The sequence below is a fragment of the Collinsella sp. AF11-11 genome (assembly GCF_003465485.1).
In the GTDB taxonomy this organism is placed as follows: Bacteria; Actinomycetota; Coriobacteriia; order Coriobacteriales; family Coriobacteriaceae; genus Collinsella.
On record NZ_QSAS01000009.1, the window covers coordinates 1 to 56,120 of the forward strand.

A 56,120-nucleotide genomic window follows, 5' to 3' on the forward strand; every position below is an offset into this window, starting at 1 on the left:
TTTCCCTCGGGAAACTTCGCGAAGCCCAGTTCCCGAGGGAAAGGCTCAGCCGCCACCACAAAGACCGCAGGGACGGGAGCAGCTATACTACTCTCAGTAGTTAAGGGTCGCGGATTCGCTGCGTCACCGCTCTCAACAGGAGGTCTATGTTTATGGCAGATCAGAAGCCGGTTGTCGGGATCATCATGGGTTCCAAGTCCGATCTGGGCGTTATGGAAGGCTGCACCGCCGAGCTCGAGGCACTGGGTGTGCCCTATGAGCTCGTCATTGCGAGCGCGCACCGCACGCCGGCGAAGGTCCACGACTGGGCTTCGACTGCCGCCGATCGCGGTATCAAAGTGATTATCGCCGCCGCCGGCAAGGCCGCTCACTTGGGTGGTGTCGTGGCTGCCTTTACGCCGCTGCCGGTTATCGGCGTGCCTATGAAGACGAGTGACCTGGGCGGTATGGATTCGCTGCTGTCGATGGTGCAGATGCCTTCGGGCGTGCCCGTGGCCTGCGTTGCCATCAACGGTGCCAAGAACGCCGCCATCTATGCCACACAGATTCTGGGTGCTTGCGACCCCGAGTACCGCAAGGTTATCGAGAAGATGAAGCAGGAGATGGCTGACGCCTAAGCGTTCCGCCGTTTCACCGCAGTATAAGGAGAGCCATGTCCGATTATCAGGGAAAACGATTCAAGGCTTCTCAGATTCCCGATCCGTCGAAGCCGGGTGCTGCCCGTGCGGCACAGCAGGGTCGGACATCCTCTCCTCAGCAGCCGCGCGCGCCGCGCCCCGTGACACCGGCGACGCATCGTCGACAGGACGCGCCGGCCGCATATCGTCCTTCGTCTTATAGCTCCGCTAAGAAGCCGCCCCGGTCTTCATCGCATGCCGCGCCGTCGGATCGCACCGAGCCGCCGCGCAAAAAGCGCCACTCCATTATTCCCATTCTGCTCATCATCATCGGTATCGGTCTGATTGTCGCCGCCGCCGCTATTTTTATTAATGCCCAGATTGGCTATAAGCAGGCGAGCGATTCGTATCAGAAAATCGAGAAGCAATATGTAAGCGATAAGGACGCCAGCGGCGTGCCGATTATCGACTTTGATGCGCTTGCTCAGACGAACCCCGAGATTGTGGGTTGGATTTACGTGCCGGGAACCAACATCAACTATCCCGTGGTGCAGACCAACAACAACTCCAAATACCTCAACACGCTGTTCGATGGCACGTCTAACGCCTCGGGTGCCATCTTCTTGGATAGCGATGACACCGCGCCGGGAATGGTCGACCAGCAGACCACGATCTACGGCCACCATATGAACGATGGGTCGATGTTCAACGTGATTTCGGATACGACTGACCAGGCAACGTTCGATAGCATTGAATATGTGTACTACATCACGCGCGATGCGACGTATAAGTTGCGTCCGCTGGCGACCAAGGTGGTCGAGGACACGTATGCCAAGGCGCGCACGACCAATTTTGAGGGCGACGACGGACTCAAGAACTACCTGTCCGAGATGCTCGACGGCGCTTCTGCCGTGGCGAGTGATGCCACCGATCGTGCCGCTTCGGCAACTAAGGTTGTAACGCTTGTGACCTGTCGTTCGCTGTCGCTGAGCAACACACGCGCCGTCATGGTGCTCACGCCGGTCGAGGAATAAGTTGTTCGAGAGTAGCTAAAAAGGCCCCGTCCCAAATTGGCTACTCGACGACGGTAAGGGAGAAATGATGCTCGAGAGTGGCAAATTGATGCCTTCGATTGATGCTTGGCTGCGCGAGGCCAAGGCCGATGCTTCGGCGGCAGGCTGTGGGATGTATCTGACGCATAACGGTGTGGTGCGCGCGACGCCCAAGACTGAGGTGCGCGGAGTCGAGGCCGATGGCGTGGCGCCTGGGCATAAGGTGGGCGGCATGGTGTTTGGCTTCGATGCTCAGAAGGTGCAGGCTGCTATCGAGGCGACGCGTGCGATGCCGGGTATCGGCTATGTGCGCGTGTGGCTGGCAAGCGGCGAGCTTGCCGTAGGTGACGACATCATGCTCGTGCTTATCGGCGGGGACATTCGCCCACACGTGGTCGATGCACTGCAGGCGCTCGTTGGCACCATCAAGAACGAATGCGTGAGTGAGGTCGAGCGCGAGGCGTAGAGGCTTGCGTCGATAGAAGTATCGTTTATAAAAATGCCCACCGGTACGTGTGATACCGGCGGGCATTTTGCGTTTTGGGCGCGGTGAGCGCTACACGCGCGTCGCATCCTTGGGGCTCATGGTCATGCTCTGGAAGCGGTTTTCCATGTACTCGTTATCGAAGTGCTCTCCGTAGAACTGTGCGACGGGAATGTCCGGCTCCGTGCCGTTAACGCGCTGGTACCAGTAGTCGAGCGACTGCAGCGTCATGACGCCGTCGACCAGCATGATAACGGTAAAGATGACGGTGGCCGAGTAGCGGCTCTTCCAGGGGATCTTGTTGATAAGCTTAAGCAGCCTCGGCAGCAGCAGCTTGATCCAGATGAGGCCGCCCAGGCCCCACAGGCAGGCGAAGCCCGTGCAGGTGCGTCCGCCCGTGAGGACCACGAGCGGATCGGGCAAACCGAACAGCGTTATGTGCGAGTAGCTCCACGAGACCACGCCAAACGCGGTCTGCATAAACCAGCCCACGAACACCTCAAAGCTGGCGCCGAGCAGGGCGCTCACCAGGAAAATGATGATGGGGTTCTTTTTGTAGAAGCGGTTAAGCACCATGGTCATGAGCACGGCGCCAAATCCGTAGATGGGACTGAAGGGACCAAACAGCATGCCGGCGCGGTTCTGGTAGACGCCCGGGTCGTCGACCGTCATGTGCCAGATGTCCTCGGCGATCAGGCCGAGCACGCAGCAGACAAAGAATACCCAGAACAGGTTGAAGTAGTTGAGCTTGATGTAGCCTTCGCCGGTTTCATCGCGCCCGAGCATGCCCTCGGCGGCGGCATCGCGGTCGAGCATCTCCTGCAGGCGGCGCTGCAGTTCGCGCTCCTGACGAAGCGTGGGGTCGACGGTTGCCGAAAGTGCGACGAGGATGCCGAGCTGGATCGCGGGACGCAGCAGGAAGGGCCCGATGCCCTGGAGCATCACGTCGACCAAAAGCTCGACGACGGTGAATGCAATAAGGATGTAGGACAGGCGGGCGGCGTTGCGGCGCTGGTTTTTGATAAGGTCCAGGCCAAAGATGATTAGGATGACGGCACTTGCCGCAGAGAGCATGATGCCGGCGACGATAAGGCCGACTGCGACGAGCGTGTTGTCGCCGAGCTTTTCGGTGGCGTTGCCGTTAACAAGTGCCGTGATGACCTGCCACATAAAGGCAGCGACCGACGGGAGTGTGCCCACGCCGGATAGGATGCACAGGACGGCGTACACCTTAATGATGAGCGGGATCTTCTTGACCTCCGTGGCGCTGGGGACGCTGGGGTCGAGTTCGTTTCGATCCATACAGAACCTTTCTCGCTTTGTTGTCGGTTATAAGGATACGCCGCCGACCTGCCAAAAGACAGGACGAACGTCCCAATTGCAACTTTGTAATCCCCAACGGCGGACGCGGCGGCCATCTGGGGGCGCGGGCGCTTGCGCTGGACAGACCGATAAAATGTTTGGCCGCAAAACGGATTATTAGCTCGGTGGGCTTTTAAAAAGCGCTGCTCATGCGCTGGGGAGCGCGTCGCACCGTGCGTATAATAAGGCGGGTAACGCCAAAATACGAGGCTCTGAGGGGATGCCATGTCTCAAGAAACCATCCGCGCGGCCGAGCGTGCCGCGGGACAGGTGAACGCCATGTCGACGTATGATCCGGACTCCGACCAGCTGCATGAGGAATGCGGCGTTTTTGGTGTCTGGGCGCCCGATCGCGACGTGGCTCGACTGACGTACTTTGGCCTGCGTGCACTGCAGCACCGTGGCCAAGAATCGGCGGGAATCGCCGTGGGTGACGGCGGTACGGTTATGGTCCGCAAGGATCTGGGCCTGCTCGACCGCGTGTTCTCCAACGCCGACCTGTCGACGCTCTCCGGTCAGCTGGCCGTGGGTCATGTGCGCTACGGCACCGCCGGCGCCAAGAGCTGGGAAGCCTCTCAGCCGCACCTCTCTACCATCAATAGCGTCATTATCGCGCTCGCGCACAACGGTACCCTCGTCAACACCGACGAGCTGCGTCGCCAGCTGATCGAGCTGGGCGTGCCGTTCCTCTCCAATTCGGATTCCGAGGTCGCGACCAAGCTCATCGGCTACTTTACCCAGCGTACGGGTCACCTGCGCGAGGGCATTCGCAAGACCATGGAGCTCGTGCGTGGCGGTTATGCCATGACGCTCATCAACGAGCAGGCGCTCTACGCCTTCCGCGATCCGCATGGCATTCGCCCACTGGTGTTGGGCAAGCTGGTGGACGAGGGCCTGGACCAGGCCGATGCCGCATCCGTTTCGCAGCTGCCGTCGCAGGACGGCGCCGCGACGGTTGACTCCGCCGTCCGTGTCACGCGCGCCGGCGGCTGGGTCGTTGCTTCCGAGACCTGCGCACTCGACATCGTGGGTGCCGAGTATGTCCGTGACGTCCGTCCCGGCGAGATCTTGCGCATCAGCGCCGAGGGTCTGGTATCCGAGCAGGGCGTGCCTGCGGCCGAAGAGCCCGCCAACTGCATCTTTGAGCAGGTCTACTTTGCCCGCCCCGACTCCATCATGAACGGCAAGAGCGTCTATGCCTGCCGTTACGACATGGGTCGTCAGCTGGCACATGAGGAGCCTGTCGAGGCCGACCTGGTCATCGGCGTGCCCGACTCCGGCCTGCCGCCCGCGGAGGGGTATTCGCACGAGAGCGGTATTCCCTTTGGCGAGGGCCTTATCAAGAACCGCTACGTGGGCCGTACGTTTATCGAGCCTACGCAGGAGTTGCGTGCCATGGGCGTGCGTATGAAACTCAACCCGCTGCGCGACAACATCGAGGGCAAGCGCCTGGTCGTCATCGACGACTCCATCGTGCGCGGCACCACCATGGTGCAGCTCGTCAAGATGCTGCGCAACGCCGGCGCCAAGGAGATTCACATCCGCATCAACTCGCCCGAGGTCATTTGGCCGTGCTTCTACGGTATCGATACCGACGTGCAGTCGCAGCTTATCAGCGCCAACAAGACGGTCGACGAGATTTGCGAGTATATCGGCGCCGATTCGTTGGCCTTCCTTTCGGTCGAGGGCCTGCTTAAGGTCATGCCCAAGGGCGGCTACTGCGACGCGTGCTTTACCGGCCGCTATCCCGTGGCGATTCCCGAGAGCTTTGGCCGCGACAAGTTTATGGAGGGCTTTAAGCCCCGCAACCTGGACAAGCCGCTGTACTTTGACGACGACGCCGTGGTCGAGAAATACGACGACCGCAGCTGGGAAGAGGAGCACGGCGAGGCCTAAAACCTGCCATATGGGGACAGGTATATTTTGGTAGGTTTTACCTGCTGTTTTGTTGATATGACGGCGGGTGCTGTTATGGCACACGCCGAAATGAACGCAATTATGAGCACCGTTTGGCGCCCGCGCGGCGCGACGGTAGTGGGAGAGGAAGGCTCAGATGAGCGACAGCAAGCATGTGACGTACGAGGACGCCGGCGTCGATACCGCCGAGGGCGGCCGCGCCGTCGACGCGATTAAGCAAATGGTCAAGGACACCAATCGCCCCGAGGTTATCGGCGGCATCGGTGGCTTTGGTGGCCTGTTCTCGGCCGCCGCGCTTAAGGATATGGAAGACCCGATCCTGATCAGCGGTACCGACGGCGTGGGCACCAAGCTCGTGCTCGCCCAGATCATGGACCGTCACGAGACGGTGGGCCAGGACCTGGTCGCTATGTGCGTCAACGATATTCTGGCTTCGGGCGCCGAGCCGCTGTTCTTCCTGGACTACGTTGCCATCGGTCACATCGAGGCCGAGCACATGGCAAAGATCATCAAGGGCGTGGCCGACGGCTGCAAGCTCGCGGGCTGCGCGCTCGTGGGCGGCGAGATGGCCGAGCACCCGGGCGTTATGGCTCCGGCCGACTACGACCTCGCCGGCTTTACCGTGGGCGTCGTCGATCGTCCCAAGATGCTCGACCCCGCGAACGTTCGCCCGGGCGATGTGATCCTGGGCCTGCCTTCCACCGGCGTGCACTCCAACGGCTACTCGCTCGTGCGCAAGGTCATCGGCGTCGACGGCATCAAGCCGGGCACGCCCGAGGCCGCCGCTAAGGCCGAGGAGCTGAGCCGTCCGCTCGAGGAGCTCGGCGGCGCTTCGCTGGCTGACGCCCTGCTGGCTCCCACGCGCATTTATGTGAAGCCGATTCTTGAGCTGCTGCGCGGCGGCGCCAACGTGCATGCTATCGCCCACATCACCGGCGGCGGTATTACCGAGAACCTCAACCGCGCGCTCGCCGACGACGTTGACGCCGTGGTCACCCGCAACGGCGCCGAGATGGGTTGGGACGTTCCGCCCGTTATTACTTACGTGTCGCGTCAGGCCGAGCTCGCGCCCAACGAGGCATGCAAGACCTTCAACATGGGCGTCGGCCTGTGCCTGATCGTCGCCCCCGAGGACGAGGCCGCCGTGACCGAGGCACTGGTCGCGCTGGGCGAGAAGCCGTTCCGCGTGGGCGAGTGCGTCGAGGGTTCCGGTAAGGTCGTGTACTCCGATGAGCGCTAACGAGCAGATGGCTGCTGCCGAGGGCCTGGGCTTTGTGCCCTACACCCGTCCGACCGGCACCGATACGGCCGAGCCGCTTAAGATTGGCGTGCTTATCAGCGGCTCGGGTACCAACCTGCAGGCGCTGATCGACCTAATCGCCGCCGGCAAGCTCAACGCCTCGATTGAGCTCGTGGTGTCGAGCCGTCCTTCGGCCAAGGGCCTACAGCGCGCCGAGCGTGCGGGCATCCAGACGCTCACGCTGTCCAAGGATGTCTATGCCGACCCCATCGCGGCTGACGAGATCATCGCGCATGAGCTGCTCGAACGTGGCTGCGAGTACGTGGTGATGGCCGGCTATATGCGCATGGTGCACACGCCGCTGCTGGCGGCGTTCCCCAATCGCGTGGTCAACCTGCATCCGGCGCTGCTGCCGAGCTTTACCGGTGCCCATGCGATTGACGATGCGTTTGCGCGTGGCGTCAAGGTGACCGGCGTGACCGTGCACTTTGCCAACGAGATTTACGACAACGGCCCCATCATCGCCCAGCGTGCGCTGGCTGTCGAGGAAGGCTGGGACGTCGACACGCTCGAGGAGCATATCCACGCGATTGAGCACGTGCTGTATCCCGAGGTCGTGCAAATGCTCGCCGACGGTCGCATCCACGTGCTGGAGAACGGCAAGGTGGCAGTTGATGCGGCACGCTAGTCGCGTGTAAGAGAGTTCGCTGAGCGCTCTTTGGGACGCAAGCGATCGAAAAAAGTTGATAGGGCTCCGTCCGTACGCGGGCGGGGCTCTTTTTGTGTGGCCTCTCAAGTTTGCTATACTGCTAGCAAGCAGAGAGGAGTCGCCATGGCAACAGCAACAGTGCAGCTCAACACGCGAATCGACCCTATGCTCAAGGCTGGCGGCGATGCGGTCCTGACTCGCAATGGGCTGGGGCCGAGTGACGCTATTCGTGCGCTTTGGACCTACCTTGTCGAGCATCAGACGTTGCCAGGATTTATGGTGGAGGATAGGTGCGAGGCACCCCGTGCGGAGAGTCTGGCCGAGCAGGGATGCGGGCTGGCTTTTTTCTCATTGGGGTTGAGCGCGGCGGATTTTGCGCCAGCTGAATCATCGGCAGACAACTGGGGTGCCGTACGCGACGACATGTACGATGCGATGATCGCTGGCATAGAGGCGAATTGCCGATGATTGCGGCAAAACGACTCTTGGTAGACACAAACGTTTGGCTCGATTATTACCTGCAAGAGGGAGCGTTCGACGAGGCGAAAAGATTGATTGAGTTGGCCGAGGCGGGAAAGATTGACCTTCTGTACGCGCCAACGACGGCAAAGGACCTGTTCTACATTGTGCCGCGGCGTCTAGCTCAGCGGAATGTGAATGGGGTTAACGCTCCGTTCGGTCCGGCTGCATGGGCCTGTATCGAGCATATGATGCAGGTGGCAACGGCTTCTCCGCTTTCGTTGGCGGAATGCGAGATGGCGCGTATGCTTGGCAAGCGTATGCCGGACCTTGAGGACAATCTCATCATTGCATCGGGCGATACGGCGGATGTCGACTACGTAATCACGAGCGACCGACGCATGTTGGAGGCGATGCCCGAGGTATGCTTGACGCCCGCGCGCGCACTCGAGCTCATCGGGATCCTCGGCTAACCTTGCATACTCCGTTTCGCTATCATATTGAGCATTGTGGCCCTCATGCAACTTTGGAGGACGATATGGCGGATAACGAAGCGCTGTTTACGCCTGAGCTGGTGTTTTTTGATTGGGAGTGTGCGACGCCTGATGAGGTGTTTGCGCGACTCGAAGGCGAACTTGCTCCACGCGGCTACATTGGCACCGGTTGGCTCGACGCCGTCCGCACGCGCGAGGATGCGTATCCCACAGGGCTTGCCATGCCGGCGGCCAACATTGCCATCCCGCATACCGATCCGGGGTTTGTGGCTAAGCCCTATATCGCGGTGGTGAAGCCCGCCGCGCCCGTGACATTTAACGCTATGGCTGGCATGGGCGCTCCGGTGCCGGCGCAGATCGTCATCAACCTGGGCATTGCCGAGCCGGGCGGCCAGGTCGAGGCCCTGCAAGCGCTTATGAATATCTTTATGGATGCCGACGCCGCAGCCGATGTACTCGGCCAGACCACGCCGCAGGGCATGGTCGACGCCATCCGCCGCCACTTTTAAGGCCGGCACTTGGGGGCTGTCCCTAACTGTCGGCAGAAAAGGAACGTCCCTAACTGCCAACTGCCAGACCTGTCCCCTTTGCACCAAAATGGTGCAGATTAACCCGTCTCCCATGCACCAGGTGTGTCTCGGGGGCTGCGTTGTGACACAATGGCGTTTGTTCGATTCGTGATGCGAAAGGCCAAACATGGCAAACAAGAAAAAGAACTCCGAGGCCGCACCGACGCCCGAGCAGCAGGCCCGCGCCGCGTCGAGCTCTCGTAAGAAGCAGCGCAAGACGTACGTGTCTAAGACCGTCAAGATCGTTCTGGTGGTCATCGGCGTGCTGGCGATGCTGCTTTCCGTCTCGGCCATGGCATGCTCCGGTCTCATGTCGCAGGCAGAGGATACCTCGGGCTACAAGCTTACCGGCGGTGTGGCTGCCACTATCAACGGCACCAACCTCACCGAGGACACCGTGACCAAGCAGATCATGAGCATGCGCACGTCCTATGGCTACACCAAGGACAAGGACTGGGCACAGTACCTGGTCGACAACGACCTCACGCCCAAGAAGTACCGCAAGCAGCTCATCGATTCCTACACGCAGCAGATTCTGCTTCAGCAGGCGCAGAAGGAAAACGGCGTGACGGTGTCGGATGAGGAGGTCGAGAAGGCTTGGAAGGACGCGTGCAAGAGCGCGGGCGGCGCCAAGACCTTTAAGAAGACCCTTAAGACCTACGGCTACACCGAGGACACCTATAAGAGCTCGCTCAAGGAGAGCCTGGCGCAGCAAAAGCTCAAGGAAGCCGTGGCGCCCACCAGCAAGCCCAAGGACAGCGAGATCGTCGATTACATCAACGAGAACCTGTCGAAGTACAACGATGCCCGCCGCTCGTCGAACATCCTGATCAAGGTCGATTCCGACGCATCCGACGAGGACAAGGCTGCCGCCAAGGCCAAGGCGCAGGAGTGCCTGGACAAGATTAACTCCGGCGAGCTGAGCTTCGAAGACGCCGTGAAGCAGTATTCCGACGATACCGGTTCCAAGGAGAAGAAGGGCGACGTGGGCTGGGACAAGCTCACCACCTTCGTCGACAGCTATCAGGCGGCGCTCGAAGGCCTTAACAAGGGCGACGTGAGCGACGTCGTCGAGTCGACGTATGGTTACCACATCATCAAGTGCACCGACTACTTCCATGTCGATAGCCAGGTCGATGACATTAAACAGGTGCCCAAGGACATCAAGAAGTATGTCTCCAACGTGGTGAAGACGCAGGCAGAGAGCACTGCGTACAGCGAGTGGCTGGAGCAGTACAAGAAGGACGCCGACATCACCGTTAACCCCATGCCCAAGGACGTGCCGTACAACGTCAGCCTGAAGGGCGTCACCAAGAGTTCGACCGACAATTCGTCGACGACTGAGTAATCATGGGGCGGCGCTCGTGTGAGTGCCGCCCGCACTATTGAGGAGGATTTGCAGATGACCAACGAAGAGCTGCAGAAGGAAATGATTGCGGCCATGAAGGCCAAGGACAAGGTTCGCCTGTCTATCATTCGCCAGGTTAAGGCCGAAGTGAAGAACATCGAGGTCAACGAGCGTCGCGATGTGACCGAGGAAGACGTCAACAGCATGATCAAGCGTCTGATTAAGCAGACGAGCGAGACGCTGGAGATGTCCATCAAGGCCGGCACCGACCAGGAGCGTACCGACAACCTGACCGAGCAGGTCAAGATTCTGGAGAGCCTGCTGCCCGCGCAGGTTTCGGGCGAGGAGCTCGAGGCTCTGATTGAGCAAGTTATCGCCGAGCTGGGTGCCACGTCCAAGAAGCAGATGGGCCAGGTCATGGGCGCTCTGGGTAAGGCCACCGGTGGCAACTTCGACAAGCCTGCGGCGGCAAAGATCGTCGGCGCCAAACTCGCGTAATTTGTTACGCGGTTTTACCAAACCGCGTAACGGCTCGACGCTGCAAACCCGTACACACGGCAATCTGACGTTCAATTTCAAGGGCGCGACCATAAGGTCTGCGCCCTTTCATTTCACGTCACCTTGCTCGCGTGTACGGGTTTTCGCTGACTTATGCTCAACAAGGGCGGTTGTATTATTTTCGGCACTCATTGGGGACAGACTTAAATGAGTACCCACGGGGGGGTACTCATTTAAGTCTGTCCCCAATGAGTGCCAACGAGTGGGTGGAAGATTGCGGGTTCTTTACGGGAATGTAGTGTGGGCTGCGGAAACGTGGTTCTTTCCGTACAATAGTTCAACTCGTGTAAACGCAGGGAAGGGACATTCATGGCAGACATGATCGAGATCAAGCATCTCAACAAGTACTTTGGCGACCTGCATGTGCTCAAAGATATCAACCTCACCGTCAAGCGCGGCGAGAAGCTCGTAATGATCGGGCCTTCCGGCTCGGGTAAGTCGACGCTCATCCGTTGCGTCGATTATCTGGAGGAGCCCACGTCGGGCGAGGTCATCATCGACGGTACGCCGCTTACCAAAAAGAACCACCTGGAGATGGCTCGCAAGTATAGTTCCATGGTGTTTCAGCAGTTCAACCTGTATCCCAACATGACGGTGCTCGGCAACCTGACGCTCGCGCCCATCAAGCTGCAAAAGAAGAGCAAGGAGGAGGCGACCGAGATCGCCATCGCCGCACTCAAGCGCGTCGGCATGGCGCATAAGGCCGGCGAGTATCCGCAGAATCTCTCGGGTGGTCAGCAGCAGCGCATCGCCATCGCCCGCGCCCTGTGCACCAAGCAGCCCATCATCCTGTTTGACGAGCCGACTTCGGCGCTCGACCCCGAGATGGTCCAGGAGGTTCTGGACGTTATGATTGAGCTCGCGCAGGAGGACATCACCATGATCTGCGTGACGCACGAGATGGGCTTTGCGCGCCAGGTGGCCGACCGCGTCATCTTTATGGAGGACGGCCGCATTCTGGAGGAGGGCACGCCCGAGCACTTCTTCGATAACCCCGAGAACCCGCGCTGCCGCGAGTTCCTGTCCAAGATTCTGCACTAGGCGCGGTGATGGACATGACGGATATGACGAGGGCGGCCGTGTCGCGCCGTCACTTTTTGCAGCTGGCGGGTGCCGGCATGCTTGCGCTGACGGGGACCGCGCTTACCGGTTGCGGCAACTCCACCAGCGGCGAGGGCTCCGACAAGGGGTCCAAGCTTGCGGCCATTAAGTCGCGTGGACATCTGAATGCCGGCGTCAAGAAGGACGTTCCCGGCTATGGCTATTACGACACCGCCAAGGGCCGCTTTGAGGGCATGGAAGTCGATTTGTGCTACCAGATCGCCGCTGCCGTCTTTGGCGTGAGCTACAAGGAGGCCCGCGCCCAGGAGCTTGTCGAGTTTACCGACGTAACGCCCAAGACGCGCGGCCCGCTGATCGATAACGGCCAACTCGACGTGGTCGCGGCGACCTACACCATCACCGACGAGCGCAAGAAGAGCTGGGATTTCTCGACGCCGTACCGCACCGACTACGTGGGACTCATGGTCAAGAAGCGTTCGGGCTTTACCTCGATTGAGGACTTGGACGGCAAGGTCATTGGCGTGAGCCAGGGTGCCACCACGCAGGGCCTGATCGAGCAGATGATCAAGGACAACGGCTTTAGCTGCAAGCCCGAGTTTAGGGCCTTTAGCGGCTACCCCATCATCAAGAGTTCGCTCGACGCCGGCAATATCGACGTCTTTGCCATGGACCGCTCCACGCTGGCCGGCTACATGAACGAGACCGTTGAGCTGCTGCAGCCCGAGGTCAAGTTTGGCGAGCAGGGCTACGGCGTGGCGACCAAGAAGGGCTGCGACCTTTCGGCCGTGGTCGATCAGGTGATTTGCGATCGCCTGGCCGATGGCTGGCTCGACCAAGAGGTCAAGACCTGGGGTCTTGTATAGGCGTATCGTCCAAGGAAGGAATCAAATGCTCGAAGGATTATTTGACGCCGACCGTTGGTCGACGACATTTCAAAACATGGGGCCCTTCTGGGAGGGCTTTGGCGTGACGCTACAGGTGGTCGTTGCCGGTCTGCTGCTGTCGCTGGTGCTGGGCACACTGCTGGGTGTGTTCTCTACCACTCGCTCGCGCGTGCTGCGCGCCATAAGCCGCGTGTACGTGGAGTTTTACCAGAACACCCCGTTGCCCGTGCAGGTGCTCTTTATGTACATGGCCGGTCCGCAGTTTTTGCAGGCCATAACCGGTGCCGACCAGCCGGTGCGCATCGCGCCGTTCGCGCTGGGCTTCTTGGGTGTGGGCCTGTATCACGCGGCCTACATTTCGGAGGTCATCCGCACTGGTATCGAGGCGGTTCCGCGCGGTCAGATGGAGGCGGCCCAGAGCCAGGGCTTCACCCGAGCGCAGGCGTACTGGTACATCGTGCTGCCCCAGACGTTCAAGATCATTCTGCCGCCGCTGTGTAACCAGGCGCTCAACCTGGTCAAGAACACGTCGGTGCTGGCGCTTGTGGCCGGCGGCGACCTTATGTACCGTTCCGACAACTTTGTGAGTCTGTACGGTTACCTGCAGGGATATATCGTCTGCTGCCTTATGTACTTCATCATCTGCTTTCCGCTCGCCATGCTGGTGCAGTGGCTCGAGCGCCGCTCCAAGGAGCGTCCGCGCGGCGTGAGCCTGGCCGAGCTGGGGCTCGACAACGTAGAGGAGGCCTAGCGCATGGAAATCTTCAACGCAACGAACCTGCTCTACATTTGGGGCGGCTTTGTTAAGACAATCGAGATCTCGGCGCTGTCGATCTTTTTCTCGCTCATCTTTGGCACGGTGCTGGCGCTTGTTAAAAGCTATGCGCCCCGCCCGTTCCGTATTTTGGTGAGCGCCTATATCGAGCTGTTCCGTTGCACGCCGAACCTGCTGTGGATTCTGTTTATCTACTTTACGGTGCAGGGTTTGGACATTGTGATTTCGACCATCGCCTTTACGCTGTTTACCAGCGCCGTTATGGCCGAGATTGTGCGCGGCGGTCTCAACTCGATTCCGCGCGGCCAGTTTGAGGCAGCGCAGAGCCAGGGTTTTGGCTTCTTTGCCACCATGCGCTACATCATTCTGCCGCAGACGTTTAAGACGATCATTCCGGCGCTGTTTAGCCAGTGCACGACCGTCATCAAGGACAGCTCGTATCTTTCGGGTATTAACGTGGCCGAGCTCATGTACACGGCAAACGTCGTGATGGCCCACGCAATCGACCTGTCGCAGGTGCTTATGCTCTACGGCCTGGTGTTTGCGATGTACTTTGTGCTCAACTTTGGTATCTCGCTGCTGGTTCGAGCTTACCAACGCCGCATCGTAGCCGCATAGCCTGGCTTTCCCTGGCACCCAACCTTGGCCTTCAAACCGTCGCTCGCGTACCAAAGTACGCGTCGCTCCTCTTTCAGGCCAATCTTGGGCACCAGGAAAACCCAGGTACGGTATCGTGGGAATAAGAGATAAACAGCCCTTTTCTCATTTGTTAGAAAGGAATCGCGATGAGCGATCTGGAGAATAAGAAGAATCCTGTGGTCATTACCATCGCGCGCGACTTTGGCGCCGAGGGCCACGAGATTGGTCGCATGCTTGCCGACGAGTTGGGGATTCCGCTGTATGACAACGAGCTGCTGGTGCGTGCGTCGCTGCGCACGGGCGAGTCGCTCGATAAGATGGCCGCCTACGACGAGCGTCTGGCTGTGGAGAACATGGCGTTTCTGCCCGACCGCTACGATGCGCGTTCGTACTCGGATAAGTTGTTCCAAAAGATGAGCCAGGTGATCTTGGACCTGGGCGAGACCGAGAGCTGCATTATCGAGGGTCGTCTGTCCGATTATCTGCTGCGCAATAATCCCAACCATATTGCCGTGCTGGTGACCGCCCCCTTTGAGGACCGCGTCGAGATTGTCCGCAAGAAGCGTGGCCTTAATAAAAAGAAAGGCGCCAAGCTGGTCAAGCAGCAACAGAAGGCACGCGAGGCGTTCTATAAGCGCTATAGCGCCGGAAAGTGGAAGATGACGAGCGGTAAGGATATCGTCGTCAACCGCGCCAAGCTGGGGCGCGAAGGCTGCAAAGGCGTTATCGCCGCTGCCTACCGCTACAAAGTCGCCCAGCTCGAAGCCTAGCCAATCAAAACCACCACAAAGGCACCTTTGTGGTGGTTTGTTTTAGGCCGAGGGAAAGGCCTTGGCGGCAGTGCCTATCCTCGGCTTTTGCAAAATCTCGATCTGTAACACCAAGCCAGCGAAAAAGGCTCTAACTGTTACAGATTGAGACGAACTGTTCAGCCGCCAACCTAACGTCTCGATCTGTAACATGTAGCGAGGAATTTGGCCTCTAACTGTTACAGATCGAGATAAAGCGGAGGCGGCTGGCGCAATATCTCGATCTGTAACAACTACGATGCTCAACGGGCTCCAGGTGTTACAGATCGAGACAAACTAGTCGGTCAGGCCCCCAACCACCACAAAGGTGCCTGTCCCCTTTGTGGTGGTTGGGGCGGCCGGCATAAAAAAGTCCCCGCCGGGCGTGTGCTCGACGGGGACTTTGCCGTTTGATGGCTAGCACTGCAGGTGATTACTCGCCCAGCAGGCTCTTGGTGATGGAAGCGGCGGCCTTCTTGCCGGCGCCCATCGCCAGAATGACCGTAGCGGCACCGGTGACGATGTCGCCGCCGGCCCAGATGCGGGGATCGGTGGTCTGGCCGGTCTCCTCGTCGGCGACGATGTAGCCCCACTTGTTGAGCTCCATCTTGCCGCCGATCTTGGCAGCGAAGGGGTTGGCGTTGGTGCCGATAGCCGAGATCGCGACGTCGCAGGGGATCTCCTCGATGGCGCCCTCGATGGGCACCGGGCGACGGCGGCCGGACTCGTCGGGCTCGCCGAGCTCCATCTTCTGGACCTTGACGGCGCACACGGAGCCGTCCTCGCCAGCGACAAACTCGAGCGGGGAGACGAGCGGCAGAACCTCGACGCCCTCGGCCTTAGCATGGTGCAGCTCGGCGCGACGGCAGGGCATCTCGTCCTCGGTACGACGGTAGGCGATGATGGCGTGCTCGGCGCCCAGGCGCTTGGCGGTACGGACGGCGTCCATGGCCACGTTGCCGCCGCCAAAGACGACGACGTTCTTGCCGTGCTTGGTGGGGGTGTCGTACTCGGGGAACTTGTTGGCCTTCATCAGGTTCACGCGGGTGAGGTACTCGTTCGCGAAGAAGACGTTGGGCAGGTTCTCGCCGGGGACGTTGAGGAACTTGGGCAGGCCAGCGCCGGTCGCCACGTAGATGGCGTCGAAGCCCTGCTCGAACAGCTCCTCGGCCGTGGCCATGTTACCCACGACGGAGTTGTACTCAAACTTGACGCCCATGTCCTCCAGGCCGTCAATCTCGCGCTTGACGACTGCCTTGGGCAGACGGAACTCGGGGATGCCGTAGACCAGCACGCCGCCGCCGGTGAAGAAGGCCTCGAAGACGGTGACGTCAAAGCCGTTACGGGCGAGCTCGCCGGCGCAGGTGATGCCGGACGGGCCGGAGCCGACGACAGCGACCTTCTTGCCGTTCTTGGGGGCCATCTTGGGCGTGGAGGCGAGCTCGGGGCGGTCACCCAGGAAGCGCTCGAGCTGGCCGATGGCCACGGGCTCGGACTTCTTGCCACGGATGCACTTGCCCTCGCACTGGTTCTCCTGCGGGCAGACGCGGCCGCAGATGGCGGGAAGCATGGAGTCCTCGCGGATGGTATCGAGGGCGCCGCCGAAGTCCTTCTCGCGGATCTGCTCGATAAAGCGGGGGATGTTGATGTTGACGGGGCAGCCCTCAACACAGAACGGCTTCTTGCAGTTGAGGCAGCGCTCGGCCTCGGCCAGCGCCATCTCCTCGGTGAAGCCCTTGTCGACGGGGCGGAAGTCACAGGCGCGCTCGGCAGCCGGCTCCTCGTTATCGGGGGTGCGGGGCGACTTCATATCGGCAACGAAACGACCGTTAACTAGTGGCATGCGCAGCTCTTTTCCTCATAGGCCTTGAGGGACGCGCCCTCTTCGGAACGGTAAGCGGCCTGGCGGGCACGAAGGTCATCCCAGTCGACCAGGGTGGCATCGAAGTCGGGGCCGTCGACGCAAGCGAACTTGGTCACGCCGCCCACCTCGACGCGGCAGCAGCCGCACATGCCGGTGCCGTCAACCATGATGGGGTTGAGTGACGCGGTGATGGGGGTGTCGTACTTCTGGGCGGTGAGGGTCGAGAACTTCATCATCGGAACGGGGCCGACGCAGAAGACCTGGCTCACGGCCTTGTCCTGCAGCAGGCGCTCCAGCGGAGCGGTGACAACGCCCTGCTCGCCGTAGGAGCCGTCGTCGGTGGTGATGTGGATGTGGTCCTCGTCGAGGAGCTCGCGGAACTGGTCCTCCATGAGCAGGAGGTCCTTGGTGCGGGCGCCCATGATGGCGTGCACCTCGTGGCCGGTCTCGACCAGGTGCTTGGCGACCGGGAAGGCAATTGCCAGGCCGACGCCGCCGCCAATGACGGCGCAGGGGCCCTCGGCCATCTCGGTGGGAACGCCCAACGGGCCCACGACGTCGCGCAGCGACTCGCCGGCCTCGTAGGTGGACAGCATCTCGGTGGTCTTGCCGATCACCATGAAGATGAACTCGACCCAGCCCTCGTCACCGTTCCAGCCGGCCAGGGTAAACGGGACGCGCTCGCCCGTCTCGTTGGCGCGGACCATGAGGAACTGTCCAGCGTGCGCATGCTTGGCGATTGCAGGCGCCTCAATGCGGAACTTGAACACCTTCTCCGAGAACTGCGTCTTCTCCAGGATCTTATACATAGAACCCCTCTCTTGTTAGGGCTGCCGAACCGTGCCTCCACGGAAATGGACGGTAGCCCGAATAAAACCGTACGCGCACAGGCGTTGTGCAGACATACGGTGCAAATTATACCCTCATGGACATGCTGTTTACGTGTGTCTTCGGCGGTTGGGAAAAGGGTTTATCCACTTCGACCTACCAAATAGGGATAGGTTTATTTTGGTCGGTTTTATCAGGCAAAACGGCAAAGGGGGCCGGCCTCGGGTTGTGATGAGGCCGGCCCCCTTTGGGGTGTTATGCGTGTATGGCAGCGCGGGGTTTATTGCGATGCGGCCACCGCGGCGTTTCCGCAGATAAAACCTGCCAAAATTAACATCCCTAAACGGTAGGTTTTAGTGCTTGCCGTTGGCGGAGGCGGCGCCGTTGACGTGGTCGCGGGCATAGATCACGCCGTGCACGATGGCCAGGCCGGCGGCGTCGGCGGCGCGGGCGCAGGTGTCCTGGAAGTCATCGGCCTCGCGGGCGCGCAGCTGTTTGAGCACATAGTCTGCCACGGCCATCTTGCCGGGAGGGTTGCCGATGCCGGTGCGGATACGGCTAAAGTCGCGGCTGCCCATCTTGTCGATGATGGAGCGCAGACCGTTGTGACCGGCATGGCCTCCGCCCACCTTGACGCGCACGTCACCGGCGGGAATGTCGAGCTCGTCGTGAATCACGAGCAGCTCCTCGGCCTTGATCTTGTACTCGCGGCAGAGCTTGGAGATGGGGCCACCCGAGGTATTCATATACGACTGCGGCTTGACCAGCACGATCTGGCGCTTACCGCCCTCTTCCTCGGGATCGTTGATGTTGATGAGCGCGACCTCGGCGCCGGCCTGGTTTTTCCAGTACGTGACGCCGGCCTGACGGGCCAACTCGTCGATCGCCTTAAAGCCGGCGTTGTGGCGGGTTTCGGCATATTCCTCGCCCGGGTTGCCAAGCCCGGCAACCATGCGAATCTTAAGCGGCTGTGCGGCTGCCATATTTGTCCTTCCGTTACACATAAAAGTTTAATCAACGACAAAGGCTACCACGCCCGCCGAAGGCGAGACTTCGTTTCAGCGAAATCCCACCAGACAAAAGCGCGGCCGCGGCAGAGCGAGCCGTCGGAACAGAAGAAACCCCCGCGCGACCTTTGCGAAGCAAGGGGGAGCGCGGGGGTTTCTTCTGTTCCGACGGCGATGCGCCGGGTTGCAAGGACGATGCGATTACAGCGCGAAGTCGCCGCCGACGAGCGTGGAGACGGGCTCCTCGTGGTAAACGGCGGAGATGGCCTGAGCGAACTCCTCGGCGACCGAGATGGTCTTGATCTTGCCGCCGACCTCGACGGGGATGGCGTCGGTGACGACGCACTCGACGATGGGGGCGTCGTTCAGACGCTCGATGGCCGGACCGGAGAAGATGCCGTGGGTGGCGCAGACGTAGATGTCGCCAGCGCCCATAGCCTTGAGCTCCTTGACGTTGGCGCACAGGGTGCCAGCGGTGTCGATCATGTCGTCGTTGATGATGCAGGTCTTGCCCTTGATGTCACCGATGATGCCCATGACCTCGGCGGCGTTGTGGCGCGGACGACCCTTGTGGGCAATGGCCAGGTCGCAGCCGAGCATATCGGACAGCTTCTTGGCGGCCTTGGCGCGACCCACGTCGGGGGAGACGACAACCAGGTTGTCGGTGTCGAAGTTCATGGCGTTGTAGTACTGGCCAAACAGCGGCAGTGCGGACAGGTGGTTAACCGGGATATCGAAGAAGCCCTGGATCTGGCCCTGGTGCAGGTCGAGGGTGATGATGCGGTTGACGCCGGCACGCTCGAGCAGGTTGGCGACGAGGCGGGCGGTGATGGGCTCGCGCGGGCCGGCCTTGCGGTCCTGGCGGGCATAGCCGTAGTGGGTGATAACGGCGGTGATGGAGCGGGCGGATGCGCGCTTGGCAGCGTCGGTGGCGATGAGCAGCTCCATGAGCATGTCGTTGACGTTGCCGCCGGCCACGGACTGAATCAGGAAGACGTCGGCGCCGCGGACGGTCTCGTCGTAGCGGGCGTAAATCTCACCATTGGCGAACTGCTTTAGCGTAAGGCCCGAAAGCTCGACCCCAAGGTACTCAGCAATCTTCTGAGCGAGGGGACGGTTGGAGGAACCGGAATACACGCGGATGGACTTGCGCATATTCTCCGACTTCTCGGGATCATTAATCGGCATTACCCTTCTCCTTTATATCGAATGCCATATAGATGCCTTGTTGCATTGTAACCGCGCGACGGGGCTTATCGGGTCTTGATAACGTCTTTACCGTCAACGGACACGAACCGACCACTCATCCGGTTGCGCAGGTCACGATAGAAAAAGGAGCCGCCCCCATGGGAACAGCTCCTTAGATGCTTGGTAAAACGTTATACCTCGTCGTCCTCGTGCAGACGGCGGCGATAATCGGCGGCCCAGCCCTCAATATTTACCTGACGGGCGCGGCCCAGACCGAGTGCGTCGGCCGGGACCGGCTCGGTGATGACGGAGCCGGCGGCCACGAGCGCGCCGTCGCCGATCTGGGCGGGCGCGACCATCATGGTGTCGGAACCGATGAAGGCATCCTTGCCGATGACGGTCTTGTGCTTGTGGACGCCGTCGTAGTTGCAGGTGATGGAGCCCGCGCCCACGTTGACGCCGGAGCCCATGGTAGTGTCGCCGATGTAGGACAGGTGCGGCACCTTGGAGCCCTCGCCGATCGTGGACTTCTTGATCTCCACGTGCGTGCCGGCCTTGGATCCGTCGAGCATGTGGGTGCCCGGGCGCAGGTAGGCGCGCGGGCCGCAGTCGACGCCGTTCTCGATGACGGCCTCGATGGCGATGGTCTCATCGATGGTGCAGCCGCTGCCGACGGTGGTGTCGGTGAGGCGGCTGTTGGGGCCGAGCTGGCACTCCTCGCCCACGGTGACGTGGCCGATCAGGTGCGTCTGCGGCCACACGATGGTGTCGCGGCCGATGACGGCGTCGGGGCCGATCCAGGCCTGCGTGGGGTCGATGAAGGTGACGCCCTCGGCCATCCAGTGCTCGTTGATGCGGTCGCGAGCGATGGCAGTGAGCTGCGCGAGCTGGATGCGGCTGTTGACGCCCAGGCCATCGCGGTAGTCGTCGCAGTGGAAGATGGAGACCGCCTGGCCATGGCCTTTGAGGATCTCGAGCATGTCGGGCAGGTAGTACTCGGCCTGCGCGTTGTCGTTGCCGATCTCGTCAATGTGGGCGGCGAGCTGCGCGCCGTCGAAGGCGTAGCAGCCGGCGTTGCACTCGAGTAGCTCGGCGGCCTGCTCGGGCGTGCAGTCCTTCTGCTCGATGATGCGCTCGATCTGACCATCGGCGCCCAGCTTGATGCGGCCGTAGCCGAAAGGATCGGGCGGGGTCATGGTCATGACGGTGCAGGCGAGCTCGCCGGTGGCGACGGTCTGTGCGAACTTGGCGACCGTGTCGGCGGTGATGAGCGGCAGGTCGCCGTTGAGCACCACGACGGGGCCTTGCGTGATGTCACAGGCCTCGAGCGCGACCTTCACGGCGTGACCGGTGCCCAGACGCTCGGTCTGCTCGACGCACTCGACCTTGGTGGCGCTGTTGGCGTAGGCGCCGTCGATGAGGGCGCGCATCTCGTCGGCGTGGCTGCCGATGACGACCACGACGCGGCTGCAGCCGGCCTTGATGGTGGCGTCGACGATCCACTGAACCATGGGCTTGCCCAGGATCTTGTGCGAAACCTTGCAGTGGTTCGACTTCATGCGGGTGCCCTCGCCGGCAGCGAGGATAATTGCGGTTGCGTCCATGTGATCTCCTGTTACGTTATAGAGACGTGTGTTTGGAAACGATACACGGCGCAATATGATACCGCAGGCATATGATGAGCGCGTAACGATTGACGCATGGCGGCCGATGTCGGTGCCGCGGGCGCGGCGTTTGCGCTGGTTGTGTATGGCGCCGGCGGCGCTACGCCGTTGGCGTTTGAGCGAGGGGATGAGGGTGCCCGTGGATATCATGCGAGAGGAATCGGGCAACGAGCCCGTCGCGGCATTCGCGATGTCGCATCCGGCGGTGCCGGCACTCTACATGGTGCTGACGCTGGGGCTCACCATGTTCTCGATGCAACCGGTGCTGATCGCGCTGTCGCTCGCGGGCGGGTTGGCGTATGGATTTGCGACGCGCGGGGCTGCCCGCACGTTGGGCGCGCTTCGCTGGCAGCTGCCGGTGATTTTGATCATTGCACTGGTCAACCCGCTGTTTAGCGCCTCGGGCTCGACGGAGCTGTTCCGTATTGGTATGCGCGCGGTGTATCTGGAGAGCATGGTATACGGCCTGTGCATGGGCGGGCTGTTTGTGGCGAGCGTGCTGTGGTTTGAGGCCGCGGCGTCGATGCTCGAATACGACAAGGTGCTCGCGCTGCTGGGTAATGCCGCACCGTTGATTGCGCTCATGATCTCGATGTGCATGCGGCTTATCCCGCAGTTTTTGCGCCGCGGTCGTACGGTGCTGGCGGTGCAGGATGCGATTGATGTGCCGGGCCGCGCGCCGGCCGACCCCGTACGCTCGCGCCTGCGGGCGTCGAGCGTGTTGATGGGCTGGGGCATGGAAGATTCGCTGGAGCGCGCGGACGCGATGCGCTCGCGCGGGTGGGGTGCCGCGACGCGTCGTACGACGTATGCGCGGTATCGGCTGGGGCGCAGCGACGTTGCCGCGCTGGTTGGGCTTGCGCTGTTTGGCGTGGTCACGGTGGCAGTGGCGTGGACCGCGACGACGCAGTATTCGTTTTATCCGCAGCTCTCGGTGCCGGCGCCGTGGCCGGGCTATGTCGTGTACGCTGCCTGGATGGTGCTGCCTTGCGCGTTGCACGCGATTGATGAGAAGAGGTTTGGCTGATGGCTCGGTTGGATAGGGGCCCGGTGTCGGGCGCGGCGTGCGGCCCGGATATTCCGGCGATTGAGGTACGGGGCCTGAGCTTTACCTACCCCGGGGCTGAGGCGCTGGTGCTCGACGGGCTCGACTGGTCTGTTCCCCAAGGTGCGTTTGCACTGCTCGTTGGCGGTACCGGGTCGGGCAAGTCGACGCTGCTCTCGCTGCTCAAACCCGAGATCGCGCCGATGGGCGAATGCGCCGGCGAGCTGTGCGTGCTGGGTGAGAGCGTTGCCGATATGGACGTTCGGGCGTCCGCAGAGCGCATGGGCTATGTGTTTCAGGATCCCGAGAACCAGATCGTGTGTGAAACCGTGTGGCACGAGATGGCGTTTGGCCTGGAAAACTTAGGTATGTCGCGCGACGAGATGCGCCGTCGCGTGGCCGAGACCAGCTATTTCTTTGGGTTGGAGGATTGGCTCCACCGCGATACCGATACGCTTTCGGGCGGACGCAAGCAGCTGCTGTCGCTGGCGGCCGTGCTGGCGTTGCGCCCGCGCGTACTACTGCTCGACGAGCCTACGTCCCAACTGGATCCCGTTGCCGAGAAGAGTTTTCTGCATGCGCTGTTTCGCGTGAATCGCGAGTTGGGCTGCACGGTTGTTGTGGCGACGCACCAGCCGCGCCCGATGCTCGAATACGCGACATGTGCGTACCGGATTGAGGACGGTCACGTGCGCGAGGTGGCGGATATGGCTTCTTTGGGACGCCGAGAATCGCTGTTTTCCGACGACATGTTGGGGTGGGGTGCCGTCCGATGTGCAAAAAACGGAGTATTCAGCAGGCGTGAGGACAATTTGGGCTCTCTGGAGCCGCCCGGGGACGTATCGAGCGCGAAAAAAAGCTCGGAATTGGACAAATCGTCCGAATTTGTGGCGCAAACGTCGCTCGAGAACGGCTCGGAAGCCTTCCCGCGCACGGATGGAAGCAGAATACTCCAAAAAATGCACGCTGGGTCGGCTACCACCCTGTCGGAAGGCTGGTTTCGCTACGATCGCGCGTGCGGTTGGGTGCTGCGCGGGCTCGATGCGTCGTTTTCGGCTGGCGCGGTGCATGCAGTCGTGGGCGGAAACGGCTGCGGCAAGTCGACGATGCTTTCGGTGCTGGCCAAGACTGCCAAGCTGCAGCGTGGTCGTATGGTGCGCGGGGCGGCCTCGGCTGCGCTGCTGCCGCAGAACCCCAAGGCCCTGCTGGTTGCCGAGACGGTGCGCGACGAGCTGATGGAATGGGCCTCGACCTGCGGATATGACGAGAACTTGGCGCGGGAGCGTGCGGCGCAACTGGGATTGGACGGCCTGGAGACGCGCCACCCCTACGATCTTTCGGGCGGACAGCGCCAGCTGCTTGCGTTGGCAAAGCTGCTGCTGATCGGCCCCGAGCTGCTGTTGCTTGATGAGCCCACCAAGGGCCTTGACCTGGCAAGTCGCTGCATTATCGCCCGCGCCCTGCGTGACCATGCGAAGGCTGGCGGCACCGTCATTATGGCCACGCACGATCTGGATTTTGCCGAGCAGGTTGCCGATGACATTGCTATGATGTTTGGCGGCGAGATCGCCTGCATGGAGCCGCCGACCGACTTCTTTGCCGACAACGTGTTTTATAGGGCGTGATGGGATGGCGGATTATCGCATCGTGCGCCTACTCGCAAAACAGGAGATACCGCTGCTGCTGGCGGTGCCAGCCGTGATGGCTGCGGCGTTGCTGGCGGGCGTCGAGCAGGCGGCGCTCGCCATGCTTGTCGTGGTGGCGCTGGTGCTTGCGCTGTTCTTTGCAGGCTACGAGGCGTCGCGACCGGGCCTGCGCCAGATTATGCCAACGCTGGTTCTGGCGGCGTTGGCCGCGGCGGGGCGCATCTTGTTTGGCCCCATTCCCGACTTTAAACCCGTGAGTGCCATCGCCATTATCGCGGGGGCGACGCTTGGCCGCCGCAATGGTTTTATGGTTGGCGCGCTGGCGGCGCTGACCAGCAATTTCTCTTTTGGACAGGGCATGTGGACGCCGTGGCAGATGTATGCCTGGGGGCTCGTGGGATACGTTGGCGGTGCGCTGGCGCATGCCGGCGCTTTTGATCGCGCCGATGGCACCGTGCGTATGCCGGCGCTGCTGACCTACGGCTTTGCTTCGGGTTTGCTGTACGGCGTTGTGATCAACGCCTACGACATTATCGGTTTTGTTCAACCGCTCACGTGGGCGGGTGCCATGGCGCGTCTTGCCACCGCCGTACCGTTCGATATCACGCACGGCCTTGCGACCTGCGTGTTTTTGGTCGCCCTGTACAAGCCTTGGTGTCGCCGCATCAACCGAGTCGTCGTGAAGTACGGACTGTAGGGCTGGTTGCGCCGGGGCGGGAATCAATACTGCCGAAGTGCCATTTTAAAACTATGCCGGTTTACGGGGCCAGATTGGCACAAGCAGACCATGCCGGCTATTTTTGAAATAGAGCAAGCCGTTTACCTGCGGTTTTATTATTTCGGAATTGCGTATGGTTGGGGGTTCGCGATTTAGCCCCGTAAACTGGCATAGTTTTGGAATGGCCGGCTGATATGACGGGCGTCGTGACCCTCAAGAGCCAAATTGATCCGTTTTCTTCCGTCTCCAGACGTCCCCGGGGAATCAGCTGAACTCGCCCGCCACGAAATCAGCCTATCTACTACGTTTGACCCGACACCCCCAAACACAACCGCGTTTTATGAAAAACCGCAGGCTTTCTACCTGCGGTTTTCTTTTTGCGTTGTTCGCTGTGGTTGAGGGTGGTGGCTTAAACGTAGTAGATGGGCGTGTTTCGTGGCGGATGGGTCACGTGGATACCACCACGAGGCCCAAAATGATTCGTTTTCCTCCGTCCCCAGGGGATCAGCTGGGGCTAGAGCTCTAGCGTGAGGGTGACGGGGCAGTGGTCGCTGCCGAAGATGTCGCCGCGGATGCCGGTGTCGCGTACGTTGTCGGCGATTGCGTCGCTTACCAGGAAGTAGTCGATGCGCCAGCCGGCGTTGTTCTTGCGGGCATTAAAGCGATAGCTCCACCAGCTGTAGACGCCCTCGACGTCGGGGTTTGCCGCGCGCCAGGTATCGGTAAAGCCGGCGTTGAGCAGCTCGGTAAACTTGCCGCGCTCCTCGTCCGAAAAGCCGGCGTTGCCGCGGTTGGACTTGGGGTTCTTAAGGTCGATCTCCTCGTGCGCCACGTTAAAGTCGCCGCAGGTCACGACGGGTTTGCCGGTCTCGCGCTCGAGCGCGTTCAAAAAGCCGCGGTAAGCATCGTCCCAGGCCATGCGCACGTCGATGCGGGCGAGTTCGTTTTGCGCGTTGGGAGTGTAGACATCCACAAACCAGAACTTGTCGAACTCCAGCGCGCAGACGCGGCCCTCGGTTGCGGCTTGGGCGACGAGTACGGCCGCCTCGTTCTCGCCGGCGTAGGGTAGCAGTGCGTCGGCGTGCAGCACGCGCAGCGGTTCCTGGCGGCTAAAGACCGCAGTGCCCGAATAGCCTTTACGCTCGGCGTAGCTCCAGGTTTGGTGATAGCCGGGCAGGTCAATATCGACCTGGCCTTCTTGCAACTTGGTCTCTTGCAGCGCCAGGATATCGACGTCGAGTTCTTGCGCGATCTGGATAAAGCTCGGGTCCTTTTTGAGCACGGCGCGCAGGCCGTTGACGTTCCACGAGGCGAAAGTGTAAGTCTGAGGCATGGTGTCCTTTCGACGGGGTTGGCAGGCTTAAGATTAGCGCAACAGGGGCGGGGTGGGCTCCGCGCATGCTGACTTAAAGGTCGCATGCTGGGACATCGCCCGACGCCGCCCGATCAACAAGGACGGAGGGCTCATATGACGCAGGCAATATCGGACCCCAGGCAGGCGTCCGCCGCGCTGGCGGATCTGTTTGACACCCACAAGCGCGTGGTCTTCTTTGGCGGCGCTGGTGTTTCCACGGCAAGTGGCATCCCCGATTTCCGCAGCGTGGACGGCCTGTATCACCAGCAGTTTGCCTACCCGCCCGAGACTATGCTCTCGCATAGCTTTTATGAGACACATCCGGCCGAGTTCTTCGACTTTTACCGCACCAAGATGATCGCGCTTAACGCTAAGCCCAACCGCTGTCACACCAAGCTGGCCGAGCTGGAGCGCGCCGGCAAGCTTGATGCCGTGGTGACGCAAAACATCGACGGCTTGCATCAGATGGCGGGCTCGCAGCGCGTGTTCGAGCTGCACGGATCGGTCCATCGCAACATTTGCCAGTCGTGCGGCGCGGTCTATAGCGCCGAGTGGATTTGCTCGCGCGAGCACGAGGACGCCGCGGGCGTGCCCGTGTGCCCCGCGTGCGGTGGTCGCATCAAGCCCGATGTGGTGCTCTACGAAGAGCCGCTCGACGAGCATGTGTTGACCGGTGCCGTTGCCGCCATTGCCGCGGCCGATGCCCTCATTGTGGGTGGGACCTCGCTCGTGGTGTATCCGGCGGCAGGCCTTACGCGTTACTTTACTGGCGATACGCTGGCCATTTGCAATTTGGCGCCTACCGATCAGGATGCAAATGCCGACCTGCTGATTTCTTGCGACATCGCGGCCGCGTTTGCGTTCTAGCCCGTGTGCGCGGATACAATAGAAAGACTGAGTGCAAAGCGACCCCGCCGCCAGCTCCCCAAGCTCGGCGGCGTGGGCATTTTAGGAGGATGTTCATGGCGAACGACAGCAAGACATGGCGGTGCGGAAAGTATGAGCTCAGCTTTGACCGTCCGCGCATCATGGGCGTCCTCAACGTGACGCCCGATTCGTTTAGCGACGGCGGGGAGCACTTCGACCCGGATGCCGCCATCGAGTACGGCCTGGCGATGCTTGACGCCGGCGCCGACATCATCGACGTGGGCGGTGAGTCCACGCGCCCCGGCTTTACCCCGGTTAATCCCGACGAGGAGGCTCGCCGCGTGCTGCCCGTGGTGCGCGCGCTGGCCAAAGAGGGCGCCATCGTCTCGATCGACACGCGCCACGTGGCGGTTGCCAAGGCGGCCGTGCGCTGCGGCGCCTCGATCGTCAACGACGTGACGGGCTTCACCGACCCCAAGATGGTCGAGTTTGTTAAGACGAGCACCTGCGGCGTCATCGTGATGCATGCCGGCGAGGTCGCCGCGCCTACACGCACGCACGCAACGGTGCAGCTCGATACCTCGGCTGCGGCGTTTGTTGCCGAGAAGGCGCGCGAGGCGGCTGCCGAGGCCGCGCGTGAGGCTGAGAAGCCGGCTCGCCGCCGTCGCGGCAAGTTGCTGGGCGAGCCTAAGCCGGAGGCCAAGCTTCCGGGCGGCGTGGTGCAGCCCTCGTTGCCGTTTGGCGATCCGGAGCCCGCGACCGAGCCTGCAAGCGAGCAGGAGACGCCGGCCGCCGAGCAGGCTGCTGCCGCCGAGACCGTCGCGCCCGCGCCCGAGGCCACCGAGGCCGCATCGGAGCCCAATGACCGCCTGGCCGCCATGATGCGCCGCAGCGCCCGCCGCGAGGAAGCCTACGTGCCCACCTCGCAGCTCCGCCGCTTCACCCTGCCCGATTCGGCGCCCATCATGCGCCGCGTCATGGGCTTTCTGTCCGACCAGGCCCGCGCGCTCATCCACGCCGGCGTGTCGCGCGACCGCATCTGCATTGATCCCGGTCCGGGCTTTGGCAAGACGGCCAACGAGGACATCGTCATCCAGCGCGAGACTGCCAAGATGGCGTCACTGGGTTATCCGCTCATGTGCGCCGTATCGCGCAAGCGCTTTGTGGGCGCCGTCTCGGGCGTGACCGAGGCCGCCGAGCGCGATGCCGCTACGTTTGGCGTGTGCCTGGGCGCCATCCAGGCCGGTGCCAACATTGTGCGCGTGCACGACGCCGCGGGCTTTGCGCAGTTCCTGAACGGCTACTGGGCGGTTGCCAAGCCGCAGCCGCGCCGCGCGTTTGTGGCCGTGGGCTCCAACCTGGGGCATCGCTGTGACAACATCCGCGCCGCACGCGACATGATCGCCGAGATTCCACTCACCTGCGTGTCCAACTCCTCCAAGATCTACGAGAGCGAGCCGGCCTACGAGACGCGCCAGGACGCGTTTGCCAACGCCGTCATCGAGATTAAGACCGAGCTGGCTCCGCTGGTGCTGCTTGACGAGCTCATGAAGATCGAGGCCGAGCTGGGCCGCGACCGTTCCAAGAAGGCCAAGGCCAACGGCCCGCGCACCATCGACTTGGACCTGCTGTGGATGGACGGCGAGACCCACGGCGGCAAGAAGCTGCGCCTGCCGCATCCGCTGATCGGCGAGCGTGACTTTGTGCTGGTGCCGCTCGAGGACCTGATGCACGACCCGGCTCGGTTCTTCCGCTACAACGGCGTCGAGGTCAAGGAGCCCGAGGATCGCGTGGGCCATATCGTGGGCGAATTGGGGCGTATGTAGATGATCGAGATGAATGCTGTTGCCGCTGGCACCGAGCTCGACGCGGCGCGTGACGCGGGCCGCGAGGGCGTGTCCGCGGGCTGGTGCGCGTGGAGCGTGGGCGATGCTTCGCTGACGTTTTCGCTGGTTGTGCGCCCCGATGTGAACATGCACGCCTTCCACGGCCTGCCGTTTGTGGCCGCGATGGGCATGATGGACGCGCTCGTGGGCACGGCTTCGACGCCGGGGTTGGGCCTTGCCGGTAAAGTGGGTATCCAGTGGCCGAGCGATATCGTGTGCGGTGCGCCTGCGTTTGAGGCGTCGCTCGCGCGTGTTGCCGTGAACGGCGGTGCCGGTGCTGCGGGCATGTTTGCCGCGGTGACGGTTGATATTGAGCGTGCGGCGCTGGGTGAGCTTGGCGTGGATATGGCAGATGAGGCGCTGATCGAGGCATTGGCCGCCGCTGTGCTGACCCGCGTTGACGCCTGGGCGGTTGCCGCCAACACGCCGCAGGGCGCTGCCGGCCCGCTGGCTCCGGTGCTGGGCGAGTACTTTGACATGGTGCCACTGCTGGGTCGTCAGGTCGCGGCGGTGTCGCCCAACGGTTTGCCGCTTGCGGTCGGTGTGTTTGCGGGCCTGGACATCTGGGGTCGCGCGACCATCAAGACCGATGCCGGCGAGCAGGAGTTTCCGCCCGAGGCCGTACGGATTCGCGGACTGTAACGCGAGGTGCCCGCGCTCAAAGATAACGATGACAACGAAGCCCTCTTCGGCCTGTGCTGGGGAGGGTTTCGCCTATCTGGGGAATGGGTTGCCAGCGCCCTATTCCTCAAAACTGAAAAATTTTCGTTTTTGAGGAATAGGATTAAGGCGGCTCGGTCTTTCGCGAGGTATATTCGCTATAGAGCCTATTCCTCAAAACTGAAAATTTTTCAGTTTTGAGGAATAGCGATAAAAGACCGCGAGGAGGCCCCGATGAAACTCATCAATAGAACGTCATATATGGACACGTTGACGAGTCTTATTGGCGTGCCGGACATCAAGGTCATCACGGGCATCCGTCGTAGCGGTAAATCAAAATTGCTCGAGGCCCTCCGCGATTACGTGGAGGCACATCTGTCCAATTCGAATGTCATCCATATCAACTACAACCTCGATGAGTTCGAGAACCTGCTCGAGTATCACGCGCTGCTCGCCTATGTAAAAGAGCATCGAGTGTCCGGCAAACAAAACTTTCTGCTTATCGATGAAGTTCAGATGTGCGACGGTTTTGAGCGTGCGATCAATAGCCTTCACGCATCCGAGCAGTACGACATATTCATTACCGGATCGAATGCCTTTTTGCTGTCGAGCGATCTGTCGACGCTCTTTACGGGGCGTACGTTCGAGATCGAGGTTTTCCCATTCTCGTTTGAGGAGTATCGTCTCTATGGCGACGAGGGCGAGGTCGACCGCGACTTCGATGAGTACGCGAGAACCGGCGGTATGTCCGGCTCTTACCCTTATCCACTGCAGGAGCAGCGCTATCAATATCTCTCCAACGTCTTCAAGACGCTCATTGTGAGAGATATCGTGCAGCGGCATAACGTGAGAAACGAATCGGCGCTGCTGCGCATTGCCGATTACATGATGGACAACGTTTCCAACATTACGTCGGCACGCAACATTACTGATGCATTAAATGCGGATGGGTTAAAGATTACGAACAAGACGGTCGGCACGTACATGGGGTACCTGTGCGATGCGTTTGCCTTCTATAAAGTTCGTCGGTACGACATTCGCGGCAAAAAATACCTTAAGAGCGGCGAGAAGTACTATCTGGCGGACCATGCGTTTAAATATGCGCTTCTTGGTACACGTGATATGGATTGGGGGCGCGTATACGAGAACATGGTGGCAATCGAGCTGCTGCGTCGCGGATACGAGGTATACGTCGGCGTGCTCTATAAAAAGGAAATAGACTTTGTAGCAATCAAGCGGAGCGAGAAACTCTACATTCAGGTGAGCGACGACATCAGCTCGGATAAGACATTTGAACGCGAGATTTCGCCACTGCTGAGCATTGGCGATGCGTATCCCAAGATGATTCTCGCCCGCACGCATCACGAGGCCACGGATCGCGACGGAGTGCAGATCGTGGACCTGGCGAGGTGGTTGTGCGGCGAGGCGTAGCAGAAAGCCTATTCCTCAAAACTGAAAAAATTTCGTTTTTGAGGAATAGGACCGATGCATTGCTTAGTCCGCCGCTCGCGCCCGTGCTCGACTTAAGCCCCTGCCTTACCTCAGCTCCTGCATGCGGCGGTAGATTTCGCAGATGCCCTTGATGGTGAGCTGTCCGTCGACCACGTCGAAGGCATCGGTCGAATCGGCGACGATGCCGGCGAGACCGCCCGTGGCGATAACGGTGGCATCCTCGCGGCCCAGCTCGCGCTTCATGCGCTCGACCAGGCCCTCGGCCATGGCAGCAGCGCCCACCACGGCGCCGACCTTGATGCACTCCTCGGTATCGCGGCCGATGGCATGCTCGGGCGCCTCGAGCGGCACGCTGGCGAGCTTGGCGGCACGGGCGGCAAGCGCGTCCATGGAGATGCGGATGCCCGGCGCGATCGCTCCGCCAATGTAATAACCGTCCTCATCGATGACGTCGATATTGGTCGCGGTGCCAAAGTCCACCACGATTGCCGGCGCGCCGTAGAAAGTTTCGGCCGCAACGGCGTTAGCGACGCGATCGGCGCCTACGGCTTGGGGACGCGCCGCGCGCAGCTTGGTCACGGCGGCCGTCTGCGGCCCGATGACGATGGCGTCTGCGGCAATGCGGTCGGCCACGGCGTGCCACTCGCGCGAGAGCTGCGGCACCACGCCCGCAAAGGCGATCGCGTCAACCGCATCGAGCGAGAGGCCGTACATCTTAAAGAAACCCATCAGGCGCACGTGGATCTCGTCGGCGGTATAGGAGCGGTCGGTGGGCATGCGCCACGACTGCACCAGCTCGTCTCCGTCGAACAGGCCCATGGCCGTCTGCGTGTTTCCCATATCGATAGCGAGCAGCATGTCTACTCCCAGTGTTGGCATAAAAGGACGCGCACCATTGTATACGCGCCGTCGACGGCGCTCGGCCGCGATTCGTTTACGGTGATAGGGGCTGAGGGGTTTAAATATGAAGGAATTATGCTCTACGAGATTTTCCTTGCCGTTTACCGAACTCCCGCGTAGTATTCTTTCTTGCGCACATGAGGCGCCCAGACATTGCGGGGTGGAGCAGTCTGGTAGCTCGCCGGGCTCATAACCCGGAGGTCGTAGGTTCAAATCCTGCCCCCGCGACCAAGAACTTGCAGCTCGGAAGCAAAATTGCTTCCGAGCTTTTTCTTTATCGGTTTACCTTGCGGGTGAATTGCGGGTGAATCCTGAGTCAATTTATTATGTGAAGCAGATAAACCATTGATAATCGCGGACCGGTCGGCTTGACTTATCGACCGATAAACTCCAATTGGGAGGAGTCCCGGCGGTCCTTAGCTAAAATAGTGACGTCTGAATAACAACAAGGGAGTCGCTATATGAAGACCGTCTACGATGCCCTTGACCCTATCGTCAACGGGTCGGCAACGACCAAGGAGAAGGGCGACAAGTACGAGGCGGCCTGCGTTTACTATCTCAAGAACGACCCCTTCTACGCGCTGTTCCTTTCCCGTGTCGGGACGATAACCCAGGCACCCGAATGGGATAACAGTTTGTTTTAAGGGAAAGGAAGCCGTATGGCGAAAAAGGGATATATCTTCTGGGACAGCGAGACGGCGAATCCCCAGCAGAGGATATGCCAGGTCGCTTATATCCTCACGGATCTTGAGGGAAACTGCCTGGGCGACCCGGTTTGCCGGGTGATCAATCCTGAGAGCGAGATTGGTTGGTGGAGTAGGTCTCATCTGGAAATCGATTGGGACTCACTGGACGACATGCCGACCTTTGTCCGCTTCTGGGAGGATGCCGGTCTGGCGGATTTGCTGCGAGACCACATCCTGGTCGCGCATAACGCCAACGGCGCCGACATCCACCACATCAAGAAGAGTCTGGCTGCCTACGACATCGAAATGCCCGAGATCGAAGTAATCGATACGATGCTGGTGGCGAAGCAGAAGGGTCTGCCCGGAGCGCTTGTCGACCTCTGCGAGCATTACGGCGTGCATCTTGATAGCCACCACGATGCCATGAGCGACGCCGAGGCGTGCCTTGGGGTTTTCCGTGGGCTGGTCGGCGAGTTCGGTGCGCTCGAGCCCGCCGTTTGGGCTCCGAATGCCTCCTCCCATCATGGCCGCAAGCGTGTTTTCACGGGCTTGGGACTGGTGAACGGGTCGCAGGAAACCATCGAAGAGGTTTTGGCGAAAGCCGAGGAGGCGGGCCACAGGGGCGATCCGGGCGAAATCACTGATCCGGTCGGACTCAAGGTGAAGGTATCCGGCGTTACTCCGGGCTACAATCGCGATGAGATCCTTGCCGCACTTAAGGAATGCGGGATGAAAGCGACCGATGGCAAGCCCGCGCAGAGCACGAAGTACCTCGCAATAGGCGACAACGTGGGACGAAGCAAGCTCGACGCAGTTTTCAGCGGCAACTCGCAGGCAAAAATCGTCACGACGGGCGAGTTGCTTGAGGTCATGAACCGATTTGGCAAGGCGGAATAGAAGGGAAGGCTCGATATGGCCGTCAATTTGAAAACCGTAAAAGACACGGTGAATCTTGCAGCGGGGGTTTTAGCCGCCGCCGCCGGGGTTGTCGATGGGGCAAAGCAGCTCGGTTTCGATGTCGATGGAGCCGTGAAAAGCGCTGCCGACGGGGCAACCAACGGCGCGCGTGCTGTTGCCGACGGCATCGGCAAGGGATTTGGTGCGGCGGCGGAAGGCGTCGGCGCGGCAGCCGGCGCGTTGGGGGATGCCACGAAGGCGTTCCAGGACTCAAGGGCCGCCGCGGAGGCTCGCAAGAAGATCGATGCCGCCAGGCAATCAATATTTGAAGGCGCGTCGACGGTGATGCCCCTGCACGAGTTCATCTGCCAGCAGGTCAAAGCCTCCGAAGCTGCGTTCAACGGCTACGATATGCCCGGCTGCTATCTCATCGCGACATACCGCAGGCATGACCACGATAAGAACTTCAGCGACTATCTCGGAATATACGTGGGGTCAAGTGAGCGTATGGCGGACGATATCGCGTCCATACCTACGCGATTGGGCGATCCGGATGTCTACGCTGACTACAAGTACCGACAAAACATTTTGCTATTCGTGTATCCGTGCGAGCTGAAGGACGTCGACGAACGTCGTGGGCTCCTGCTGCGTTCGTTTGACGGCGAGAGGCTCTACAACGGCACTGGATTATCGGTCGAGAGGGCGGCGGATGAAGACCTATAACCTGGACACCATCCATAAGGTCCCCCTGCGCGAGGTGTGGCCGCATGAGGCCCACGACTTCACCAAGTGGCTGGCCGAGGAGCAGAACCTCGCAACCCTCGGGACGGCGGTCGGAATCGAGCTCGAGCTCATAGAGACGGAGTCCTCGGTCGGATCGTTCAACGTGGACATCTACGCGCAGGAGTCCGGTACGGGCCGCAAGGTGATCATCGAGAACCAGCTCGAGGACACCAACCACGACCATCTCGGCAAGGTGATCACGTACGCCGCCGGCAAGGGCGCCGAGGTCGTCATCTGGGTCGTGGCGCGCGCCCGCGACGAGCACCGCCAGGCCATCGAGTGGCTCAACCAGCACACCGACAGCGACTTCGGGTTCTTCCTGGTCGAGGTCGAGCTCTGGAAGATCGGGGACTCCCTGCCCGCCCCGCGCTTCGGCGTGGTCGAGCAGCCGAACGAGTGGACCAAGACCGTGAAGCTCTCCGAGGGGCTCAGCGAGACCGAAAAGGTCAAGCTGGCGTACTGGACGGCCTACCGCGATGTGGCGGGCGGCCATCCGGAGTTCCTCAAGGAGTTCAGCCCGCAGAAGCCCAGCAAGGACCATTGGTCGACGCTTCGCCTGGGGGTCTCGGCATACCATCTCGCCCTGCTCATCGATACGCAAAGGGGCCGCACGGGCATCGAGCTGTACGTGGACGACGACAAGGAGATCGGGCACCGCGCCATCGCCAACAGCGGGGTCTTCGAGGAGCACCTCGGGCTGACGGCGGCACCCTTCGATGCGAAAAAGGCATCGGGGCTGCGCTTCTACAAGGCGGGCCACCCCATCAAGGGCCACCAGGACGCATGGCCGGGGTACATCGAGGAGCAGCTCGGATGGGCCCTCGAGATGAAAAAAATAATCGCGGAGATCGAGCTCTAAAAAATGCCCCGGCAGTAAATTGCCGGGGCGTTTCTTATTGACGTGATTTAGCACTGGCCGTTTCGGTCCGAATGCGCCGCTCGGTTTCTTCGAGGTCCCTGACGATCCTCCCCAGCGCCATGCGGTAATGCGCGAAGACCGGGTCCTCCTTACCGAATCGGTCCTCGCAGCAGAAAAGCATCGACTCATGAAGGCAAGTGAGCTCGTAAATGATGTCTTCGAGTTCCATGCGACTCCTTTCAAAAAGTAAATAGGGCCTTAAATGGTATCGATGTTGGACGCGGGCTGCCGGCGTCCGCCGTGAATCGGCCACGGCTCCGCGGCCGGGTGGCACCTCCGCTACGCCGCGTCAATGGGGCCCATGAGACCCCGCACAAACCTCCGCTCCGCTCCGGTTGGTGGAGGTCGTCATGGACCTCCCTTGACCCGTCTTCACTCCGGTGCGGCTTTGCAGGGAGCAAAGCCGACGACGACGCGCGGCGTCGCCATTCGGCTTTGCCCGCAGGGGCGAGATGTTGAGGGCCACGTGCCCGGAACGGAGGAAGACATGCAGCAGCTGATGACCGTGGAAATCGCCAAGACGGTGCCGGGGCTCTATGGGCAGGACGGGGCGGAGGACCCCACGGTCTACGCCCACTACTTCTCGTGCGTGAACGGATGGGACTGGTGGCTGCTCGAGTTCGACGGCACGGACGAGGCATTCGGCCTCGTCGAGGGCTACGACGACGAGCTCGGCTACTTCAGCATCAAGGAGATGGCCGAGCTGAACCGCCAGATGGGGTTCGCCGCCGTCGAGCGCGACGAGCACTTCTCCCCGAAGCCGCTCAGCGCCGTCAGGAGGAGGTAGCCGCATGGTCACGGTCGAGTTCGACTCCATGGGCGAGGCGGTCCGCCTCGCCCTCGTGGCCGGGGAGTACGTGGGCGGCGGCCTGGCCGTCCTCCTCCTCGACGCCACGGACCCGCGTTCCGAGGGCTACATGGCCGGGTGGGGCGTGCTCACGGCGAACGTGCCGTCGGCGGCCGAGTGGTGCCGCGGGCACGGCAACATCGCCATCGACGCCGCGGTCCCCGCGGCGCTCATCGAGGCGCTCGAGGCCGCCGGCTTGCTTCGCATGGCCGTCCGCTCGGTGGCGTCCGGGATGGCCCGCTACCCGCTGGCCACGGTCGCCGGGCACGCCCTCGACGGCATGGGCGGCCTGAGCGAGACCCTCGAGGAGGCTCTCGGCTCGACGGTCGTCGTCGAGTACGAGTCGGGCGGCGACGGCGGCGCGTTCGAGGTGGGGACCGCACCGGCGGGTTCGGCCGCGCTCGAGCGCCTCATCGCCGCCGCGAGGTCCGAGGCCGACGCGTTGGCGGTCGCCGGCGGATGGGCTGCCGTCCGGGTCGGTTTCGGGGACGCCGAGACCATCGACTGCGAGACGGGCCGGACGGTTTACGTCGCGGGGTGAAATGGGAGGAGGGCGCGGGCGCGGTCCGGATGGGCCGCGCTTTTCCTTTCCCGGGGATGCGGAACTCCCACCGTCCAAGTGCCTTGGACGGTGGGAGCTGGATACGACGATATACTGCGCGTGCAACGGGGACACGCGCCTCCTTTTCGGTTGACTCCACCAGTTCGTACAGAGACTTTTCGATTTCCCGCTTTGATTTGGAGGTCTGTAATTCCATATTTCTGGAATACGGCACGAGGCTGAGCTTCGAAATCGCGTCTTGCGTCGGTAGATTGTTCCGCGTCCGCGACCAGTTTTCCAAGGGTGCTAAGCTGGGACTGTATTGAGAGTTCGTTTAGGTGGTTCACATTGTCCATAGCGGTGACCACCAATGTTGAATAGCTGTCTTGAAAGACTGTGTATTTATACTTGATTTAAGGCGGAGTGGAATGTGAGCGCGCAAGGAGATGCGGAATCGATGAGAGCCTCAAAAAAATTACCGCAGTGTTATCATCCTTCATCCTCTCTATTCTTCCATTTCTGATTCTATGGGCGGCTTGGTCAGTCCTCCCTGATACAATTCCCGCTCATTGGAGTGGGGGTGTGGTTGATCGATGGGGTAATAAGCTTGAATTGCTGGTTGTTCCGCTGTTTTCTCTGATTGGTTCTATTGCAATTTCTGTGTACCTTATTGTTTCCACGCGGCGAAGAGAGTTCGCGGATTTCTCTGTTCGAATGCGACGGGACTTTGTTGCGTGCTATATTTCTAGCCTTCTTTTATCGACAACCTGCTCAGTGATAATTGTCGTTTGGGTTCAGTTGATTCTTGCGCAAAACACCGCGGTTGATGGGGGACTTGGACTATCGATCCTGTATTCCCTTCCCGGGCTATATGTGATCTTGTGCGCCTTGCCGCCTTTTTATGCGAGCGGCGAGAGCAAAAAGGCAGAGCGCCTGATAACAGTTCTTATTGGCGGCGCGGAGATTGTTCTTTGTGGAATAGTGCTTGAAGGTTCGGCTGCCTCTTATGCGATGATTGGACTGATGATTCTGTTCTGTGCGTTTGAGATTGTGTCACAGGTAAGGGATAGCCGGTCCTTATGAGCAGGATAAGGGCGCACTACGGGCGCCCGGGATTTTGCGGCGCAACTCGGCGTGCCGAGTTCGTTTCCGCTGGTAGCGTGGAAAGATAAACCGAAAGACCGCCACGGCCCGCCGTCATACGCGCCTCGCGCGCCGTATGACGGCGGGCCGTTTTCGCAGGCAGGGCCGTATGACGCATCAGAACCCGTCGGGCGCGGCGGATACCTTGCGCTTCCTGCCGCCGGACGGCGACCCCTTGGGCTTTTTCGGCTTCTCCGGGATGCGCCACACCGGTGCCGGGGAGGTGTTCCGGACCTCCCCCTCGAGCGCCCGCGCGAGCAGCGCGCCCTCGGCCTCCGGCGACGTCATGCCGAGCAGCGGTCCCAGGAACGTCTCGGTGATGTCGCGGCTGGCGAGTGCCATCGGGCCCTCCGCGTCGATCACGAGCGCGCCGTTCTCGCGCGCGCTCCAGGCCATGAGCTCTGACGGGGTGATCAGCGGCCGGCGCGCCACGGAGAACGACTTGCCGGACGAGGAGCTCTGCGTCCCCTTGGTGGAGCTCTGCCCGGTCGTCTTGACGCTGTAGTCGCCGAGACGCTTGCTGATCTCCTCCGCCTCGCCGACGGACTCCACCGAGAGGACGACCTGGGTGCCGAGCAGCGCCAGCAGCGCGTCCGACTCCGCCCTGGAGTAACCGCATCGCGCCTCGAGCAGATGGGTGTTCTGGAGCACGAAGACGACGTGCAGCCCGATGCTCCGGACCTCCGCGAGGTCGCCGAGGAGGCGGGGGATCTTGGGGATCCCGGACCCCTCGTCGATGGCGAGCAGGGTCTCCGCCGGCAGCCTGCCGCCGGACAGGCGCGCTGTCTCGCGCAGCGCCGAGAGCGCCTGCGAGAAGATGCACGAGACGAGCGCGCCGCGGTCGCCCCGGTCCGCCGCGCTGGCGATGTAGAGGATGGTCGGCTTGCGCCCGACCGATGCGAGGTCGACCTCGCCGCCCCAGAGCATGCGGCTGACGTCGTCGTCGCAGAAGGACATGAGGTAGTTGCGCGCGGTGGAGACGAGGGCCTCCCCGCCGCCGCCGTTCGACGAGGCGACGAGGAGGAACTGGCGCGCCGGGTTTCCCGCCGGCAGGTCCGCGGCGAGCTCCTCCAGCGACTTCACGGCGCTCTTCCCGTCACGGGGCTCCAGGAGCGCGAGCACGGTCGAGAGGTTCCGCGCGCCGTCGGGGATCCGCCCGTCCGTAATCGCGAGCAGGCAGAGGCCGGTCAGCAGGTTGCGGCTGGCGTCCGTGAAGAACCTCTGGCCCGAGGAGAAGGCGTCGGGCACGATGGCCGCCGACAGCTCGCGGAGCTCGGCCACGGCGCCGGCGACGCCCTCGGCGCCGAGTGCCGCGATGGCGCGGTCGAGGGGGTTGAACCTCGCCGACTTGACGGGCTCGTCGAGCCGGATGGCGACGACCTCCATCCCGGCCTTCCTGGCGAGCGGCTCGGTCCATGCGCGGATTTCGGACTTGGGGTCGTGGACGATGACGGAGGTCGGTACCCCGTGGGCGTTGCGGTCGATCGCAGCCGCAATTGATGGCGCCAGCGCGCGCCTGCTTTTGCCGGCGCCGCTGCCCGCCCTTATGAGGCAGTGGACGGCGGGGACCATCGCGATCCCGCCGCCGATGCAGCCGGCCGCCACGAGCCCCTCCGCGGCGGCCTTCCCGTCCCAAGGAGGGCAGCGCCTCGCGACCCTGGAGGGCCTCGACTCGAGCCAGGCGTCCCCGTGCGTGCGCGTGGGCGCGCGGTCGCCGGCGAACGTTCCGTCGTGGAGTCTCGCCCATGAGCGGCCCCAAGAAACGAATCCGAGCGCGAGGACGGAGGCCGCGACGAGGGCGAGCGCCGCGAGCAGCTCGCCCGCCTGGCCCGACGCCGCCGTGTCGGCGGCCGCCTCGAGGGGGCCGCGGAAGACGTAGGCGGGCTCGGGGCCCGGGTCGGCCGTGGGCAGCCGCAGCAGGACGGAGAGGCCCGAGATGAGGGATAGGGTCCACCACCTGGCGTAGTCCCAGGCGCTGGCGGTCGCGGCGCAGGCTATGACGGCGGCGACGCCGTGGGCCGCGAGCGTGCCGGCGAGTTCCTTTTTCATGTCGCGGTTGAAGGATTTCGGTTTCATCTCGTGATCGTCCTCTCTATCCTGTTTGCTATCTTCAGCGCGGGGACGCTCGACGGCCCGGTGCCGCCGGAGGCGAGGACCCTCAGGGTCGCGGCGATGAGTCTCAGCGCCCTCTCGCCGGCCTCGTCCCCCATGTCGCGCCCGCCGGCGTCCCGCGTGGTCTCCCTGGCGACCAGTGCCGCCATCGCGGCTGCCCGTCCGAGGGCCGGACCGGGCGACGGCGCATGCCTGAAGGCCCGATCTGCCGTGGGGCACCCTCTGAGGTCTGCCGGTTCGAGGTCCCGGCCGTGCGCGACCTTTCGCGCGATCCTTTCGAGGCGCGCCTTCGGGATGCAGGAGCGGGCCTCGGTGGCGAGTCCGGCTTCCCGCCGCCTCTCCGTCGCGGGGCCGGTTTGGGGCGCGGCGCGCCGTGTCGGCACCTCCTCGCGAGCCGGCGTTCTGTCCGGGACTATGACCCGCAGCGCCGCGTTCTCGCACCGGAGGCCGAGGTCGGCGGCCGCCTTGCGGGTGTAGACATCCCGCGCCTCACCGGTCAGGCACTTGAGGTCGGCGCACCTCTCGACCGCCTTCCTGTGGCGCTCCAGCGCGCCGGCGAGCTCGGGGGAGCCGGATGCCGCCCGGTCGAGGGCTTCCCTCAGCTCGGCGGAGGCCTCCGGGTGGAAACGCCTGAGGTGGGCGGCCTCGATCCTTCCGTCCGGGGGCAGCTCGATATCGAAACGGTTTCGGTCGATGCGGGCGACGGCGTCCAGCGTGGCCTCCCTCGCGAGGTCGCGCTCGATGTAGGCCTCCCGCAGCAGCGGCGCCATGGCCTTCGAGGAGATCTCGAGCCGCGCCGCCTCCATCCTACCCTTGGGCAGCAGGGAGTCCCAGTCGCCCTCGCGGTCGACCGTGAGGATGTGGACGTGGTGGCTCGTGCCGTTGACGTGCATCGCCGCGTAGAACTCCACGCGGCTCTCGGGGACGCCGGTCATCTCGGAGAAGAGCCTCGGCCACTCGGAGCGCACCAGCGCCTGCCAGGCGTCCAGGCGGTCGAGGCCGGCCCCGGGGGCGATGTCGTTCGGGACCGTGACGACGGTAGTGAGCACCGCGCCGCCGTTTTGGGCGATGGCGCGCCTGGCCTCCGCCACGGGGACCGGGCCGTCCGCGCCCCAGAGGCCGCCGGTCGAGCCGGTCCTGTTCGCGGCGTAGGCGGCCAGGCCGTCCACGCCGAGCCTCCTGCCGTCGGCCTCGCTGACCTCGATGACGACGCCGCGGCGGGTGCCGGCGTATGCCGCAAGGCCCGCGGCGGACGCCCTCGCGGACGCCCCCGCGCGGACGACGGAGTGGTTGACGATGACGGGCGGGCTAGCCATCGGCGCGCTCGCGCGCGTGGAGCTTCACCTCGTCGATGCGGCCGAGGCCGGCGCGGCTGAGCTCGCCGGCCTGCGCGAGGTAGTTCTTCCAGATGTCCGCGACGGGGACGTCGTCGAGCGAGGCGTAGGAGGCCTTGAGGACGTCGGCCGACATGAGGCCGGCCATGATGGCGGCGGCCATGGGGCGCGAGAGGACCGCGGCGATGCGGTCCTCGGTGGCGTCGAGCTTGCGCTCGATGTCGAGCGCGGCGACGTCCATCCGCGCGTCGACGACGCCGCGGATGAAGCCCGCGACCTCGTTGCCGTAGAGGTCGAGCTCCTCCGCGGCGAGCGCCGAGCGCAGGAGCGAGCGGATCTCGTCGCTGACGTTGGAGTTGTCGAGCTCCGCCCGCGTCTTGAGGGCGGTGTAGAGCTTGTGGTCGATTTTTACGCTGACATTTCTCGTTGTCATTTTTCCTTCTCCGTTAAAGAAAAGGCCGCCGCCTGTGTAGGCGGCGGCGCGTGGCGGATTAGTCGTCAATGTTTTCGATAGTCTGGTAGGTGAAGGTGTTGTTTGGGATAATTTTGAGGAAGCGGGCCGGGATTGCGGCGAAGATCCCGAGTTCCTGCCCCATGTCTTCAAGGCGACGCATATAACGATCGCAGAAGGTGTCATGCGCCTCACCGTAGCCGTCGACGATATAGGAACGTGCCGCGACCTTGATGAGTTCATCGTCGGGGATGCCGTAGAGCTCGTCAATGTCAGCGAGATACTCGATGGGGTCAAGCGGGCGTTCGGTCTGGCTAAAGACGATATAGGCCTGCGGAAGCCCATCGATTTTGTTCTTGAAGCGCAGAACCCAAGCGCTCTTTGCGGTCGCGATAGAGTCGAGGTTGAGGAAACGGGGGTCGTCGGCGGCACGGTAGGTGTAACGGCGGTTAGCGATATCGAAAACAAGAGGAAGGCCGTAGCCCTTCTGGACGATCTTGTTGCTGCTCTTGATGGTGCTCATGTGATACTCCTTGGGGTTGAGCGGGGCGCATTTGCGCCCCGCAGATTGCTATTCGGTGGCGGCGAAATGGTGGTACGCAGGCCAGTACGTCAGGTCGACGCGGCCGCCCGCGGCGCCGTTGCGGTTCTTTTTGATGTCGACATGGAGATCGCGGCTGCCGTTCTCGGCATCCTCGCGGTCGGTCATGATCGAGAGGATGATGTCCGCGTCGAACTCGAGCTTGGCGGTGCCACGGAAGCTGCCGTCTTTGCCGGTGATGGCGACGGCGATGACGGGGGTGCGCTCGTGATGCGCCATCTGTGCGAGGCCGAAGGACACGCGGTCGAGGATATCCGTCGTCGAGAATGCCGGTGTGGACACGGTAACGAGCTGGGCGTAGTCGACAATCACCGCCGGCGGGATGCCATCGCGGATGGCGATGGCGTGCACTGCCTCGGTGAGGCACTCGATGCTGTGGCCGCGCACGTCGTCCATCGTGAGATCGTCAACGATGATGAGGTTGTCTGAGATGGCGCGGACGGCCGCGACAGTGTCATCGACGACCTCACGCTTGCTCTCGTCGGCGAAGTCGGCCTCGGTGAGCGGTGTGCCACCGGGGATGAGACATGACGCGGCAGGAAGGATGCGACGGACGCAGGCCGCGCGGGCGATCTCGTAGCTGGCGATCACCACGTGACGGTGACGCGCCATGGAGAGGCCCATGTTCAAGATCAGGTCCGTCTTGCCACCGCCGGCGACGCCGGTGAGGAGCACGAGCTCCTCACCGAGTCCGTTGAGCTCGGCGCTGAGCGGAGCGGGCTCGAAGGTAACGCGGCCGTCGGTACCAATGAAGACGGCATCGAGGCAGTCGAGCAGGGGACGGATGCCGCCGCGGAAGGCCGGGGGCACGGCGGGGGGATGGTTGGGGCTAGGCATCGTGGCTCTCCTTGTCGTTAATCGAGTTGACGTAAGCGATGAAGCTGGGCGCGTACACGCGGATATGGCGCATGGCCTTGATGCACGCGCCGGAGGCGTGCATCAACTTGTAAGCCGTAGGGCGGCTGACGCCCAGCTCCGCCATGACGCGATCGGTCGACCAATAAAGCGGGCCGTCACGATGGGCGACTTGATTGACCATGGCAGCTCCCTTCTATTCGTGGGTATAAGTGCTGTGCTCGAGCTGACTGTAGTTTCCCGTGATTGCTTCAGCGAAAAGAGGGGGTAACTCCGCGGACAACGTGATTGGATTATCTTTATGCAGCTAGATGGGACGACTGGACAATTTAAGGGTGACTTTGATGTCCGCGTCGAAGGCAGTCTTGCTGACGGATGCCTTGTGTTCGGCTTCCGTTCGACCGATTTGGATGCGCCGATATGGGCGAAGGGGGCGAGGCCGCTTAAAGATGCGGACGATTGGGATAAGTCGACAGGGATGTCTCAGCATAAGATTGCCGAAAGGGGAAGGCTTACTGTCGACGATGCGGATTGTTTCGTCGCCCTCGCGGACCTAGTCGACAACAAGCATAAAGAGAGGTATCCCGAGAGTGCCGATTGGCCGCCATATCTCTTGGCGGGGCCCGACGACGGCATGCGGATGATTCGCCATAAAGACGGGCAGTACTGTTTGCGCGACGACGGAAGCCTGCTACGGCTCGCGAAGCGCGTGGGGCCGCTCTTTGGGCTATATGGCGATCAAGTCGGTTATGTCGATGGAGATGTGGTCAGGGAGCCCATCGCGGAATGGGTTGCCGCTGCCGGCTTTGCTCTGTTCGCGAGCAGGCTTGTCGCGTTCCTCAAGGATGGGCGCGATGCGGTTCCTCTTCTTGACGATCTTCATTTCTCCGAAGCGATTGCATCCAAAGCCGACGGAAGCCAGTTTTCGATGTGGACGTGTTCTCATTTAATCGATGACGGGCTCACCCCTGCATATGCTGAACTCCTGGAACGCGCCTCGCAGGAATCCTTCTGGCTCGAGTCTGGCCATATCGCTACCACAGACATGGGGGCGCAAGTTGCCGTTCACGGGAGTGCCGTCATCGACCAAACCGATGGCGTTTCGCGTCTGATCGGGCTTAATGGGGCGGGCTCGTATATTACCTGCGAGTTGAAAACAGGGGACGGCATCACCAGGCTTAAAACCCAGATGGCAGCTGACTTTATTGACCCGAGGTTCGAAGCTGCGCCGTTCACGGATATCACGCCGCGTTTCATGATGGAAGACGAAAGGCTGGCCGAGATCGCAACGGCGCTGCTTCGCGGGATTCTCGATAGCACTATCGGCTGTCATGGCACTCATGCCGTGATGACGAGGTTGGTCGACAAGTGTGCTGCCGTGACCTATAACTCTACTCTGGAAAGGTTGTGGGCGGGGTTTGCCTCCCACCTTTCCCATGGAACAATCCGCATCTGTCCTTATTGCGGGCGTGCCTTCATTCCGGAGCCTAGCAATATGAAGTACTGCAAGCTCGATCCCGTGAAGGAGTGCAAGGTACGCAAAGACGAGGACGACAAGAACAGGAAGCGGAAGGCTCGCTCTCTGGTGGCTGAGGCGGTTAAGACCAACTGCAACGTTGGCGATATCGTTCGGGCGCGCGATTTAATTTACAAACAGCCCCTCGAGGGTATGTTTGAAATATCGGAGATCGATCGTGCGCTTGCATATCTCGCAGAAAGCAAGCGGAGTAATAACCTAAAAGCGATCAAGGGCGACGGATATCTCGTATGCTAATGCATGCTTACCCGTTCAGCAGGCGGCCGATGGTGTTACCGGCCTCGCGGGAACGCTCCTCGAAGGCATGGGCGTAGATGTTGAGCGTGGTCGAGGCAGACTTGTGGCCAAGCTGGGTCTGAACGGTCTTGACGTCCAGGCCCTCGGCAACGAGAAGGCTAGCGACGGTGTGCCGAAGCTCATGGACCGTTAGGCCCTGATAACCCTTTCCCCGCGTGAAGGTTCTCCCACCATAGGTTTTGGTGACGACGTCCTTCGTATATTCGCCCCATCCGTTGTCGACGCAGAAGTTGCGGAAGAACTTGTCAAAACCGTCGGGGTCAATCCTCTGCCCGTATTTTCCGTTAACGACCGGCATGAGGCTGTCCAGAGCCAAAGGCTCCATGGAATGCTTCAGGCGAAGGCCGTTGATATGCTCCAGGTTGAGGCGTTGGCTGTTTTTCCAGACAGCAAGAATTCGTGCCAGGGTATCGTCCATGCAGACGCGTCGGCCCGCTGAGCTCATTTTGGGATTACGAAGGACTTTGTCCTTTGCGTATTGGTTATAAAACGTAATGGTATTGCTGGCGAAATCAATATCACCCCAGCTTAGCCCCAGCATCTCTCCGCGACGGCAGCCCGTTCCGAGGATGATGAGGATCCCGACGTATTTTGCGTCCCCCTCTGTCTCAATTTTGCGTAGGATGGCCTTTCTGAACCGTCGGGCCTCAGAGAGGGTGAGGCTATTTCTTTTGTTCTCCTGAGGCGGTTTTGGAAAATCGACCATATCGGCGGGATTGCTGGGGATTTCCCCATCTCGGTATGCCTGTTTAAGCACCTGTCTTAGTTTGACATGGACCTTGTAGAGGCCGTTTTCTGAAAGGGGCCTTTCGTCTCCGCACCCTTCCGTCCATACTGCACGCCTTGCACGTTCTGCCGAATATGCATTGCGGATCCTCGAAGGAGTCAGGGATGTGAGTGCTACGCCGCGGAATAGCCTTTCGATCTTTTTGATTTCCAAGGCCTCCCGGTCGTAGGCGAGGGGTGAGTTCAACTTATGTTGGGCGTGGAACTTGCTCGAATAGCTTGCGACTGTATTTTTCGACCCAGCTGCCTGCCCGCTTTCGTATTCGACCCGGTAACGGGCAAGTTCCTTTTTGGCATCCGATTTAAGCCCGTGTATGGTTCGCTTGGGTGCACGCTTATATTTTCCACTGGCATCCTTTTCCGGAAGGTTAAAGGTGATGAGCCAGGTGTTGGGTTTGCGACCCTTTTCGATGGCCATAGGGCGTCTCCTGCTGACGGGGTTGATACGATACTCCCTGCCCGTGCCTTTAAAGGCACGGGCAGGGAGTATCGTATCCCGAATTGTGAAAGAAATTCACCCACAAGTGAAATTCTGCGGGTGAATTGCGGGTGAAACTTTTTGTAAATCAAAATAAAGCACAAGCAAAAATAACTCGCTACCTGCTATTTTCTTTTCTATAATTAGAATTCATTTACTATGATTAACAGTAATTACTCCGGGCTCATAACCCGGAGGTCGTAGGTTCAAATCCTGCCCCCGCGACCAAGAACTTGCAGCTCGTCGGCCTAGCCGGCGAGCTTTTTTGTTATTCCGGGACCGTGTTTTCGGTCCAATTCCCAACCTCTCAATCAAAGATCTCGATCTGTAACATCTAGACCCGATTTGGGCGGCTAGATGTTACAGATCGAGATATACCGGTGGATTGGGTCCCGTTTGTCTAAATCTATAACACGAGGGACGGATTTTGCCGAGTAGCTGTTACAGATTGAGATTTTGTTGTTGCCCTCCTTTATGCGTGAATCTTGACTCTTTTTATTATGTGAGGCGGACGGGCTATCGATAATCACGGGCCGGATGGATTGACTTGTCGATTGATAGATTCCAATTGGAAGGAGCTGCGACGACCCTTAACGATCCTTAACTAGAAACAGTGACGTCTTAAAAACAATAAAGGGGCCGCTATGTAGGGGCCGTCTATACGATGCCTTTGACTTACACTTCTTTATGGAGCCATGTAAGGAGGCGGCAATGCAGCAACCCATCGCGACAAACGATGTGATTCTATTTTCCACTCTCAGGGAGAATCAGTACTTCGATCGAAAGAGCGCCCGCAAGGATGACAAGGAGATTGCGAAGCATATTAGTGCATTCGCCAACTCGGCGGGAGGCAAGCTCGTTATCGGTATCGAGGATAATGGTGAGGTAACGGGCTTCAAGCGTAACGGCGCGCACGACATTGAGAAATTCGAGCGCGCTGCGCTCACGACTTGCACGCCAACCCCTATTGTCCGCAAAGACCGAATCCCCGTGGTCAATTCTTCGGGCGAGGAGGACTTCGTTCTCGTTTTGGACATCGATGCCTCGACCAACCACTCTGTTGCTCGCGTGAGCGACGGCGAGGTTTTCTTGCGGCAGGACGACAAGAGCGTGAGGCTCAGCCGCGAACAGGTATTTGCCCTCGAGTACGATAAGGGGCAGAGAATCTTCGAGGACGAGCTTGTTGAGGATTCCTCCCTAGATGACGTGGACCATGAAGTGCCTGATCGCTACAAAGGGATTCTTGGAACCGAAGTTTCCGACGAGCAGGTCCTTAGAAGTCGTCGTTTTATGCGTGACGGAAAGCTGACCGTTGCTGGAGCCCTGCTATTCGCGCTGGATCCGTCCGCGATGATGCCACAGGCGCGAGTCCGTGTCCTGCGCTACGACGGCGTCAAAATGGAGACGGGCGAGCGTCTCAACATCACGAAAGAACGAAGCTTCTGTGGGCCGCTGCCTAAGGTGATCCAAGACGCCTACGAACTCATCTCGAGCATGCTCCGCGAATTTCAGTTCCTGGGGCCCGACGGGAAATTCCAGACCGTGCCTGAGTATCCTGAGTTCGCCTGGTTCGAGGGCTTGGTCAACGCGGTGACACATCGCGACTACTCGTTCCGCGGCGACTACATCCGGGTCTCGATGTTCGATGACCGTTTGGAAATCATCAGTCCAGGCGCGCTTCCCAATATCGTGACGCTCGACAACATGAGGACCACTCGTTACTCGCGCAACCCACGCATCGCGCGCACGCTGGTTGAATTCGGTTGGGTTCGGGAGCTAAACGAGGGCGTCAAGCGCATTTATACCGAGATGCAAAACTCTCTGCTCAATGATCCGGTCTACACGGAACCTGATGGGGCAAGGGTTCAGCTAACGCTTGAGAACAATATCGTTGCCAGAACCGTAAGGAGAAGCGAGGCTCTCGAGGACAAGGTATCACCGGAGGTGATCGCCTCATTGGGGGAGTATGAGCTCGCCGCCGTCAGGTTGGCCTTTGCGAACGGAAGGGTGACAGCAAGGGAGCTTGCAGCGCACATCGGGAGAAATCGCCGCACAGCAAGCCGGGTGCTTGGTAAGTTAATTGAGGAAGACGGGCTGCTCGAATGGCACGGCTCATCCCATAACGACCCAAAACAGTTCTACACGATAAGGTAAGGTGGTCGATCTATTTCGCACCTCTGTCGCAGTAATGTCGCACCTCTGTCGCAGTAATGTCGCACCTCTGTCGCAGCGGCCTCGATGACGCGTGGATATAGTCCCTCGGCAAATCTCAAACAAAATCTCAATCAGTAACGGGTAGGGGTCAAAAGCGGGCCTAGATGTTACGGATTGAGATTGTTGAGGATGGGCCGAGGGGAATGTCTCTATCTGTAACAGGTGGAGGCCAAAAGTGGGCCTAACTGTTACAGATTGAGACAAACCGACGGGCCGTCCGCTCCATCCACCTGCCGCCACCTGATATTCGCCGATTTTCGTTGTGCCGCTGTGCCCCCATGCCATATCCTCTAAACAACTACGCGGCAACATCGCCGCCGCGCCTACAAGAGAGGATTGTCCATGACCGCACCTGCATCCAAGCTGCTCCAGCCCATTACGGTTGGTCCCCTTGAGCTCAAAAACCGCATTATGTTCCCGCCGCTTACCACCGGCTATGAGGAGCGCGACGGCTCCATCGGCGAGCGCAGCCTGGCCTTTTACGAGCGTCTGGCCCGTGGCGGCGTGAGCTACATCGTCATCGGCGACGTTGCTCCCGTTATGACCGCAAGCCCCACGCCCAAGCTGGCGACCGACGCCCAGATCCCCACGTTTAAGGCGCTGGCCGACGCCGTTCACAAGCACGGCGCCAAGGTCGCGCTGCAGCTGTTCCACCCCGAGTACGACGTGCCCGGTGTCGGCCGCATGGTCATGGGTTCCATGGCCGCCGCCAAGGCCGCGCAGGAGGCCAAGGCCGCCGGCGACGAGGAGACCTTTGCCGCCAAGATGGCCGAGTCCAACGAGATCCGCAAGCAGGCCTACGCCAAGTTGCACCACGATATGCAGCACTTTGTGAACGAGGCGAGCGTAGAGCAGCTCACCCAGATCAAGGAGGCCATCGCCGCCTCGGCCGCTCGCGCGCAGCAGGCCGGCATTGACGCCATCGAGGTCCACGGCGACCGCTTGGTGGGTTCGCTATGTTCGGCCATCCTCAACAAGCGTACCGACGAGTACGGCGGTTCGTTCGAGAACCGCGTTCGCTATGCGCTCGAGGTCGTCGCCGCCATTAAGGAAGCCGCGCCGCAGCTGATGGTGGAGTACAAGCTCCCCGTGATCATGGAGAACCCCGACGGCACGCCGCGCGGCAAGGGTGGCCTGCAGCCCGACGAGGCCTGCGAGTTCGCCAAGCTGCTCGAGGGCGCGGGCATCGACATGATCCAGGTCGCGCAGGCCAACCACACCGGCAACATGGGCGACACCATTCCGCCCATGGGTGCCATGCCCTACAACTGGACGCTGCCGGTGGCCGAGCGCGTCAAGGCCCTGGTCTCCGTGCCGGTGGCCACCGTCGGCCGTGTTGTTTCGGTCGAGGCCGGCGAGAAGATTCTTGAGGACGGCGCGGCCGACATTATCGCCTATGGCCGCTCGCTCATGTGCGACCCCGACATTGCGCTGAAGGCCGCGACCGGCGAGCCCATCCGCGAGTGCCTCAACTGCAACAAGGGCTGCGTCGATGCGATTCAAAACCGCAAGCACATCTCGTGCGTGCTCAATGCCGAGAACGGCGACGAGGCGACCATCGCCATTAAGCCGGGCGAGGGCGACAAGAAGATCGCCGTGGTGGGCGGCGGTATTGCCGGCCTGGAGGCCGCACGCGTGGCGGCCAAGCGCGGCTACGACGTGACCGTCTATGAGGCGAGCGATCACTTGGGCGGCCAGATTGTGCTGGCGGCCGCGCCTCCGCGCAAGGATGAGATTATGCGCTCGGTCGAGTACTACGAGAAGATTCTGCCCGGCCTGGGCGTGAAGGTTGAGCTCAACCATGCCGCTCGCCCCGCGGACCTCAACGCCGCCGACGCCGCGATTGTGGCCGTGGGCGCGCATGACGTGGTCATCCCCGTTCCGGGCGCCGACTCGGAGAAGGTCGTCTCGAGCTGGGACGTGCTGGCCGGCAAGGTGGAGCTCAGCGGCCGCGTCGCCGTTATCGGCGGCGGCCTGGTGGGCACCGAGACTGCCGAGTACCTGCTGCAGCACGGCTGCGAGGTGGCGATTGTCGAGATGCTCGACAAGATTGCCGCAGGCGAGTCCGAGACCATTCTGCCGCTGATTATGAGCGACTTTGCCGAGCACGGCGTGGAGCAGCACGTTAAGACCCGCCTGACCGCCATTACCGACGAGGGCGTGGAGACTGTTCACACCACCGAGGACGGCGCAGAGGAGCCGGTGAAGATCGCTTGCGATTACGTGGTGATGGCCGTGGGCTCCAAGGCCAACGCGTTTGATCTGGACGGCGTGACGGTGCCCGTGACCTGCGTGGGCGACTGCTCGGGCGAGCGCACCGCCGACATTGCGAGCACCATTCGCACGGCGTATCACGCGGCCAACGAGCTCTAAGCAAGAAAGCTATCGCGTATTGAGTGGGCGGGGAGTGCCGTAATCGGCGCTCCCCGCCTTTTTGTCAATAAGAGCGCCCGCTGACCAGCGGGTTCAGAAAATCCGAATCTTATGGACCCGAAAATCCGAATATTTAGAACCTGAAAATCCGAATTATATGAACACGAAAATCCGAATCGCAACCACCCGAAAATCCGAATTTGCTACAGTGGAATAGAAGAATCAGAAAGCAGGACCTGTAAATCTGCGGGGGTGGCTCATGGCGGGCGAGAGGCTACATCGGGACGGATACATCCCACGTATCGTGGATGCGCAAATCGAGCGCTACCTTCGTGTCTTTGGCGCGGTCGAGATTGCAGGCACCAAGTGGTGCGGCAAGACGTGGGCCGCGCTCGAGCACGGGGCGTCCGTCTCGTATGTCGACGAGAATCTCGACCTCGCGCGTGCCGACCCGGCGATGATGTTGCTGGGAGACCGTCCGCATATTATCGATGAGTGGCAGCGCGTTCCCCAGATTTGGGACTACGTTAGACACGAGGTCGACCGTGCCCGGGGCACGCGCGGCGCCTATATCCTCACGGGTTCCGCCACGTCTGCGTTTGGCTCAAAGGCGGAGGCACCCGCGCATAGTGGAGCCGGCCGCATCGGCCACGTCCGCATGCACCCCATGACGCTTGCCGAGACAGGTGAGTCCAACGGCAAGGTGAGCCTGGCGGGCTTGTTTGAGCATCGTTTTGAGCCCTGCCGGTGCAATGGCGATACACCGGGGCTTGTCGAAGCCGCCTGCCGCGGCGGCTGGCCCGAGGCGATCGATATGGTCTCGGCTGACGCTCAGCTCATCGCCCGCGAATATCTCAACATTACGTTTTCGAGCAGCTTCCCGGCGGTTGGTCTCGACCCCGATATTGCTCGTCGAGTCTCTGCATCGATCGCGCGCAATCTGGGACAGGCAACCACGTATAAAACGATTCTTATGGATATGTTCGGTGCCGAGGAGGAACCCGCAGCGTTTGCCGATGAGACCAAGGTGCGCAGGTACCTGGATGCCCTCAAAGGCATGTTCATTCTCGAGGAGGTCCCCGGTTGGGTTCCCGCCGCGCGCGACAAACGACGCTTTACCGTCAAGCCCAAGCGCTATCTGGCAGATCCGAGCCTTGCTTGCGCCTTGCTAGGTATGTCCTTGCAGGCGCTGCTTGCCGACTGGCAGACATTTGGTCTGGTGTTTGAGAATTTGGTCATACGCGACCTTTCGGTCTACGCACGTTCGCTCGACCTGCTGGATAGCACGCCCGTGCGCTATTATCGCGACGATTCGGGCCTTGAGTGCGATGCTATCGTGCAGCTAGCCGACGGACGGTGGGCCGCCTTTGAGATTAAGGTGAGTGAAGATAAAGCGAGCGCCGGCGTCGAGAGTCTCAAGCGCGTTCGCAAGAAGGTCTGTGGAAATCCTCGTTCACGCACACGCGAACCGGAGTTTATGGCCGTGATTGTGGGGGTGGGTGAGTACGCCCGCGAGGTCGAGGACGGTATCTACGTGATACCCGTGCGCGCGTTGGGGTGTTAAGGGGCGGCACGCCGTGTGTTCTCCGCCCGGCGCTATGGATTGGTGCAAGGGGGGTTAGGTTTGTGTGCACCATGTTGCTGCGAAGTAACCTGACCCCCTTGCACCAAGGATTTGACTTTTAAGACATCATTAAGGCTTGCGCTGTGGAGCAAACCGCAGGTCAATGCTATTCTTTTACCTTATCGTATGGTGTTGTATTCTGCCTGAATTCTATGCCTACGAGCAACGGATTGATCGCGACCAAGCGGAAAGGATGGCACGCCCACTAGCAGGGCAAACGCAAGCGATGAGTGGCATGGACCGACATAGCGAGCTCCAGCAGCACAAGACGGCGGCCGAGTACCGCCAAGCTGCCGACGAGCACGTGCGGACCCTCAAGGATTTCTGGAAGGATTTCCTGGTGAGCGGTCTGTTTGTGCTGGCCGCCATCGTTGCCATCTTTGCATGCCTGGCCTGGTTTGCCGCGAATAACCGAGTGAGTGCCACGGGGAGTACGATCGGGGCGAAGGGTCCGCGGTTTGTGCTCTCGGGAACGCAGGGCGGCACGGCGGGCAAGTACGACGCCCAGGACAACTACGCGTCGGACAGTACAAGCCTTGCCGTGAACAATCTTTTCAACCTCAATAACATGAGTGCCGATGGCAGTCTCTCTCCGGGGTCGGCTGGTCAGCTCCAGCTCAACGTCAAGCCGCTCTGCAACGACCTGCACGATATCACGGTGGAGATGACCTGGGAGATTTCCGTCCAGACGAGTGCTGTCGGCATGGGCTCCGCTGCGGATGCATCGAAAAACGAAGAGATCATCAACTCGCTTAAAGATTTGGTGCGCGGTCATATCCTGGTTTTTCAGGGCAAAGACACCTCTGGCTTTTACTCCAATCCGCTGGTCCCCACGACAATCACGGTGACCCAGGACGGAGCCAGCGTTACCGTCATCACGCAGAGCTTTACCATTCCGGCGTCGGACTTTTGCCCTGCGGACTCAAATAGCACGACCAAAACCGTACCCAAAACCCTCTACTGGATTTGGTCGGAGCAGTTTAAGAGCTACGTTCGCACGGGCAACGCCGGCTACGGTGGCAACCTTTTTGCGAGCACGGACCCCGCCGCGGGATACGCAGCCCTCGTCGGCGACATCAACAATAACCACGCGCGCTATTTCCGCGCCGATAGCACGAGCGTGCCAGGTCAGGCGCCTAGCGCGGTTCCGCCTGTCGGAGCCGGCATGTCCTCTGCGGATGTGGAAACCTGCGCCAGCTACTACAACAACGCCGACGAGATTATCGGCAAGAACGTCAAGTACATTCGCGTGCGCTTCACCGCCAAGGAGGCGGATAAATAAATGGACGAGCAGCTTAATGCCCGCGAGCAGGGCGATATCAAACACAACGAAGGAGCGGCAAACCCCGGCGGCAACGGGTTCGGCTCGCACGGCGAAGCGCGTCCGGCTGGCCGCATCGAGCGCATCAAGGCTTGGGTGAGCGACCACCGTCGCGAATCCCTGGCCATCGTGGGTCTGGTGGCCGCGCTTCTCGTGTTGCTGGGATTGACGCTCGGATGGTTCGTCGATGCCAATCGCGGCTCCACCGTCGGCAAGATCAAGGAGCCGGCAGAGCTCAAGGTGCTGGGCCCCAACGCTACGGCAACAGAGCAGATCGACCTGAGCTACAACCCCGAATACGGCGATACCAAGACTGGCAGCACGGTGACGCTCAAGCGCCCGTTTTGCGTGCAGACGGGCGGCGACGGGTTTGAGCTGCAGCTTGCGAATACGACCAACATTACGGGTCTCACTATCGAGCTGTACAGAGCCGAGAACACGTCTGCGCTCCAGACGCCCGACGTGAGCGGTACCGCAGACGGCAAATCTTATAGCTGGAAAGCAACCGGAGAGAACCTGCTGACGAGCTTCGAATATATCAACAAGGAGAACGACGGTCTGGCAGCCGTGCCGGGCGAGGGCGCAAGCGACCCTACATTCAAGGACTATCAAAACGTCCAGCGCAACGCGCGCCCGCTCTACCGATACAAGAAATTCGGCAAAGGCGACCTCAACGCTAAGACACTCGACAACTCGACTGGCAATGACACGCTTAACTTTATCATCAAGCTTTCGTGGGACGAGAGCGCCAAAGAGACCGACGTGATTTACCTGATCGCGCGCAACACGAGCGGCAAGTAGGAGAGGGGGCGCACATGGAGAAGCAAGAGAAACAGCAGGATGCCGAGCGCGAGCAGCTGGCAAAAAGCAAGAGCCTAGTCAAGAACAAGCTGGTTGTGGCGGCAATCGCACTTATTTGCGCCGTGGCGCTCGTGACGGGTGGCTACTTTACCTATTCCGCCTACACCGCCAACGGATTTCTAAAGTCCGTCGCCGCAACGGGCACTGCGCAGAGCCTATTTGCAAGCGATTTGCTCACGGGCTATATGAGTGCGCCTAGCCCCGACGAGCTCGCCCGTGCCCAGCGCTCCGTTACGGTGTATCCCAACAACGGGCAGTGCAACTTTACCTTTAGCATCTACAACTACTTGCTGGGCAACAGCAACTTCTGCAACGACAAAAATGTGACATACACCTTGACGGTCGAGGGGCACGGGCTCGATGGCGCCACGTGGAGCTATGCGCCCCAGCCCGGTAGCAGCGTCACGCTTCCGGAGAATCAACCTACCAAGAACGACTACACCGTGACCTTCCCCGAGGCTAAGTTGGGACAAGCATACTTTGTGATTAAGGCCACGGTCGTATCGGAGAAGAGCCCCGGCACCGAGCTAGCCTGTCTGGCGGCGAAAGTCGTGCCGTCAAAGAGGGCCGAGGTCAAGACCGCTGCGGTTGAGGGCGCGCTGGTCGATGAGGCTGGCAAGTTTGCTGATTACGCTGCATACAACTACCGCGTGACGGTTACGGGCGCACTGGCAAACGTCACGCTCACGTGGGGGGAGAACGTGGAGATCGACCCGTTCTTTGAGACCAACCATAGCGCGACGGTGGATGCTGCAGCTCGCAAGGCTACGTTCACCATGGAGCCGGGTTCGATGGTCGTCAACTTTTACCGAGCGGACGGCAAAACGCCCGGTGGCTGGGGCGACCTGGACATTAGCGTGAGCGGAACTACTCTGACGGGCGCGACGGAGACTCGATAACTCTGGAAGCGGAGTTTTAGGATAAGAGGTACGGAATCGATGAGAACGGCAAAGCGCATATTCGCAGAGTTCATGACGGTGGTCATGGTGCTCCAAGCATGCTCGCCCACGGTGGCTGCTGTGGCGGCAGGCTGGCAGAACATCTCGAACGAGATTGCTGCCGCATCTGCGAAGGCGTTGGATACTGCCGAGAGCGGCGAGACCAACGGCGATGTCACGATCGGGTCTGGGTCGAGTGATGCCGGCGCCGACAGCGACAGTGCTGGGGATGACGCGGTGAAGGATGACGCTGCAGCAGGCGATACCACCGATAGCGCCACTGGTTCCGATTCCACGGGCGACCAGACGGAAGGCGACGATGCCGCTGACGATGCCGCCGCTGACGACGCCGAGCAAGATGCCGATGATGCGACTTCGGAGGACGCTGATGCCCAGGCGGGTGCGACGATCACGGATTTGAATAAGCTCGTCGAGCTGCTCGAGAAGAACGGCGCGGAAAGCATCGTGCGCAAAGACGACGAGAGC

Annotated in this window: 54 protein-coding genes and 1 tRNA gene (1 of these 55 running past the window's edge); 39 read left to right on the forward strand and 16 right to left on the reverse strand. The window is 61.1% G+C overall.

The window, feature by feature from the left end:
- Positions 1–152: 152 nt before the first annotated feature.
- The 3 genes from purE to DWV58_RS06560 all read left to right on the forward strand — a co-directional run bounded on the left by purE (position 153) and on the right by DWV58_RS06560 (position 2,135).
- Positions 153–617, forward strand: a complete 465-nt coding sequence (gene purE, locus DWV58_RS06550; protein ID WP_117776632.1) for a 5-(carboxyamino)imidazole ribonucleotide mutase — start codon at positions 153–155, stop codon at positions 615–617.
- Between the two features lie 35 nt (positions 618–652).
- Entirely contained in the window at positions 653–1,651 is a 999-nt protein-coding gene (locus tag DWV58_RS06555) for a class B sortase (protein ID WP_117646156.1), read from the forward strand.
- 64 nt (positions 1,652–1,715) lie between these two features.
- Positions 1,716–2,135, forward strand: a complete 420-nt coding sequence (locus tag DWV58_RS06560) for a molybdenum cofactor biosynthesis protein MoaE (protein WP_233540532.1) — start codon at positions 1,716–1,718, stop codon at positions 2,133–2,135.
- Between the two features lie 90 nt (positions 2,136–2,225).
- Here DWV58_RS06560 and DWV58_RS06565 read toward each other — a convergent pair whose 3' ends face one another.
- Positions 2,226–3,455, reverse strand: a complete 1,230-nt coding sequence (locus DWV58_RS06565; RefSeq protein ID WP_117776583.1) for a putative ABC transporter permease — start codon at positions 3,453–3,455, stop codon at positions 2,226–2,228.
- A gap of 285 nt (positions 3,456–3,740) precedes the next feature.
- Between DWV58_RS06565 and DWV58_RS06570 the strand changes: the two genes are divergently transcribed.
- From DWV58_RS06570 to DWV58_RS06630, 13 genes are all read left to right on the forward strand, one after another.
- A complete protein-coding gene (locus DWV58_RS06570) occupies positions 3,741–5,411 on the forward strand; it encodes an amidophosphoribosyltransferase (RefSeq protein WP_117776585.1) in 1,671 nt (556 codons plus the stop codon).
- A gap of 157 nt (positions 5,412–5,568) precedes the next feature.
- Positions 5,569–6,672: a phosphoribosylformylglycinamidine cyclo-ligase gene (gene purM, locus DWV58_RS06575; RefSeq protein WP_055251557.1), complete on the forward strand. Its 1,104-nt coding sequence runs from the start codon at positions 5,569–5,571 to the stop codon at positions 6,670–6,672.
- Entirely contained in the window at positions 6,662–7,360 is a 699-nt protein-coding gene (gene purN / locus DWV58_RS06580; RefSeq protein WP_117776587.1) for a phosphoribosylglycinamide formyltransferase, read from the forward strand. The genes purM and purN overlap by 11 nt, the downstream gene beginning before the upstream one ends.
- A 144-nt stretch (positions 7,361–7,504) precedes the next feature.
- Complete coding sequence (locus DWV58_RS06585) at positions 7,505–7,849, forward strand: type II toxin-antitoxin system RelB/DinJ family antitoxin (protein WP_117776588.1); 345 nt, start codon at positions 7,505–7,507, stop codon at positions 7,847–7,849.
- Complete coding sequence (locus DWV58_RS06590; RefSeq protein WP_199574312.1) at positions 7,846–8,313, forward strand: PIN domain-containing protein; 468 nt, start codon at positions 7,846–7,848, stop codon at positions 8,311–8,313. The genes DWV58_RS06585 and DWV58_RS06590 overlap by 4 nt, the downstream gene beginning before the upstream one ends.
- Positions 8,314–8,378: 65 nt before the next feature.
- Positions 8,379–8,843 carry a PTS sugar transporter subunit IIA gene (locus DWV58_RS06595; RefSeq protein WP_117776591.1) on the forward strand — a complete coding sequence of 155 codons (465 nt, stop codon included), beginning with the start codon at positions 8,379–8,381 and terminating at the stop codon, positions 8,841–8,843.
- Between the two features lie 187 nt (positions 8,844–9,030).
- Complete coding sequence (locus DWV58_RS06600) at positions 9,031–10,251, forward strand: peptidylprolyl isomerase (protein WP_117776592.1); 1,221 nt, start codon at positions 9,031–9,033, stop codon at positions 10,249–10,251.
- A gap of 54 nt (positions 10,252–10,305) precedes the next feature.
- Complete coding sequence (locus tag DWV58_RS06605) at positions 10,306–10,749, forward strand: GatB/YqeY domain-containing protein (protein ID WP_006235801.1); 444 nt, start codon at positions 10,306–10,308, stop codon at positions 10,747–10,749.
- A gap of 369 nt (positions 10,750–11,118) precedes the next feature.
- Complete coding sequence (locus DWV58_RS06610; protein ID WP_055251548.1) at positions 11,119–11,850, forward strand: amino acid ABC transporter ATP-binding protein; 732 nt, start codon at positions 11,119–11,121, stop codon at positions 11,848–11,850.
- A 14-nt stretch (positions 11,851–11,864) separates the two neighbouring features.
- The gene (locus DWV58_RS06615; protein ID WP_233540533.1) at positions 11,865–12,734 is read left to right on the forward strand and encodes a transporter substrate-binding domain-containing protein; all 870 of its coding nucleotides are present in this window, start codon (positions 11,865–11,867) and stop codon (positions 12,732–12,734) included.
- 25 nt (positions 12,735–12,759) lie between these two features.
- Positions 12,760–13,506 carry an amino acid ABC transporter permease gene (locus DWV58_RS06620; RefSeq protein ID WP_117776594.1) on the forward strand — a complete coding sequence of 249 codons (747 nt, stop codon included), beginning with the start codon at positions 12,760–12,762 and terminating at the stop codon, positions 13,504–13,506.
- A 3-nt stretch (positions 13,507–13,509) separates the two neighbouring features.
- The gene (locus DWV58_RS06625) at positions 13,510–14,148 is read left to right on the forward strand and encodes an amino acid ABC transporter permease (RefSeq protein WP_055285379.1); all 639 of its coding nucleotides are present in this window, start codon (positions 13,510–13,512) and stop codon (positions 14,146–14,148) included.
- Between the two features lie 167 nt (positions 14,149–14,315).
- Complete coding sequence (locus DWV58_RS06630; protein WP_117776595.1) at positions 14,316–14,939, forward strand: AAA family ATPase; 624 nt, start codon at positions 14,316–14,318, stop codon at positions 14,937–14,939.
- Positions 14,940–15,390: 451 nt separating this feature from the next.
- On the opposite strand, the gene gltA is transcribed toward DWV58_RS06630, so the two are convergent.
- From gltA to glmU, 5 genes are all read right to left on the reverse strand, one after another.
- Positions 15,391–16,800 carry an NADPH-dependent glutamate synthase gene (gene gltA, locus DWV58_RS06635; RefSeq protein WP_117647774.1) on the reverse strand — a complete coding sequence of 470 codons (1,410 nt, stop codon included), beginning with the start codon at positions 16,798–16,800 and terminating at the stop codon, positions 15,391–15,393.
- Complete coding sequence (locus tag DWV58_RS06640; protein WP_117647773.1) at positions 16,791–17,630, reverse strand: sulfide/dihydroorotate dehydrogenase-like FAD/NAD-binding protein; 840 nt, start codon at positions 17,628–17,630, stop codon at positions 16,791–16,793. The genes gltA and DWV58_RS06640 overlap by 10 nt, the downstream gene beginning before the upstream one ends.
- 372 nt (positions 17,631–18,002) lie before the next feature.
- A complete protein-coding gene (gene pth / locus DWV58_RS06645; protein WP_187364989.1) occupies positions 18,003–18,632 on the reverse strand; it encodes an aminoacyl-tRNA hydrolase in 630 nt (209 codons plus the stop codon).
- A gap of 225 nt (positions 18,633–18,857) precedes the next feature.
- Positions 18,858–19,844: a ribose-phosphate pyrophosphokinase gene (locus DWV58_RS06650; RefSeq protein WP_117776597.1), complete on the reverse strand. Its 987-nt coding sequence runs from the start codon at positions 19,842–19,844 to the stop codon at positions 18,858–18,860.
- Between the two features lie 191 nt (positions 19,845–20,035).
- Positions 20,036–21,448: a bifunctional UDP-N-acetylglucosamine diphosphorylase/glucosamine-1-phosphate N-acetyltransferase GlmU gene (gene glmU / locus DWV58_RS06655; RefSeq protein WP_117776599.1), complete on the reverse strand. Its 1,413-nt coding sequence runs from the start codon at positions 21,446–21,448 to the stop codon at positions 20,036–20,038.
- Between the two features lie 208 nt (positions 21,449–21,656).
- Here glmU and DWV58_RS06660 point away from each other — a divergent pair, with 208 nt between their 5' ends.
- Genes DWV58_RS06660 through DWV58_RS06670 form a run of 3 tightly spaced genes read left to right on the forward strand, consistent with a single transcriptional unit; the run spans position 21,657 to position 24,896 of the window.
- Complete coding sequence (locus DWV58_RS06660) at positions 21,657–22,535, forward strand: energy-coupling factor transporter transmembrane component T (RefSeq protein WP_117776633.1); 879 nt, start codon at positions 21,657–21,659, stop codon at positions 22,533–22,535.
- Complete coding sequence (locus tag DWV58_RS06665; RefSeq protein WP_117776601.1) at positions 22,535–24,178, forward strand: ABC transporter ATP-binding protein; 1,644 nt, start codon at positions 22,535–22,537, stop codon at positions 24,176–24,178. Before DWV58_RS06660 ends, DWV58_RS06665 begins: the two co-directional genes overlap by 1 nt.
- A 4-nt stretch (positions 24,179–24,182) precedes the next feature.
- A complete protein-coding gene (locus DWV58_RS06670; RefSeq protein WP_117583697.1) occupies positions 24,183–24,896 on the forward strand; it encodes a DUF6580 family putative transport protein in 714 nt (237 codons plus the stop codon).
- Between the two features lie 535 nt (positions 24,897–25,431).
- On the opposite strand, the gene DWV58_RS06675 is transcribed toward DWV58_RS06670, so the two are convergent.
- Positions 25,432–26,250 (reverse strand): exodeoxyribonuclease III, encoded by an 819-nt coding sequence (locus DWV58_RS06675; RefSeq protein ID WP_117629805.1) that lies wholly within the window; start codon positions 26,248–26,250, stop codon positions 25,432–25,434.
- Between the two features lie 135 nt (positions 26,251–26,385).
- On the opposite strand from DWV58_RS06675, the gene DWV58_RS06680 reads away from it, so the two are divergent.
- The 4 genes from DWV58_RS06680 (at position 26,386) to DWV58_RS06695 (ending at position 31,115) form a co-directional block, all read left to right on the forward strand.
- Positions 26,386–27,138 carry an NAD-dependent protein deacylase gene (locus tag DWV58_RS06680; RefSeq protein ID WP_117776603.1) on the forward strand — a complete coding sequence of 251 codons (753 nt, stop codon included), beginning with the start codon at positions 26,386–26,388 and terminating at the stop codon, positions 27,136–27,138.
- 95 nt (positions 27,139–27,233) lie between these two features.
- Positions 27,234–28,964 (forward strand): dihydropteroate synthase, encoded by a 1,731-nt coding sequence (gene folP, locus DWV58_RS06685; protein ID WP_117766302.1) that lies wholly within the window; start codon positions 27,234–27,236, stop codon positions 28,962–28,964.
- Complete coding sequence (locus tag DWV58_RS06690; protein ID WP_117776604.1) at positions 28,965–29,666, forward strand: hypothetical protein; 702 nt, start codon at positions 28,965–28,967, stop codon at positions 29,664–29,666.
- Positions 29,667–29,918: 252 nt separating this feature from the next.
- The gene (locus DWV58_RS06695) at positions 29,919–31,115 is read left to right on the forward strand and encodes an ATP-binding protein (RefSeq protein ID WP_117743660.1); all 1,197 of its coding nucleotides are present in this window, start codon (positions 29,919–29,921) and stop codon (positions 31,113–31,115) included.
- Between the two features lie 105 nt (positions 31,116–31,220).
- On the opposite strand, the gene DWV58_RS06700 is transcribed toward DWV58_RS06695, so the two are convergent.
- Complete coding sequence (locus DWV58_RS06700; protein ID WP_158564538.1) at positions 31,221–31,994, reverse strand: type III pantothenate kinase; 774 nt, start codon at positions 31,992–31,994, stop codon at positions 31,221–31,223.
- A 196-nt stretch (positions 31,995–32,190) separates the two neighbouring features.
- Between DWV58_RS06700 and DWV58_RS06705 the strand changes: the two genes are divergently transcribed.
- From DWV58_RS06705 to DWV58_RS06725, 5 genes are all read left to right on the forward strand, one after another.
- Positions 32,191–32,267 (forward strand) — tRNA-Met (locus DWV58_RS06705).
- A gap of 230 nt (positions 32,268–32,497) precedes the next feature.
- Entirely contained in the window at positions 32,498–32,680 is a 183-nt protein-coding gene (locus DWV58_RS06710; protein WP_117641071.1) for a hypothetical protein, read from the forward strand.
- 15 nt (positions 32,681–32,695) lie between these two features.
- Complete coding sequence (locus DWV58_RS06715) at positions 32,696–33,619, forward strand: exonuclease domain-containing protein (RefSeq protein WP_117776606.1); 924 nt, start codon at positions 32,696–32,698, stop codon at positions 33,617–33,619.
- A 15-nt stretch (positions 33,620–33,634) separates the two neighbouring features.
- Positions 33,635–34,342: a hypothetical protein gene (locus DWV58_RS06720; protein ID WP_117776607.1), complete on the forward strand. Its 708-nt coding sequence runs from the start codon at positions 33,635–33,637 to the stop codon at positions 34,340–34,342.
- A complete protein-coding gene (locus DWV58_RS06725) occupies positions 34,329–35,261 on the forward strand; it encodes a DUF4268 domain-containing protein (RefSeq protein WP_117641068.1) in 933 nt (310 codons plus the stop codon). Before DWV58_RS06720 ends, DWV58_RS06725 begins: the two co-directional genes overlap by 14 nt.
- Before the next feature lie 34 nt (positions 35,262–35,295).
- Here the strand turns inward: DWV58_RS06725 and DWV58_RS06730 are convergent, their stop codons facing one another.
- On the reverse strand, positions 35,296–35,490 hold the full coding sequence (locus DWV58_RS06730) for a hypothetical protein (RefSeq protein WP_117776608.1): 195 nt from the start codon (positions 35,488–35,490) through the stop codon (positions 35,296–35,298).
- Between the two features lie 318 nt (positions 35,491–35,808).
- Between DWV58_RS06730 and DWV58_RS09865 the strand changes: the two genes are divergently transcribed.
- The 3 genes from DWV58_RS09865 (at position 35,809) to DWV58_RS06745 (ending at position 37,792) form a co-directional block, all read left to right on the forward strand.
- Positions 35,809–36,108, forward strand: coding sequence for a DUF2958 domain-containing protein (locus DWV58_RS09865; RefSeq protein ID WP_158549349.1), 300 nt, complete (start codon positions 35,809–35,811; stop codon positions 36,106–36,108).
- 4 nt (positions 36,109–36,112) lie between these two features.
- On the forward strand, positions 36,113–36,709 hold the full coding sequence (locus DWV58_RS06740; protein WP_117776610.1) for a hypothetical protein: 597 nt from the start codon (positions 36,113–36,115) through the stop codon (positions 36,707–36,709).
- A gap of 483 nt (positions 36,710–37,192) precedes the next feature.
- Complete coding sequence (locus DWV58_RS06745; RefSeq protein WP_255413163.1) at positions 37,193–37,792, forward strand: DUF1648 domain-containing protein; 600 nt, start codon at positions 37,193–37,195, stop codon at positions 37,790–37,792.
- 177 nt (positions 37,793–37,969) lie between these two features.
- Here the strand turns inward: DWV58_RS06745 and DWV58_RS06750 are convergent, their stop codons facing one another.
- Genes DWV58_RS06750 through DWV58_RS06775 form a run of 6 tightly spaced genes read right to left on the reverse strand, consistent with a single transcriptional unit; the run spans position 37,970 to position 43,389 of the window.
- The gene (locus DWV58_RS06750) at positions 37,970–39,928 is read right to left on the reverse strand and encodes a type IV secretory system conjugative DNA transfer family protein (protein WP_117776612.1); all 1,959 of its coding nucleotides are present in this window, start codon (positions 39,926–39,928) and stop codon (positions 37,970–37,972) included.
- Positions 39,925–41,280: a hypothetical protein gene (locus DWV58_RS06755; protein ID WP_117776613.1), complete on the reverse strand. Its 1,356-nt coding sequence runs from the start codon at positions 41,278–41,280 to the stop codon at positions 39,925–39,927. Before DWV58_RS06755 ends, DWV58_RS06750 begins: the two co-directional genes overlap by 4 nt.
- Positions 41,273–41,731 (reverse strand): hypothetical protein, encoded by a 459-nt coding sequence (locus DWV58_RS06760; protein WP_117776614.1) that lies wholly within the window; start codon positions 41,729–41,731, stop codon positions 41,273–41,275. Before DWV58_RS06760 ends, DWV58_RS06755 begins: the two co-directional genes overlap by 8 nt.
- A 58-nt stretch (positions 41,732–41,789) precedes the next feature.
- A complete protein-coding gene (locus DWV58_RS06765) occupies positions 41,790–42,272 on the reverse strand; it encodes a hypothetical protein (RefSeq protein WP_117646178.1) in 483 nt (160 codons plus the stop codon).
- Between the two features lie 48 nt (positions 42,273–42,320).
- Positions 42,321–43,187 (reverse strand): DnaB-like helicase C-terminal domain-containing protein, encoded by an 867-nt coding sequence (locus tag DWV58_RS06770; protein WP_117646179.1) that lies wholly within the window; start codon positions 43,185–43,187, stop codon positions 42,321–42,323.
- Positions 43,180–43,389, reverse strand: a complete 210-nt coding sequence (locus DWV58_RS06775; RefSeq protein WP_117646180.1) for a hypothetical protein — start codon at positions 43,387–43,389, stop codon at positions 43,180–43,182. The genes DWV58_RS06770 and DWV58_RS06775 overlap by 8 nt, the downstream gene beginning before the upstream one ends.
- 117 nt (positions 43,390–43,506) lie before the next feature.
- Here DWV58_RS06775 and DWV58_RS06780 point away from each other — a divergent pair, with 117 nt between their 5' ends.
- The gene (locus tag DWV58_RS06780) at positions 43,507–44,979 is read left to right on the forward strand and encodes a hypothetical protein (RefSeq protein ID WP_117646181.1); all 1,473 of its coding nucleotides are present in this window, start codon (positions 43,507–43,509) and stop codon (positions 44,977–44,979) included.
- A 7-nt stretch (positions 44,980–44,986) separates the two neighbouring features.
- Here the strand turns inward: DWV58_RS06780 and DWV58_RS06785 are convergent, their stop codons facing one another.
- The gene (locus DWV58_RS06785; RefSeq protein ID WP_117646182.1) at positions 44,987–46,243 is read right to left on the reverse strand and encodes a site-specific integrase; all 1,257 of its coding nucleotides are present in this window, start codon (positions 46,241–46,243) and stop codon (positions 44,987–44,989) included.
- Between the two features lie 771 nt (positions 46,244–47,014).
- On the opposite strand from DWV58_RS06785, the gene DWV58_RS06790 reads away from it, so the two are divergent.
- The 7 genes from DWV58_RS06790 to DWV58_RS06820 form a co-directional block, all read left to right on the forward strand.
- Positions 47,015–48,457, forward strand: coding sequence for an ATP-binding protein (locus DWV58_RS06790; protein ID WP_117776615.1), 1,443 nt, complete (start codon positions 47,015–47,017; stop codon positions 48,455–48,457).
- A 402-nt stretch (positions 48,458–48,859) separates the two neighbouring features.
- Entirely contained in the window at positions 48,860–50,890 is a 2,031-nt protein-coding gene (gene bilR, locus DWV58_RS06795) for a bilirubin reductase, long form (protein ID WP_117776616.1), read from the forward strand.
- A 259-nt stretch (positions 50,891–51,149) separates the two neighbouring features.
- A complete protein-coding gene (locus DWV58_RS06800; RefSeq protein WP_117776617.1) occupies positions 51,150–52,454 on the forward strand; it encodes an ATP-binding protein in 1,305 nt (434 codons plus the stop codon).
- A 295-nt stretch (positions 52,455–52,749) separates the two neighbouring features.
- The gene (locus DWV58_RS06805) at positions 52,750–53,796 is read left to right on the forward strand and encodes a hypothetical protein (protein ID WP_147345867.1); all 1,047 of its coding nucleotides are present in this window, start codon (positions 52,750–52,752) and stop codon (positions 53,794–53,796) included.
- Positions 53,797–54,636, forward strand: a complete 840-nt coding sequence (locus DWV58_RS06810) for a hypothetical protein (protein WP_117776619.1) — start codon at positions 53,797–53,799, stop codon at positions 54,634–54,636. It begins immediately after the preceding gene.
- A 14-nt stretch (positions 54,637–54,650) separates the two neighbouring features.
- The gene (locus tag DWV58_RS06815; protein ID WP_117640496.1) at positions 54,651–55,595 is read left to right on the forward strand and encodes a hypothetical protein; all 945 of its coding nucleotides are present in this window, start codon (positions 54,651–54,653) and stop codon (positions 55,593–55,595) included.
- Positions 55,596–55,634: 39 nt separating this feature from the next.
- Positions 55,635–56,120, forward strand: the beginning of a protein-coding gene (locus tag DWV58_RS06820; RefSeq protein ID WP_117776620.1) for a hypothetical protein. It continues 10,185 nt past the right edge of the window; 486 of the gene's 10,671 nt are visible here — the first part of the coding sequence; the start codon lies at positions 55,635–55,637; its stop codon lies beyond the right edge, outside the window.

Bases quoted from the DNA above. Each gene is read 5' to 3' on its own strand.
- DWV58_RS06675 (WP_117629805.1), bottom strand. From the start codon at position 26,250: ATGCCTCAGACTTACACTTTCGCCTCGTGGAACGTCAACGGCCTGCGC.
- DWV58_RS06690 (WP_117776604.1), top strand. From the start codon at position 28,965: ATGATCGAGATGAATGCTGTTGCCGCTGGCACCGAGCTCGACGCGGCG.
- DWV58_RS06625 (WP_055285379.1), top strand. From the start codon at position 13,510: ATGGAAATCTTCAACGCAACGAACCTGCTCTACATTTGGGGCGGCTTT.
- DWV58_RS06785 (WP_117646182.1), bottom strand. From the start codon at position 46,243: ATGGCCATCGAAAAGGGTCGCAAACCCAACACCTGGCTCATCACCTTT.
- DWV58_RS06600 (WP_117776592.1), top strand. From the start codon at position 9,031: ATGGCAAACAAGAAAAAGAACTCCGAGGCCGCACCGACGCCCGAGCAG.
- DWV58_RS06555 (WP_117646156.1), top strand. From the start codon at position 653: ATGTCCGATTATCAGGGAAAACGATTCAAGGCTTCTCAGATTCCCGAT.
- DWV58_RS06560 (WP_233540532.1), top strand. From the start codon at position 1,716: ATGATGCTCGAGAGTGGCAAATTGATGCCTTCGATTGATGCTTGGCTG.
- DWV58_RS06800 (WP_117776617.1), top strand. From the start codon at position 51,150: ATGGCGGGCGAGAGGCTACATCGGGACGGATACATCCCACGTATCGTG.
- DWV58_RS06670 (WP_117583697.1), top strand. From the start codon at position 24,183: ATGGCGGATTATCGCATCGTGCGCCTACTCGCAAAACAGGAGATACCG.
- DWV58_RS06695 (WP_117743660.1), top strand. From the start codon at position 29,919: ATGAAACTCATCAATAGAACGTCATATATGGACACGTTGACGAGTCTT.
- DWV58_RS06750 (WP_117776612.1), bottom strand. From the start codon at position 39,928: ATGAAACCGAAATCCTTCAACCGCGACATGAAAAAGGAACTCGCCGGC.
- pth (WP_187364989.1), bottom strand. From the start codon at position 18,632: ATGGCAGCCGCACAGCCGCTTAAGATTCGCATGGTTGCCGGGCTTGGC.
- DWV58_RS06595 (WP_117776591.1), top strand. From the start codon at position 8,379: ATGGCGGATAACGAAGCGCTGTTTACGCCTGAGCTGGTGTTTTTTGAT.
- DWV58_RS06770 (WP_117646179.1), bottom strand. From the start codon at position 43,187: ATGCCTAGCCCCAACCATCCCCCCGCCGTGCCCCCGGCCTTCCGCGGC.
- DWV58_RS06565 (WP_117776583.1), bottom strand. From the start codon at position 3,455: ATGGATCGAAACGAACTCGACCCCAGCGTCCCCAGCGCCACGGAGGTC.
- DWV58_RS06715 (WP_117776606.1), top strand. From the start codon at position 32,696: ATGGCGAAAAAGGGATATATCTTCTGGGACAGCGAGACGGCGAATCCC.
- DWV58_RS06720 (WP_117776607.1), top strand. From the start codon at position 33,635: ATGGCCGTCAATTTGAAAACCGTAAAAGACACGGTGAATCTTGCAGCG.
- DWV58_RS06790 (WP_117776615.1), top strand. From the start codon at position 47,015: ATGCAGCAACCCATCGCGACAAACGATGTGATTCTATTTTCCACTCTC.
- DWV58_RS06760 (WP_117776614.1), bottom strand. From the start codon at position 41,731: ATGACAACGAGAAATGTCAGCGTAAAAATCGACCACAAGCTCTACACC.
- DWV58_RS06605 (WP_006235801.1), top strand. From the start codon at position 10,306: ATGACCAACGAAGAGCTGCAGAAGGAAATGATTGCGGCCATGAAGGCC.
- DWV58_RS06725 (WP_117641068.1), top strand. From the start codon at position 34,329: ATGAAGACCTATAACCTGGACACCATCCATAAGGTCCCCCTGCGCGAG.
- bilR (WP_117776616.1), top strand. From the start codon at position 48,860: ATGACCGCACCTGCATCCAAGCTGCTCCAGCCCATTACGGTTGGTCCC.
- DWV58_RS06585 (WP_117776588.1), top strand. From the start codon at position 7,505: ATGGCAACAGCAACAGTGCAGCTCAACACGCGAATCGACCCTATGCTC.
- DWV58_RS09865 (WP_158549349.1), top strand. From the start codon at position 35,809: ATGCAGCAGCTGATGACCGTGGAAATCGCCAAGACGGTGCCGGGGCTC.
- DWV58_RS06630 (WP_117776595.1), top strand. From the start codon at position 14,316: ATGAGCGATCTGGAGAATAAGAAGAATCCTGTGGTCATTACCATCGCG.
- DWV58_RS06815 (WP_117640496.1), top strand. From the start codon at position 54,651: ATGGAGAAGCAAGAGAAACAGCAGGATGCCGAGCGCGAGCAGCTGGCA.
- purM (WP_055251557.1), top strand. From the start codon at position 5,569: ATGAGCGACAGCAAGCATGTGACGTACGAGGACGCCGGCGTCGATACC.
- purN (WP_117776587.1), top strand. From the start codon at position 6,662: ATGAGCGCTAACGAGCAGATGGCTGCTGCCGAGGGCCTGGGCTTTGTG.
- DWV58_RS06650 (WP_117776597.1), bottom strand. From the start codon at position 19,844: ATGCCGATTAATGATCCCGAGAAGTCGGAGAATATGCGCAAGTCCATC.
- DWV58_RS06740 (WP_117776610.1), top strand. From the start codon at position 36,113: ATGGTCACGGTCGAGTTCGACTCCATGGGCGAGGCGGTCCGCCTCGCC.
- DWV58_RS06805 (WP_147345867.1), top strand. From the start codon at position 52,750: ATGGACCGACATAGCGAGCTCCAGCAGCACAAGACGGCGGCCGAGTAC.
- DWV58_RS06615 (WP_233540533.1), top strand. From the start codon at position 11,865: ATGACGGATATGACGAGGGCGGCCGTGTCGCGCCGTCACTTTTTGCAG.
- glmU (WP_117776599.1), bottom strand. From the start codon at position 21,448: ATGGACGCAACCGCAATTATCCTCGCTGCCGGCGAGGGCACCCGCATG.
- DWV58_RS06620 (WP_117776594.1), top strand. From the start codon at position 12,760: ATGCTCGAAGGATTATTTGACGCCGACCGTTGGTCGACGACATTTCAA.
- folP (WP_117766302.1), top strand. From the start codon at position 27,234: ATGGCGAACGACAGCAAGACATGGCGGTGCGGAAAGTATGAGCTCAGC.
- DWV58_RS06590 (WP_199574312.1), top strand. From the start codon at position 7,846: ATGATTGCGGCAAAACGACTCTTGGTAGACACAAACGTTTGGCTCGAT.
- DWV58_RS06730 (WP_117776608.1), bottom strand. From the start codon at position 35,490: ATGGAACTCGAAGACATCATTTACGAGCTCACTTGCCTTCATGAGTCG.
- purE (WP_117776632.1), top strand. From the start codon at position 153: ATGGCAGATCAGAAGCCGGTTGTCGGGATCATCATGGGTTCCAAGTCC.
- DWV58_RS06780 (WP_117646181.1), top strand. From the start codon at position 43,507: ATGCAGCTAGATGGGACGACTGGACAATTTAAGGGTGACTTTGATGTC.
- DWV58_RS06610 (WP_055251548.1), top strand. From the start codon at position 11,119: ATGGCAGACATGATCGAGATCAAGCATCTCAACAAGTACTTTGGCGAC.
- gltA (WP_117647774.1), bottom strand. From the start codon at position 16,800: ATGCCACTAGTTAACGGTCGTTTCGTTGCCGATATGAAGTCGCCCCGC.
- DWV58_RS06665 (WP_117776601.1), top strand. From the start codon at position 22,535: ATGGCTCGGTTGGATAGGGGCCCGGTGTCGGGCGCGGCGTGCGGCCCG.
- DWV58_RS06660 (WP_117776633.1), top strand. From the start codon at position 21,657: ATGCGAGAGGAATCGGGCAACGAGCCCGTCGCGGCATTCGCGATGTCG.
- DWV58_RS06810 (WP_117776619.1), top strand. From the start codon at position 53,797: ATGGACGAGCAGCTTAATGCCCGCGAGCAGGGCGATATCAAACACAAC.
- DWV58_RS06570 (WP_117776585.1), top strand. From the start codon at position 3,741: ATGTCTCAAGAAACCATCCGCGCGGCCGAGCGTGCCGCGGGACAGGTG.
- DWV58_RS06755 (WP_117776613.1), bottom strand. From the start codon at position 41,280: ATGGCTAGCCCGCCCGTCATCGTCAACCACTCCGTCGTCCGCGCGGGG.
- DWV58_RS06775 (WP_117646180.1), bottom strand. From the start codon at position 43,389: ATGGTCAATCAAGTCGCCCATCGTGACGGCCCGCTTTATTGGTCGACC.
- DWV58_RS06710 (WP_117641071.1), top strand. From the start codon at position 32,498: ATGAAGACCGTCTACGATGCCCTTGACCCTATCGTCAACGGGTCGGCA.
- DWV58_RS06680 (WP_117776603.1), top strand. From the start codon at position 26,386: ATGACGCAGGCAATATCGGACCCCAGGCAGGCGTCCGCCGCGCTGGCG.
- DWV58_RS06765 (WP_117646178.1), bottom strand. From the start codon at position 42,272: ATGAGCACCATCAAGAGCAGCAACAAGATCGTCCAGAAGGGCTACGGC.
- DWV58_RS06700 (WP_158564538.1), bottom strand. From the start codon at position 31,994: ATGCTGCTCGCTATCGATATGGGAAACACGCAGACGGCCATGGGCCTG.
- DWV58_RS06640 (WP_117647773.1), bottom strand. From the start codon at position 17,630: ATGTATAAGATCCTGGAGAAGACGCAGTTCTCGGAGAAGGTGTTCAAG.